Raw genomic sequence first — 48,001 nt, 5'->3', positions numbered from 1 at the left:
CGCTCACCGCGACCGGCGCTCTCCCGCAAAGGGGGACAAGTCGGTCGCGGTGTCGAACACCTCGACGCCCTCGCGCCGCTTCAGCCAGCCGACCACGGCATAGGTGACCGGCGTCAGCACCACTTCCCACGCGACCTTCATCGCCCAGTTGGTGACCATCACCGTCGCGACCTGCCCGGCCGGCCATACATAGAGGAAGGCAAGCGGATAGAAGATCGCGCTGTCGACCGCCTGCCCCACCACCGTCGACCCGATCGTCCGCGTCCACAGTGCGCGCCCCTGTGTCCACAGCTTCATCCGGGCGAGGACATAGGCGTTGACGAACTCCCCGGCCCAAAAGGCGGCGATCGAGGCGAAGACGATCCGCGGCACCTGTCCGAACACCGCTTCATAGGCACCCTGGCCCGTCCAACCGGACGCGGGCGGCATCGCGACAACGGCCCATGCCATGAATGCCATGAACAGCAGCGCCGCGAACCCGACCCAGCTACAGCGCCGCGCCCGGTCATAGCCGTAGACCTCGGTCAGCACGTCGCCCAGCACATAGGACACCGGAAAGAACAGGATGCCTGCGCCGAACACGAACGGCGTGCCGCCAATGTCTAACGCCGCGACCTTCCCCGCGCCGATGATGTTCGACAGCAGCAGGATGGTGACGAACGCGGCCATCACCAGGTCGAAATGGCGAAATCCGCGCGCCGGGATGGCGCCGGCCTCGACACGGTTCAGGACGCGATCGGACGGTTCATGCATGACCGCGTTATGATAGCGGTTCCGCTCCGCCGCAATGCGCGCTAACGAAGCGCCGGGCACCCGTAGCTCAGCTGGATAGAGCAAGGAGCTTCTACCTCCTTGGTCGGGGGTTCGAATCCCTCCGGGTGCGCCATTCCCTCTCGGCTTTTTACAGTTGGTGTCGTGCAGTGTTGGCCGATGGTCGGCCGCTGCTGCTACCAACGCGCACCGCTTTCTGGTGCTGCCCTGCGACATTGGCCCCGGTCCCTGACGGTTGACAGCACCGTCGAACGCCATAAAGGCAATGTTACAACGTAACAGGGAAGTATCGTGTCCAATTCAGTTCGGGTAGCAGCGCTGCTGCTGCCATTCCTCGCCTGTGCCCTCCCCGCCCATGCCCGCACGACCGAAGAACCACCCGCTGGCGAAACCGCAGAGGATAGCGAGGGTGCGAAGGATGAGATCGTCGTGCTGGGCACGCGCCGCGCGGGGCAGGACCGGACGCTGTCGTCCGATGCCGCTACGCAGATCATGTCGCAGTCCAGCCGGTCGATCGAACGCGACATCCTGACCGCAGCGGGCGCCTATCGCCTGTCGGACGCGCTGGAACTGGTCAGCGGGGTCAGCAACCAGAATAATCGTGGCGGGGTGATGGACAATTTCGCCATTCGCGGATTCCTGGGAACGCCCGATGGCGGCGCGGAATATTATGTCGACGGATTTCTGGCCAATCGCGGCATGGCGCCACCGCGCGATCCGGCGACGACCGAGCGGGTGGAACTGTTGAAGGGACCGGCGGGCGCACTGTTCGGGGACATCGATCCGGCGGGGCGGGTCAACCTGGTCAGCAAGACGCCGAGCTTTACCCCCGCCGCCCATGCGACCTTTACCTATGGATCGTTCGATACCCGCCGGGTCGAGGTCGATGCGACCGGGCCGATCAGTGGGACGCTGGCCGCGCGGATCGTGGTCGCTGCCGAGGATTCGAATGGCTGGCGCGACTTCGTGCGGCTGGAGCGGCAGGTGGTGGCGCCGTCGCTGACCTGGCGGCCGTCGGACGCGGTACGGCTGACCTATGTGGGAGAGATCACGCGCTTCGATACGCTGTTCGATCGCGGGATCCCGGCGATCCGGGGGGACGCCAATGCGGTGCGGCGATCCGCCTATTTCGGGGAGCCGAACGACGGGCTGACTCATTTCCGCAACCAGCGCCACCAGTTGACCGGGCTGTTCGACCTCAGCGACGACTGGTCGATCAACGGCGGGGTCGTATGGCGAACCGGCACGCTCAAGGGGCTGTCGTCCGACCAGTCGCGACTGGTCGATAATCGCACGCTGTGGCGCCAGCGCCGCTCGCGCGACTTCGCGGTCGACGACTGGTCGGCCCGCGTCGAACTGTCGGGCCGGATCGGAAACCATCGCCCCAGCTTCGGGATGAAGGGCTATATCCTCGATTATGCCGAACGCTGGATGCGGCGCAATCCGGGCAATCCCGCGACCGGCGGCAATCCCTATGCCATCGACGTCTTCAACCCCGTCTATGGCCAGCGGCCGCCGACGCTGCTGCCGTTCACCAACAATCGTGAGAATCGCTGGTCCGGCACGCTCTATGCGCAGGATTTGTGGGAGGCGACCGATCGGCTGACGCTAGGCGGCGGGGTGCGGTTCGACGCGTATCGGCAACGCATCCAGAACAACCGTACCGGGCAGATCGGCCGCACCGTAGACCAGCCGTTCCATTTCCGGCTGGAGGCGAAATACCAGGCGACCGACAGCATCGCGGTCCACGCCAATTGGGGGGAGAATTTCGTCCTCAATTCCGGCACCGATCGCTTTGGCCAGGGTTTCGCGCCCGAAAGCGGCAAGGGCTATGAGGTCGGCATCGCCGGGCGCTGGCCGGGGGTCGATCTGGCCGCGACATGGTTCGACATCCGCAAGCAGGGTATCCTGACCAACGATCCGGTCGATGCCAATTTTCTCGCTCCCGTAGGCAGCCTGCGCAGCCGCGGGATCGAATTCGACGGATCGCTGCGGATCGCACAGCATTGGCAGGTCGTCGCCAACTATGCCTGGAGCCATGCACGGGTCGACGATTCCGCCTTCCCGACCGATCGCGCGCTGAACGTCCCCGACCATAGCGGCACACTCTTCGCGCTGGGCCGCTTCCTCGATGATGACGGGCGCGGCGTGTCGGTCAGCGCAGGGCTTGGCTATGTCGGGGATCGCGCGGGATCGATCGAGCGCGACTATGTCGTGCTGCCCGCCTATGTGAAGGCGAAGGCGTCGATCGAATATGCACTGTCGCCGCGCCTGACGGTACGGGCGGAAGCGGACAACCTTTTCGACGAACGCTATGCGCAGAGTTCGTACAGCCGGGTGTGGATCTTCCCCGGCCAGCCAAGGATGGTCCGGGTGTCGGTACGGATCGCGTCGTAGGCGCTACGCCGGCGCCGCCTATCCCACCGCCTGCTGTTCGCCGCCATTCAGCGCGGCACAGCGGCGGATGGCATCGGACAAGGCTTCGGGCGCGCTGGGCTTGGGACAGACCATCGCCCGTGGATAACGCTGGCGAAGGTCGGCATCGTCGGCATGGCCCGAATGGAAGATCAGAGGCACGCCGGCGGCATGGAGACGATCCGCCGCCGGGAACACCGTTCCATCCGCCAGCCGCACGTCCAGCACGGCAGCGGCAAACGCCGCCCCGTGGCGTTCGACCGCCTCCTGCGCCTCGACCAGGGTCATGCACGGCCCCTCGACGGCAAAGCCCGCCGCCTCGATCGTCGCCTGCACATCCAATGCGATGAACAGCTCGTCCTCGACGAGCAGAACCGGATCAGTCACGCCGAACGACGCCCGCCGGCAACCGCATTTCCAGCCGGAACCTGCCGTCCGCCGCGATCGCATCCAGTGTACCGCGCAGCTGCCGGACGCTGGTTTCGACCAGCACAGAGCCGAATCCGCGCTTGCCCGGCGCCTGTTCGCCCGTTTCCTTCGCGTCCTCGGTCCATGTCAGTACGATCCCGTCTTCCCCGACCTGCCACTGCACCCGCAGGCCACGTTCCCCATCGCTGCCCAATGCCCCGTATTTTATCGAATTCGTCGCCCATTCATGCAGAATGAGCGCCAGGGGCGACAGACAGCTTCTGTCGAGTGCAACGACCGGACCCTCGATTTCGATCCTTGCATGATCGCGATACGGCGCAAGGGTAGTGGCGACGATGTCGTCCAGCCCCACGGCATGGGGCTGACCCGCCGGGGACGCCAGCGAATGCGCCGATCCCAGCGCCGCGATCCGCCGGCGGATATCGTCGGCAAAGGTGCGCAGGTCGTCGTGCGAACGCGCCGCGATGGTGATCATGCCGGCGATCACCGCGAACAAGTTCTTCACCCGGTGGTTCATTTCGCGCAGCATCAGCTCGCGCGTTTCGGCCAGCGTATATTCGGGAGTGACGTCGATCGATACCCCGACCAGCCGCTGCGGCGTGCTGCCCCCGACGACCCGGCCGAACCCCTTCACCCAGCGGGTCTGGCCGTCGTGGCGGCATACGCGGAACGTCGCCTCGTAATCGCCGCTGCGCTCGATCGCGCGGCGCAGCGCCGCCTCGACCTTTGGCAGGTCCTCCGGATCGATCCGCGCGAGCAGGATATCGATGCCGACGTCGGCATCCGCCGCGACCTCGAACAGCTGCCGCTCCGTCGGGTCGAGGACCAGCTCGCCATTCTCCGGGCAATATTCCCAGACACCGATCCCGGCGGCCTTGATCGCAAGGTCGAGCCGCTCGCGCTCGGCCGCCAGCTGCCGCTCCAGCGCCAGCGCATCGGTAATCTCGGTCAGGACCAGCGTCGCACCGTCGACCTGCCCGGTCTGGGTGCGATAGGGCAGCACCCGGAGCGAATAGATATGCTCGCCATCCGCGGTGCGCACCCGGCGCTGCACCGCGGCGGCGCCCGCCGCGACTGCGCGGGCATCGTCAAGATGTTCCGCGTCCTGCAACCGGTTGGCGACATCGGTCAGCGGGCGACCGCGATCGGTGGCCTTCAACGGAAAAATGCGCGTGGCGGCATCGGTATAGCTGCGCACCTTCAGATCGGCATCCAGCACGACGACCGCGAGTTCGGTCGATTCATAGAAATTGCGCAGGTCGGAATTGGCGACGGTCAGCTGGTCGACCTTGCTCTTCAACTCGTCATTGACGGTCGACAGTTCCTCGTTCGTCGACTGAAGCTCCTCGTTCATCGACATCATTTCTTCGTTGGAGCTTTTCAGCTCCTCGTTCGCCGTCTCCAACTCCTCGATCGCCGAGCGCAGCCGGTGGCGGGTCAGGCGCAGTTCGTCCTCCAGCGCCTCCAGATGGTCGTCGCTGGGTTCGAGGTCCTGCAGCTCGCCCTGGTCCGACGGCACGAACGGCCCGGTATCGCGGAACACGAACAGCAAGGTGCCGTCGCCCAGCGGGTCGCAGATGACCTCGACCGGCTGGGTTCCATAATCGGTTTCCACCGCGACATCGCGGGCGATCACCCGCCGACGTTCGTCGCGCGCCTGTCGCAGCAACGGGCCGACGACGTTGCGCAGCCCCGGCCGCGCAAGGTTCACCGCGCTGCTGCCGCCGGTGCGGGTCACCGGGAATTCGAAATAGCGGCTGAGCTTGCCATAGGCAGAGATGATGCCGCCGTCCTGATCCACGATCAGACTGGGCGGGGCATAGCGTTCGATCACGCGCCGCGTCGCCAGCGCCTCGCTGCCAAGCGAGGTGGCATCGCCCCGCGTGTCGCGTTCGCGCCGGGCAATCGGCTGACGCTGGCTGCCGGGCAGGTCGATCGGATAGCTGGGCGCGCCGGGGCCGCGTTCGAACAGCCGGGCCTGCTGGTCGACCGACTGGAAGAGATGTTCGAACCGCCCGACGCTTTCCGATGGCCCGAGGAACAGGAAACCGCCAGGGCGCAGCGCATAGTGGAACAGCGGCAGGACCGCCTGCTGCAACCGGTCGTCGAAATAGATCAGCAGGTTGCGGCACGACACCAGGTCGATCCGCGAAAAGGGCGGGTCCTTGACGACGCTGTGGCTGGAGAAGCGGATCATGTCGCGGATCGGGGCCGCGATGGTGAAGCGCTCGGCATGGGGCACGGTGTAGCGTTCGAGCAGCGCCGTCGGCACATCGGCCATCGCGGCGGCGGGATAGCTGCCCTCACGCGCGATCGCCAGCATCTGTTCGTCGATGTCGGTCGCAAAAATCTGTACCGCCAGCGGCGATCCCGCCTTGCGAGCAGCCTCGGCGAACAGCATGGCGATGGTATAGGCTTCCTCACCGCTCGAACAGCCGGGGACCCAGACGCGAATGTCCTCGTCCGCCGGACGATCCGCCATCAGCGGTTCGACCACGCGGATGCGCAGCGTTTCGAACGCGTCGGCATCGCGGAAGAAGCGCGTGACGTTGATCAGCAGGTCGCGGAACAGCGCCTCGCATTCGGTCGCGTCGCTGCGGATGCGTGCCAGATAGGCGCGGCCGGTATCGATGCCCAGCACGTGCATCCGCCGTTCGACCCGGCGTACCAGCGTCGATCGCTTATAGCCCGAAAAGTCGTGGCCGATGGCGGTTCGCAGCACGCGGCACATTTCATCGACATGATCCGCGACGACGTTCGCCTCCGGCTCGACCGGATCGGAGCCACGTCGCTGGAAGAATGCCTGCAGGCAGTGGAGGATTTCGCCCGGCGGCTTGACGAAATCGATCATGCCGGTGCCGACCGCCGACAGCGGCATCCCGTCGTAGCGGGCGCTTTCGGGCTGCTGAACAACGCAGACGCCGCCATTTTCCTTGATCGCGAGCAGGCCGGTCGTGCCATCGGCGCCGGTACCCGACAGGATGACGCAGGCGGCGTTCGATTGCTGGTCGCCGGCCAGCGACAGGAAGAAATCGTCGATCGGCCGGCGAAGACCGCGCGGCTGCTGGAAATCGGTCAGCTCCAGCACGCCGTCGCGAATGGCAAGGCCCCGGCCGGGCGGGATGATATAGACGGTATCGGCCTCGATCCGCTCCCCGCCAGAGCTTTGCAGCACCGCCAGCGAGGTATTGCGGTCGAGCAGCTGCGCCAACATGCTTTCATGGTTCGGATCGAGATGCTGGACCACGACGAACGCGAGGCCGGTCGGCCGCTTGGCCGGGGCCAGCATTTCGCGCAGCGCCTCCAGCCCGCCGGCCGAGGCGCCGATACCGACCACCGGCACGCCGGCCGGGACTTCGGGCCGCCTGGTCGCAGCGTCAGACATCGGGCGTCGATTCAAGGTTGGCAAGCATCATCTTGGCCTGCGCCACGATCGCGGCGCTGTTGGCGATAGTCAGCAACGTACCTTCGATCACGATCCCGGCATCGCCCGCGATCGGCACTAGTCGGCCCAGCGTCGCGGCCAGCTGCGCATCATAATCGGCCAGCAGTTCCGGCTGCGACCGGCTGACGTCGAACTGCGATGCAAAGATGTAGCGCGTCCTGCCGTCGATCGTGTTCAGCCGCGACATGTAGAGCAGGTTGACGAACGGCGTCCCGTCTTTCCGGAAATTGACGATCGGCGTCCGCACATTGGGCTGGGTCGGCCGCGCAAGAAATTCGCGCAGCCGGGCGCGGGGTTCGACATTCGCCGCGTCGCGTTGCAGCATCCGGCAATTATGCCCGACGACATCCTCCGGTTCGAATCCGGTCAGGCGGCTGAACGGCGCATTGACCAGGACCAGGTGGTTGTCACCTTCCGCCGACGCCAGCGCGAGCGCGACCCGCGACTGTTCAAAATATTCGACGAGCGCTTTAGGCAGTTCCGACGGCACGCATATTCCGATCAAACAGGAACAGTTCGATTACCCGCAAAGTTCGCGGGATAACAGCCCGCCGCCCGCGATAAGTTGGGACAGGTTCCGGTACATCGCAAGCGCCCTGCCCCGCATCATGGCAGGAGGCGACCAGCGTGGTGGGCACGCTGCCACAACGGCATTTCCGCACAACTCTGGCACCGACCGCGGTCGTCCCGCGTTATCCATGCCCAGCAGTTCCTTCGAAAGGCCGATTGCATTACCATGCCACAACGCTTTTATGGAGAACCGGCACCGGCCGGTCCGTCCCGACGGGCGTTCTTGCAGGATTCATCGCTTCCCATGTCGGACCTACGCATCGTCGAAATCACGCATCAGCCGGACCGGTATGCGTTCCTGGCGGGCGGCGGCGACTGCGCGGCGCTGATCGCGGCACTGGACTGGCGCCGGACGCCGCTGGGGTCGATCGATGGCTGGCCCCAGAGCCTGAAGACTGCCACCGCGCTGATGCTGCGATCGCCAGTGCCAATCGTGATGCTGTGGGGCGTCGATGGGGTCATGCTCTACAACGACGCCTATTCGGCCTTTGCGGGCGGGCGGCACCCGCAACTGCTGGGATCGAAGGTGCGCGAGGGCTGGCCCGAGGTCGCCGCATTCAACGACAACGTGATGCGCGTCGGATTGGCGGGCGGTACGCTGCGCTATCAGGATCAGGAACTGACGCTGTGGCGCCATGGTCAGCCGGATCAGGTGTGGATGGACCTGGACTATTCGCCGGTCCTCGACGAACGCGGCGATCCGGCCGGCATGATCTGCATCCTGGCCGAGACGACCGAGCGGGTGAACAGCGCGCGTAGGACGCAGTTCCTGTTGTCGCTGGCCGATGCGCTGCGCCCGCTTGCCACCCGCAACGACATCATGACGCTGGCCGCCGAGCGGCTGGGGCGGTGGCTGAACGCGAACCGCGTCTTCTATGCCGAGATCAGCAGCGACCTGTTGATGACGGTCGACTGCGATTATTGCCAGGGGGTGCAGTCGCTGGCAGGCGCGCATTCGCTGGCGTCGTTCGGGCCGGGATTGCTGGATGCGTACCGGTGTGGCGCGCCGCTGGTCGTTACCGACGTGCCGGGCAATCCGCAGTTGAGCGAGGTCGCGCGCGCCGGCCTGGCCGAACGGCGGGTGGGCGCGTTCATCGACGTGCTGTTGTTCGACGAAACCGAATGGGTCGGTGTGCTGGCCGTCCAGTCGGCGACGCCCCGCGCCTGGACCGCCGCCGAGCAACGCCTGGTCCAGGAAGTCGGCGAGCGGGTCAAGAGCGCGGTCGAGCGGGCACGCGCCGAGGAGGAACTGCGCCAGCTGAACGAAACGCTCGAAGAGCAGGTCGCGGTTCGCTCGGCCGAGCGCGACCGGCTGTGGACCCTGTCGCAGGACATGCTCGCCCGCGCCGGCTATGACGGGATGATGTCAGCGGTCAGCCCGGCATGGTCGCGGGTACTCGGCTGGAGCGAGACCGAACTGCTGTCGCGCGGCTATGCCCGCTTCATGCATCCCGACGACGTACCGCACACCTCGGCCGCGATCGCGCAGATGGCCGCGACCCGCCGCCCGACCCGGTTCGAAAACCGGATCGCGACGCAGGCGGGCGGATGGAAGCATATCGAATGGACCCTCGCGCCCGAAGCGGACGGGGCGAATTTCGTCGCGGTCGGCCGCGACCTGACCGATGCGAAGGAACGTGAGGCCGATCTGGAGATCGCCCGCGACGCGCTGCGCCAGAGCCAGAAGATGGAAGCGATGGGCAGCCTGACCGGCGGCGTCGCGCATGATTTCAACAATTTGCTGACCCCGATCATCGGGTCGCTGGACATGCTGGTGCGCAAGGGCGTCGGCACCGACCGCGAGCGCCGGTTGATCGAAGGGGCGCTGCAATCGGCCGAACGCGCCAAAATGCTGGTGCAGCGGCTGCTCGCCTTCGCCCGTCGCCAGCCGTTGCAACCGACCGGGGTCGATGTGGCAAAGGTCATCGACAACATGACCGGGCTGATCGAAACCACGGTCGGCCCGACCATCGCCATCGCGCTCGAGCTGGACGACCTGCCGCCGGCCCATGCCGATCTCAACCAGCTGGAGATGGCGCTGTTGAACCTGGCGGTGAATGCGCGCGACGCGATGCCCGAGGGCGGCACGCTGACCATCGCCGCCTGCCGCCGCAGCGTCCGCAGCGGCGACGTGCCGGGGCTGTCGCGCGGTCATTATATCCGGCTGAGCGTCAGCGACACCGGCTGCGGCATGGACGAGGCCACGCTGCAGCGCGCGATCGAACCGTTTTTTTCGACCAAGGGCGTCGGCAAGGGCACGGGCCTCGGCCTATCGATGGTCCATGGGCTGACCGCGCAATTGGGCGGCGGGCTGACCATCGAGAGCAGGCCGGGGAGCGGCACCAGCATCTGCCTGTGGCTGCCGGTCAGCGCGATCGCGCCGTGCGAGGAGGACCGCCCGACGGACGGCCAGCCGCCGCTCCCGACCCGGCTGGTCACCGCGCTGCTGATCGATGACGAAGACGTGGTGCGGATGAGTACCGCGCACATGCTGGCCGACCTCGGCTATAGCGTGGTCGAGGCGGCATCGGCGGAGGACGCATTGCACCTGATCGATGCCGGCCTTGCCCCCGATGTGCTGATTACCGATCACCTGATGCCGGGGATGAGCGGCGCCGACCTGGCCCGCCGGCTGCGGCAGAGCCATCCCGCGCTGCCGGTACTGATCGTGTCGGGCTATGCCGATGCGGGCGGGATCGATGCCGATATTCCCCGGCTGACCAAGCCGTTCCGCAATGCCGAACTGGAACTCAGCCTGCATACGCTGGTCGCGCCGGTATTGTCGCTCGATCCGGTCAAGGAGCCGGAGCCGATCGGAACGGGGACGGTCGCGGGTTTGCCCCGTCAAGCGGTCGGCGCAGGCCGGGTCACGATATAGGCGGCACATGCGGCCATGATGCCCGCAACGATCAGCGCGAGGGCGAAGCCGGGCCGCGCGCCGAACAGGAACATGGCATAGCCGACCGCGATCCCGGCACACGCCATCCCCTTGGCCCGCCGGCCGATCGCGCCATCGCGACGCCATGCGGTCAGGGTCGGTCCGAAGCGGGGATGGTCGAGCAGCCAGCGCTCCCATCGGGGCGATCCCCTCGCAAAGCAGCCAGCCGCCAGGATCAGGAAGATCGTGGTCGGCATGACCGGTAGCAGCGCGCCGATGATGCCCAGCCCCACGAACAGCCAGCCGAGCGCGATCCAGCCCCACCGGAACAAGCGGCTGCGCGGCGGAAGGGGCGGGTGCGACGGCATCGCCGACACCCTATCGCGCGCCGGGACTAACCGATACCATCTTCGGGGTCGCGAAGCGTTATCGTCGCAAAGGAAAGATACCACCATGACCGACCTGCTCGTCCGCCTTTACGACCTGCCGACGGTTGCGCCACGCCCGGCGGTGGCGGAGCGCGGCATCGTCATCCGGCGGGCGATGGCGGCGGAGCGGCATGTCGTTCTGGCGTGGATCGTCGCGCAGTTCGGCCCGGCATGGCGCAGCGAGGCCGCCCGCGCCTTCACCCGCCCGGTCACGACCCTGTGGATCGCGGTCAAGGATCAGGCGGTGATCGGCTTTGCCTGCTATGACTGCACGATGCGCGGCTTTTTCGGGCCGACCGGCGTCGACCCCGCCGCGCGCGGGCTGGGCGTGGGGGAAGCGCTACTGTTCGCGACGCTCCATGACATGCGTGCCATGGAATATGGCTATGCGATCATCGGCGGCGTCGGGCCGGAAGCCTTTTACCGCCGATCGCTGGACGTGATCGCCATCCCCGGATCGGACACCGGCATCTATGGCGGGATGCTGCATTCACCGGGGGACGGGCCGCCCGACCCCTGACCCTATCGCGCCGATCGCCGTGCCTTTGCCAGTTCCGTTTCGAACGCGGCGCGTTGTTCGGCGACCATGCGCGGCAGCAGCTGCGGATCGAAAAAGGCGTCGGCCTGCCCCGCGCTGCGACGCTTGCCCCGCTCGATCACGTCGGCGGCCTCCGGATGGCCGGGCAGGACGATGTCCGCCCGCATCGTTGCCAGCCGGGCGAAGGTCCTGCGGAAATCGGCGACGATCCCCGGATAGCCGCGATTGCCGACCAGGCGGTTGCCCGCGACCGTGATGCTGCACGGGAACAGCACCCGGCGCGGTTTGCCCGCGTCGCGCACGACCATCGACCAGCTGGTGCAGCCCGGCGTATGGCCCGGTGTCAGATGGGCGGTGAGTGCAACGTCGCCCAGTCGCACGACCTGGCCATCGCGGATCACCCCATCGACCTTGACCGCCGGATAGCGGCGCACGCCATAGTTGGTGTCGCCCCGGCTGGTGCCGTGTTCCAGCGCCCAGCGATCCCCCGCGCTGGCAAGGAAGCGTGCGCCGGTGTCCCGCTTGATCCGGGCGATGCCACCGACGTGATCGTCATGCGCATGGTTGCTGACGATCAGCTTTACCCGATCGAGCGGCACCCCGACCCGCCGGATATTGCGTTCGATCGACGCGACGTTGCGATCCATCGGCCCGTCAAGCAGGATCGCGCCGTCGCGCGACACGATCAGATAGGCGGCAAGCCCCCTCGTCCCGACATAATAAAGGTTGTCGGCGATCCGGAACGGTTCGGTCGGCGTGGTCCATTCGGGCGGGTCTGCCGCCAGCGCCGGTCCCGTCGCCAACAACGCGGCCAGCGCCAGCCCTTCCCGGATCAGGGTATGAATTTTCATGTTGGCGTCCCTTCGTCATGCAATGTCGGCATGGGAATTGACGGCAAATCGCTCGGCGGACAAAGGATCATATCTCGGTTCGATCCTTAGGAAATCTCAGACTCCATGGCGCGCGCTCCGGTCCCCCTCAATGCCCTGCGCGCGTTCGAGGCATCGGCGCGCCACCTGTCCTTTACCCGTGCCGCCGACGAGCTGTGCGTGACCCAGGCCGCCGTCAGCCACCAGATCAAGGCGCTGGAGGCGCGCCTTGGCGTCACGCTGTTCCGGCGATCCAATCGCGGACTGCTGCTGACCGACGAAGGGATGGCACTGGCGCCGACGCTGGTCGCATCGTTCGGGGCGATCGACCGGCTGTTCGACCGGTTCGACAGCGGCGGCGTGCGCGAGGTGTTGACGGTCAGCGCAGTCGGCACGTTCGCGGTCGGGGCGCTGCTCGAACGGCTGCCGGCGTTTCGGGCCGCCTGTCCGGGCATAGACCTGCGGCTGCTGACCAACAACAACCAGGTCGATCTGGTCGCCGAAGGGCTGGATTGCGCGATCCGCTTCGGCGACGGCGCATGGCATGGCGTGGTGGCGGATGCGATCTGCCCCGCGCCGCTGACGCCGCTCTGCTCGCCCGCCGTGGCGCAGACGTTGCGCGGCCCAACCGACCTGCTGCGGACCACCCTGCTGCGGTCCTATCGCGCGCAGGACTGGCCGGCATGGTTCGCGGCGGCCGGACTGGAGGTCGGCGCGCTGCATGGGCCGTTGTTCGATTCGTCGCTGGTGATGGTGCAGGCGGCGATGCTGGGCGAAGGGGTCGCGCTCGCCCCGCCGGCGATGTTTCGGCGCGAACTGGACAGTGGACGGATCGTGCGCCCCTTCGGGATTGAGGCGGCGACCGATCGTTATTGGCTGACGCGCCTCAAATCACGGCCGCCGGGGCGGGCGATGGCGGAATTTCGACGCTGGTTGCTCGACAGTTTTGACGAGGAGCGCGGCGAACAGGCGCAATAGTCCGAACGAGTCGTGACCGGACGATCCTAGAGACGGTTCGCGACAAAGCCGCGACAAGAACATGGTTTCTGTCCGTTTACAGTCGATCCATTTGTCGTTTCGGACGTGGTTTGATCGGATGGAACCAACGGTTCGTCGCCGATGAACGGTGGTTGCGTTGACAGTTTGCCGCGCCGGGACGAAGGGAAATCGCAGTTTCAGCCGGTCCGGCCATCCGCCCTCTACCAAGAAGCGGAAGTTGGACGGCGAGACGTGGGGGTTCCCGACGGCCGCTTCCTTTTGTCCGCGTTTCCGCGGCCGATGGCGGGCACCCTTGCGCACAAGCGATGAGTGGGAATGAACAAGCGTTGGTCCGTATTGGTGTTGTGGAGCCTGACCGCGGCAAGTGGCGTAGCGAGCGCCCATGTCGCGATGAACACGGATCCCGAACTCCCGGTCGTACAGCAACCGGCACCGATCGCCCCCGCTTCCACCCCCGTTACCTTTGCAGCGCCGACCCCGGTGGTGCAGCCCCTCCCCACCGAAACCGCCGCCCCTGAGGCAGCGCCGAGCGACGCCGCCGACGCGGACGTCGCCAATCTCGACAAATCCGAAGTCGAATGCGTCGCGAAGGTCGTCGTGCATGAAGCCGGCAACCAGCCGCACAAAGGCCAGCAGGCCGTGGCCCAGGTCATCCGCGCCCGCATGAAGAGCGGTCGCTTCGCCAGCAGCGCCTGTGGCGTGGTCAAGCAGCGCGGCCAGTTCTTCAACGTCGATGCCTATGATCCCCCGCGCAACAATGGCCGCTGGAACACCGCCGTCGAGATCGCCAAGCGCACGCTGAGCGGCAAGGACGAGGATGTCGCACCGGGCGCGCTGTTCTTTCATTCCGCCGGCGCATCGTTCCCGAAGCGCACCCGCGTCGCGCAGATCGCCGACCACACCTTCTACCGCTGAACCGCTCCTGCTTGTGGCAGGAACCCCGCAACGCCCGCGCCGAGCCATGCTCGCGCGGGCGTTGCCGTTTGTGGATCACCCTTCACACGCTCTCCGTTCGGTTCGAGCAGCTTCGAGCTTGTCGAGAAGCGGCAGTCGAGAACCTGGTCGTTTGGGGCACCCCCTTCTCGACTTCGGTTCTCGACAAGCTCGAACCTGCGCTCGAAGCGAACGGAGTGGGAGTGGGAGTGGGAGAAATAGACGGCTACTGCGCGCCGTCCTCACCCGGCTGCTCGCTCCCGAACCGCGCGGCCTGCGCCTTTTCCCACCGGCTCCGCACCGCCGCGCGCGGCGTATCAAGGCCCAGCCGGGCGGTCGTAGCGGCCCAGGCGGCGATCGGTGCGCGCAACGGTTCGGTATAGGGCGACGGCGGCAGTTCGTCGAACCACGCTGCGATCGCATGGGCGTTGAACAGACCCAGCAACAGCGTCGCGGTGGCGATGATCGTCGTCATCCACGCAAAGGGCCGCACGCTGTCGATCGGGTCGGGGGCGACCTGCACCGGCGATCCGACCTCGACGATCTCCCCCTGTTCGGCACCTGTGGTCATGTGCGGCTCCGGCTCAGAACTGGTAGTAGATGAACGGCGCGACCCCTTCGGGCCGCATCGCGTCGACGATCAGGATCAGCACGCCCAGCGACAGGCCGATGACCGGCGCGGCATGATGGCGCACCCGCGCCGCCGACCGCTGGAGAATGCCGGCCGGCACCGCGTGGATGGCAAGCCCGATGACGACCAGCGCCAGCGACAGCGGCGTCACCAGCGTATTGCGCCAGTCACCGGCGAACAGCTGCCCCAGATAGGCGAATGCTTCCCCCTCGCCCTGCGCACGGAAGAAAATCCAGCCCAGCACGACGATGTGGAAGGTCAGCAGGATACCGGCCCAGCGCGGCGCCTTGGGCAGACCGGCGGGGCGATGCCGCGCCCAGAACCGCTCGATCGCCAGCCAGCCGCCATGCAGCGCGCCCCAGATGACGAACGCCCAGCTGGCACCATGCCACAACCCGCCCAGCAGCATCGTCAGGAACAGGTTGATATAGGTGCGCACTGGCCCCTTCCGGCTGCCGCCCAGCGGAATGTAGAGATAGTCGCGCAGCCAGCTCGACAGGCTGATATGCCAACGCCGCCAGAAATCCTGGAGCGACGCGGCGCGATAGGGCTGGTCGAAATTGCGCGGAAACGTGTAGCCGAGCAGCGCCGCCAGCCCGATCGCCATGTCGGAATAGGCGGAAAAGTCGCAGTAGATCTGCACCGCATAGCCATAGGCGCCGATCAGCAGGTCGAAGCTCGATCGACTGGTCGGGTCGAAGAACGCCGGATCGACCAGCGCTCCGGCCAGCTGCGACGCGATCACCGCCTTCTTGAACAGACCCCAGAGGATCAGCAGGAGCGCAGCGGCAACCGTCCCGCGATCGATCGTCGGCACGCGACGGAACTGCGGCAGCAGGTCCGCGCCGCGCACGATCGGCCCCGCAACCAGATGCGGGAAGAACGACATCAGCAGCGTCAGGTCGAGCAGGTTCGCCGCCGGGATGCGCCGGCGATGGACGTCGACCAGATAGGAAATCGCCTGAAAGGTGAAGAACGACACGCCGACCGGCAACACTACCTGCAACAGCGGCAGGTCGCGGCCGAAGCCAAGCGGGGTCAGCAAGGCGGTTAGTTGTTCGAGGAAGAAGCCGGCATATTTGAAATAACCCAGCACTCCCAGATTGGCGACCACGCCGACCGTAACCAGCGCGCGCCCGGTGCGATCGTCATCGCTGCGAACGATCGCCTGCGCCAGCGCCCAGTTGACGAAGGCGGAGACGAACAGGAGCGCGACGAACCGCGCGTCCCATGCACCGTAGAAGAACCAGCTGGCCAGCAGCAGCGCGATCTTGCGCCATTCGTTCGAGCGCCCCAGCGACCAGGCAACACCATAGACGACAAGGAAGAACAGCCCGAAGCTGAGCGTAGGGAACAGCATTTAGCGAACCGTCGTCGGATAGGCAGGGGTCGACCAGCCGGGTTCCCCGGCCGAGCTGACGATCCGGGTCATCGCCGCGTCCAGGTCGGCCTGCAGCAGCCGCGCGATTTCCGCCCCGCCGCGACTGGTGAAATGCACATGGTCGCCGCGCATCAGCGGGCTTGCCCCTTGCGTCCATCCATCGGCGACGCAGCGGCCGCCCATACGCTGCGCCCAGTCCCAATAGGCGATACCGAACGCCCTGGCCTGTCGCCGCTGGATCGCCTGTACCGACGACAGTGCGGCGGTCGGACGCCATTCGCCATTGCCGCTGCACGGGCTGCTCGTGCCGCTCTCGCCGGTTTGCAGGCCGGGCAGCTTCGTCGCGGAATCGGGCGCGCCGATCAACAGCATGGGCACGCCGGGCGACAATCGCCGCAGCCGCGTCAGGTCCGAACGCAACGATGCCTCATAGGCGCTGGCCGAAAAGCCGGGTCGGAACGCTTCGTTCGTACCAAAGGCGATAACGATCAGGTCGGGGCGATAGGCGCCGAGTTCGGTCGCGACGACGCGATCGTCGGTCCGCCCGAAATGCGTGAACTGCGCGCCGACCGTCCCCAGGTTCGACAGGATCACCCCGCCGCCCATCCGCCGTTCGGTACTCCACGACGTGACCGTCACCGGTCCGCCGATGACGGTCGCCGACGCGATCGTCGCCTCACCATTGCCATCCAGCGTGCGGCAGCGGCTGCCGGGCTCCGCTCCCACCAGCGGCCACGATACGACGGCCGCCCCGAGGCTCAGCTGCAACGTGCCCTGCCCCGGCCCGCTGAGCGCACAGACGGTCAGTCGGTCGAAGTTGCGACCGTTATCCGCGCTGAGCGTCACGGTCGCGCCGGGTTGTGCTGTGGTCAGACTATAGCCGCTCAACCCCAGCCGGACATTGCTGGTCGGCGACCAAGCCGCGCCGAAGATGCCGTTGACGCTCCAGCCAATCGATTGGCCCGCGGTGATGTCACGGGTCAGATAGCCGGCATAGGGCCGACCGGGGGGCAAGGCGCCGCGCCCCGCCCGGCCATAGCGGGTCTGCAGGATCGTGCGCCAGCTGCCGGTGATCTGGTCGCCGGCGGTGTGGCTGTCGCCAATCTGGAGGATGCGGACCGGTTCGGGTGCGCTGCGCGCCGTCGACAGTTTTTCAAGGAACGGGCGGAGCCGTTCCGCATCGCACAGGCCACCGATGCATCCCTCGGCGGTCGCCGCCTGCGCCAGTGCGATAGCGAACAGCGCCGACATCAGCGCGCTGCCTCGGTCGGGGTCGGGGTCGGTAGCGGCCGCCCCGCTTCACGGCGGGTGCGATCGGCATAGCGGCGCAGGTCGGTGGCGACGCTGCTGGTCAGGCGCTGGTATCCGACACCGATCATATGCAACCCGTCACCGGTACGCATCAGCATCGGCTTGCCCGTCTTCAGGTCGGGCAGATAGGCGTTGTACTTCCCCTCCGCGTCCAACGTCAGCGGCCGGGAATCGAGGAACGGCACGCCAAGGCGCCGCATGTGATCGGCGTAGAACGCATCCATCGCCTGCATCTCGACGTCGAGCTTGGGATCGCGCATCACCGGCAGGCCGACCCAATAGACGACCGCACCGGTCGAGCGCACCGCCGCGACGAATGCGTCGATGCGGTCGCCGATCACCTGCTTCCAGCCGTCGCTCATCAACGGATGGAGATGACCATCGGCAAACACCGCCTGCGCATCGTTCGCACCGAAGCTGATGACGGCCGCATCGACCGGCTGCGTCGCTAGCTGTTCGCGGGCGCGCTTTTCGAGGTCGAGGACACGGTAGCGGGTGAAGCCGGTCGCTTCCTTGGCAAACTTCAGCACCTCGAACCCGTCATCCTTCGGCAGCTGTCGATACAGCGCGTCCCAGATGCCGTTGCCAAAGCTGTCGCCGAACACGCCGACGCGCAGCACGCCGTCGCGCTTCATGCGGGCGACGACCTGCGGGTCGATCGGCCCGTCGACGGTGCGCGCGGCGACCGCCGGTACGGTGGTGGGCGTTGCCGGTGCGGCATCGGTTCCGGTCGAAGAAGCGCCGGGCGCGACCGGCGGCACGGGCGAGGCGGCCGGCGCCGGCGATCCCGGCAGGGCGATCCGGCCATCGCCGGCAAAGGACAGGCCGACGACGAACCCGGCGATCAGGCCGAGGACCAGCACCGCCATCCGGTCCCCCAGCCACCACAGCCTGGATTCCGTCGCTCGATTGGCAGCAGTCACGTATCGATACCCGTTCACATCTGGCAGAGCCCGCATCGACGCGGGCGGATCGTCGTTGCGGGTAACTGTTCGCGCGAACCTCGGCAAGACGCCGGGCGGGGTGCGCGCGCCATAATGCCGCGTCGCCATGACGGGCTGCGCGCGTCCGGCCGGTCCCATCGGGGAAAGCATCGCGCGAGCTGCCGGATACTTTACGCAAAATGCGATTTATCGCAGGCGGTTATCCGCAACCACCCGGTCACCGCCCCGCGCTATCGTGGCGTTCGGGAGGAGTGCAGTATGATCGCCAGGGTCTGCTACCGCGTATCGGGTAACAGCGTCGCCCCGCCCGGCCGCGGGATCGGCACCGCACGGGACCGTGGCCATGCCATGCCATTGGCCAGGTTACGCAAATTCCGCATCGGCCGGCACCTGCGCCGGGTGGCGGCGGACCGGCGCGGGGCGGCGGTGATCGAACTGGCGCTGGCATTGCCGATCCTCACCGTCTTCCTGTTCGGGATCGTCAGCGGCGGCAGCTGGCTGGCGATGTCCCACATCGTGCAGGAGAGCGCGAACGAAGGCGCGCGCGCCGCGCTGGTCGGGATCACCCCCTCGGAACGCGCGACGCTGGCCAGTCAGGGGGCGTTGCAGACGCTCGCGCGCAGCTATGGCATCCGCAGCGAGGACATATCGCTCAAGGTCGACGATGACGGTCGCCAGCTGACGGTGAAGGTCACCTATGACGGGTCTGCCAACCCGCTGCTGAAACTGCCGATCATGCCCGCCGCGACGACCGTGATCCAGCGGCAGGCCAGCGTCGTGCTGGCGGGGTTCTAGCGCGATGTTCGGGCGGAGGATACTAAGGCTGGCGGCGCGGCGCGACGGCAATGTCGCGATGATCCTGGCGGGTGGCCTGGCGATGCTGACCGGTACGGCGGTATTGGGCGTCGATACCGCGACACTATACCTGGAAAAGCGACGCTTGCAGGGTGCGGCCGATGCGGCAGCGCTGGCGGCGGCGGCCGATCTCGACAATGCGACCGCGCGGGCGCAGGCGGCGGTGACGCTGTCGCCGGACAATGCGACCCGGCTGGTGACGATGACGCCCGGCCGCTTCACCCGCGATCCCCGGTTGTCGGTGGATGCCCGGTTCCTGGCGAACGGCACGCCGGGCAATGCGGCGCAGGTCGCGCTGGAAAGCAGGGTGCAGCCGGTCTTTGCCCAGGTCTTCGGCTATCGCGACGTCATGATCGGCGCGCGGGCAACGGCGGCGCGGATCGACCTGGCCGGCTTCTCGATCGGGACGCGACTGGCATCGGTGCAGGGCGGCCTGCCCGGCGCCTTGCTGTCGCAGCTTGCGGGCAGCGAATTGTCGCTGTCGGTGATGGATTACAACGCGCTGGTGTCGGGACAGGTCGACCTGTTGAAGACCGCCGAGCTGCTGCGCAGCGGTGCCGGCGTGCAGGTCGCGAGTTTCGACGAACTGCTGGCGACCGACATCACCCTGCCCAGATTGGTGACGGCGATGGCGGGGGCGACGACCAGCAGCACCGCCGCGCAGGTACTGCGATCGGTCGCAGCGAAGCTGCCCAACCGAAATGTCCGGCTGGACACGATCATCGACCTTGGCCCGCTGGGCGGGCGCAGCGTTGCCGACCCGTTGCGCCCGGTGCAGACCGACGCCTATGCGTTCCTGCGCGAGGCGCTGCAAATCTCCAGCGGCACGCGACAGGTGCAGAGCGAGATCAACCTGGGCATCCCCGGCATCGGTCAGACCCGGCTGTGGCTGCAGATCGGCGAGCGTCCGGCGAACAGCCGCTGGCTGTCGATTGGCGAGGCCGGGCAGACCGTGGTGCGCAGTGCGCAGACCCGGCTGTGGATCGACATCGCGCTGCTGAACGCGCCGCTCAGCCTGGGATCGGTACGCGTGCCGATCTATGTCGAGCTGGCGGAGGCGGAGGCGCGGCTGGCGCAGATCGGGTGTCGCGGCGGGCCGGGCAATGCCACCGTCGCGCTGGACGTCACGCCATCGGTCGGGCGCGCGGCGATCGCCGATCTCGATCCCGCCCAGCTGCCGGATTTCCAGCAGCCGGTGACGCTGCGCGCGGCGCGACTGGTATCGCTGCCGCTGGTATCGCTGACCGGTCTGGCGAACGTGCAGCTGGGCGGGGTCCATGCGCAGCGGGTGAACTTCACAGCCGCGGAAATCGACGGCAATGTCATGAAATCGGTATGGACCAACGACATCGCCGCTGGCGTGGCCAGCAGCCTGCTGCGCAATGTCGACATTCGCGCCAATGTGCTGGGCCTGGGGCTGTCGACCGGGCTGCTGACCAATACGCTGGGCAACACGTTGAGCGCGGTGGCGCCGGCGCTGGACCTCGTCGTGGGACAGGTCGGCGCGCTCGCCGGGGTACATGTCGGACAGGCCGATGTGCGGGTCGACGGCGTGCGGTGCGGCACGCCGGTCCTGGTCGGCTGACCCTTAACGCCGGGTCAGCAGGACGATCGCCCCTTCGTTGCCATAGATGCCGCGCAGTTCGGCGATGGTGACGCGCACTGCAATCGCGGCACCGTCGTTCGACAGCAGCGCGCTGTCGATCGTACGGGCGCCCTCGCCGCTCAACACCTGGTCCAGCGCCTCGCGGAACGCGACCCGGTGCGCGACGGGCACGAGGTCGGCCATCGCGACATGGTGCAGCCGCTCCTCCGACAGGCGGACCATGTCGCAAAAGGTCGGCTCCACCCGGTCGATATGGCCGCGCGTGTTGAGGCAGACATAGCCGATGCCGTCATGCACGGCGATCGCCTCTCGCAGCGACTGGCGCATGTCGGCCAGGCGATGGCGCTTCATATCCTCGGTAATGTCATGGACCAGGATCGTGACGTGGCTGACGAACGGGTGGATGTCGACCCGGATCCAGTTGTCGCGGCGGAACAGCGAGGGCATCTCGGCCGAACTGGGTTCCCGGCTGGCGACGGCGCGGCGGGCATAGGTTTCGACCAGCGACCCCCGCAGGGCCGGGATCGTCTCGAAGATGCGTTGCCCGACCAGTTCCCCCTCTTGCCGGTCGAGCTGCGCATGGGCCACATGGTTGGCGGCAAGCACCCGCAGGTCATAGTCGATCAGCACCACGCCGATGGTCAGGCAATTGGCAAAGTCCTGCAGGCTGGGCGTCGCCGACACCGGATCGATCCGCCCCTCGGCATCGCCGTCCTTCAGGGCGTTGTAATGGCGCACGGTCGTCAGGACATGGGTGGCACGGCCGTGATGCGTGACGAAGATCGCCTCGTCATCCTGCATCTGGCGCAGCTGGCCGAACCGTCGGGCAAAATCCGCCGACGACACGGTCGGTTGATCGGATTCGTTCCGCATGATCACGTCGCCGCCATGACCGGGCATAAGCTGATCTCCCCATTTACGTACTATACACACCATTCCCTGATCGTCGGCATTCAACGCAACGAACGCGCCAGCCAAACAGTATAACTGGATTCATAGCGGATCGGTTTCGCACGTTACAATTGGAACAACGCCGAAACTCGAAGTTATACACTTGTGACGACACGATCGGGCCGGTAGCCTGCACTTGGGTGCGGGGAAAACGATTGCGTATATTTTCGACCATTGCGGGCTTGGCATTGCTTGGGCTGTCCGCTGCTGCCGTGCCTGCGGACAAGGCGCCATGGATTGCGAGCTGGACGACGTCGCCGATCCGGTCGAGCGCCGAGCAGCGCCTGCCCCAGGGGGAACCGGGCGATGTGACGGTTCGGCAGGTCGTTCGGCTGACGCTGGGCGGCGGGGCGGTGCGGGTGCGCTTCACCAATCGGTTCGGGACGACGCCGCTGACGATCGCCGGTGCGCATGTCGCGGTCGCCACCGGCCCCGCCGCTGCCACGATCGACGGCGCCAGCGACCGTGCGCTGACCTTTGGCGGCGACGCCGGGGTGGAGATTCCCGCCGGTGCGGATTTCTGGTCCGATCCGGTGCAGTTTGTCGCCAAGCCCTTGTCCGACCTCGCGATCACCACGCTCTTTTCCGCCCTGCCCGACCAGCAGACCGGGCATCCGGGCGCTCGGACGCGCAGCTGGACCATCGCGGGCGACCGGCTGTCCGAGGCGGAATTTGCGGATGCGAAGCCGGTGGAACGCTGGTTCCAGATCGCGGCGGTGGAGGTCACCGCCACCCCCGCGGCGCGCGCCATCGTCGCATTGGGCGATTCGATCACCGATGGCTATGGCGTGACCGGCGGACAGCATCTGCGCTGGACCGATGGCCTCGCCCGCCGCCTGTCCGCCACGCCCCGTACGCGCGGGGTCGCGGTGCTGAACCATGGGATCGGCGGCAACTGCCTGCTGGCCGAATGCAGCGGCCCCAACGCGCTCGCCCGGTTCGACAGCGACGTCGCGAGCCAGCCGGGTGCGGGCTATGTCATCCTGCTCGAAGGGGTCAACGATCTTGGCCGGCTGGGGCGTGACCGGGTGGCAAGCCCCGCCGAACGCCGCGCGCAGGTGCAACAGATGATCGCCGGGTATCGCCAGATCGTGGCGCGGGCGCGGGCGCTGAAGTTGACGGTGATCGGCGGCACGATCACCCCGTTCGTCGGCAACGACTATTACCATCCCGACGCCGCTGCCGAAGCCGCGCGCCAGGCGATCAACAGCTGGATCCGCACGCCGGGCCATTTCGATGCAGTAATCGATTTCGATGCGGTGTTGCGCGACCCGGCTCGGCCCGACCGGATGCTTGCGGCCTATGATTCCGGCGATCACCTCCACCCATCGATGGCGGGCTATCGCGCGATGGCCGATGCGGTGCCGCTGGCGTTGTTCGCACGCTGACGCCTTGGCCGGGGGGCAGGCGCTCCCCATGTGGCGCGGGTCCTGACATATCGGAGCCGTTCCATGATCGACCTGCATTATTGGCCCACGCCCAATGGCCACAAGATCACGCTGTTCCTCGAAGAGGCCGACCTGCCCTACACCATCCATCCGGTGGACATCGGCAAAGGCGAACAGTTCCGCCCCGAATTCCTCGCCATCGCGCCGAACAATCGGATGCCCGCGATCGTCGACCACGAACCGCTGGGCGGAGGCGCGCCGCTGTCGATCTTCGAATCGGGTGCGATCCTGTTGTATCTGGCCGAAAAGACCGGCCGGTTCCTGCCCGCCGACGTCGCGGGTCGCTATGACGCGATCCAGTGGCTGATGTGGCAGATGGGCGGCCTGGGGCCGATGGCCGGGCAGAACCATCATTTCAACATCTATGCGCCCGAAAAAATCCCCTACGCGCAGGACCGCTATATCCGCGAAACCGCGCGGCTCTACGGCGTCCTCGACAACCGGCTGGCCGACCGCGACTTTATCGCCGGCGCGTATTCGATCGCCGACATGGCGACCTATCCGTGGATCGTACCGCACGATGCGCAGGGGCAGAAGCTGGAGGACTTCCCCCACCTCAAGCGCTGGTTCGATGCCATCGCCGCGCGCCCGGCGACCGTCGCCGCCTATGCCAAGGGCAAGGCGGTGAACGACGGCAGCAAACCGATGACCGAGGAACAGCGCCGCAACCTGTTCGGGACGCCGGCCAAAGGCTGACGCCTGCGACAAGCTGCGACAAAACAGGCGGCCGTCGACAAAGGCTGGCGACAATTGTCGGTCAGACAGGGGCGCATTCTCCACCGGGGGTGCGCCCCTTGTTTCGAAAGGTTCGTCCATGCGTTCGTTGATTGCCGCCGCCTCGCTCGCCGGTATCGCCCTGCCCACGATCGTCACCGCACAGACCCCGCCGCAACCGCCCCGGCCGATGGCCGATGGCGTGCTGACCCGCGAAGAGGCACTGGCGCGGGCCGACCGCCGGTTCGACGCGCTCGATACCGATCACGACGGAAAGATCACCGCAGCCGAACGTGCCGCGATGCCGCAGCGTCCGCAGCCGACCGGCGACGGCCCGATGCAGGGTCCTGGCGGCCACAGGGGCGACCGGATGCTGGAGCGCGCCGATACGAACAAGGATGGGATCGTGACCCGCGACGAATTCCGCGCGGTGGCCACCCGCATGTTCGACCGGCAGGACGCGAACAAGGACGGTCGGGTCGATGCCGCCGAACGCAAGCAGTGGCGTGAGCAGCGCATGGCCCGGCGCGGCGGCCAACCGGCCGAATAACGTCTTTGCCGGGCGACGCCGCTCCCCTGCGCGTCGCCCGGTATTTCCCTTCTGACGATGGGCCGCGTAGCATGACCGACATGGCCGAAATTCCCCATTTGCTGCTGGTCGACGACGAACGATCGATCCGCGAACCGCTTGCCCAATATCTGACGAAGCAGGGCTTTCGCGTCACCCAGGCAGGCGACGCGGAGGGCGCGCGCACGCGGCTGAACGCCTATGCCATCGACCTTGCCATCCTCGACATCATGATGCCGGGGGAAGATGGCCTGTCGCTGTGCCGCCATATCCGCGAGACGAGCGAGACGCCGGTCATCCTGCTGACCGCACGTACCGAGGAAACCGACCGCATCGTCGGGCTGGAAATGGGTGCCGACGATTATGTCGTAAAACCCTTTTCCCCGCGCGAACTGGCGGCGCGGGTCAAGGTCGTGCTGCGGCGGACAGTGGGCGGATCGGTCCGGCAACATGCGCCGGAAGCCGGGTCCTTCGCCTTTGCCGGATGGGTGCTGAAGACCGGTGAACGCGCGCTGGTCGACCGTGAGGGCGTGTCGGTTCCGCTGTCGACCGGCGAATATAATCTGCTGCACGCGCTGGTCACCCGCCCGCGCCAGGTGCTGACCCGCGACCAGTTGCTCGACTTGACGCAAGGGCGCGAGGCGGCGGCGTTCGACCGGGCGATCGACAACCAGGTCAGCCGCCTGCGCAAGAAGATCGAAACCGACGTCCGCAATCCGGAGATCATCAAGACCGTATGGGGCGGCGGTTATACGCTGGCGACCGAGGTGACGCGCCTGTGAAGCGGTGCGAATCGAGAACCCGCCTGTGAGGCGGCTGGGGCCGACCAGCCTGCCGGGACAGATCGCGCTGCTGGTGGCGGTCGCACTGTTCGTCGCCCAGGCACTGAACTTCGGCCTGTTGCTGCGCGAGCGGCGGGCGTTCCGCTTCGCCGAGATCACCCTGCCCGCCGTGACCCGGCTGATCGATGCCGCCGAACGCCGCATCGCCCCGCGGCCGGGACAGCCGGTCGCTACCCCGCGCGACCGGATGCGTGGCGTCCGCCTGGTCACCGATCGCGCGCCCGTGATGCGCGGCGCCCCCGAACGCGATGTTGAGGAAGCGATCCGGTCGGGCTTTGCCGATGCCGGCATCCGCGTCGGCACGATCGCGGCCCGTATCCGCCCGATCGACGAGGATGAAATCGCCGCGCGCGGAATCAATGGCCGCCGGGCGGATCGGTTGCGGCGGATGGGCGCGGTGCTGGATGCGTCGATCGAACTGCCGGGGCGCGGCTGGCTGGTGTCGCATACCCCATGGCCGATGGCCGAGCGCGGCCTGTTGTGGCAGCTGCTCGCCCAGACCTTCATCCTCTATGTCATCGTACTGTTGCCGGTGCTGTGGATCGGACGCCGCATCGCCAAGCCGCTGCGCCTGCTCGCTGGCGCGGCGCGTGCCTTTCACCCCGCGCGGCCGCTGCCCGCGATCGAACCGTCCGGACCGCAGGATGTGCGGTTGCTGATTTCCGCCTTCATCGACCTGGGCCAGCGGGTGAACGCGATGGTCGATGAGAAGGACCGGATGCTCGGCGCGATCGGCCACGACCTGCGCACCCCGCTCGCCGCGCTGCGCGTCCGCGTCGAATCGGTCGAGGACGATACCGACCGCGCGCGGATGGTCGAGACGATCGACGAGATGAACGCAACGCTGGACGACATCCTGTCGCTGGCGCGGCTGGGACGACCGAGCGAGGCGGCGACCGATGTCGATGTCGCGGCGCTGGTCGATGCGGTGGTCGACGACTTTCGCGACCTGGGCCATGATGTCGACTTTGTGGAGGCGGCGCGGGTGCCGCTTCACCTGCGGCCCAATCTGATGCGGCGCGCGGTGCGCAACCTGATCGAGAATGCGATCAAATATGCCGGCGCGGTCGAGGTGCGGGTGGAAACGACCGCGCGGTCGGTGGCGATCGTCGTCGCCGATCGCGGACCCGGCATTCCCGCCGACCGGATGGAGGCGGTGTTCGATCCCTTCACCCGGCTGGAGACGTCGCGCAACCGGGGCACCGGCGGGATCGGGCTGGGTCTGGCGCTCGCCCGCGCGATCGTGCGCGATGCCGGGGGTGAGATCATGCTGGTGAATCGCGACGGCGGCGGGCTGAACGCGACGATCCGGTTGCCGCGTTAGCGGTGGCGCGTCGCGCCAATATCAGAAGGTCGGTCGCGGGTGATCCCTGAACTACGATCGTCACCCCCGCGAAGGCTGGGGTCTCAGGCGGCTCCTGTCCCGCGCTATCACCGGGAGATCCCAGCCTTCGCTGGGATGACGTTCAAGGCGAACGATATGAGTCTATTTTTCAGCGCCAGCCGAATGACCGGGCGACTCTCCGCCCCGGCCCGCACCCCGGCTCGCGCGGGGCGAATGCCACGGCAAAAATCGTCCCCCGGACGATTTGAGTCCGTGTCATTCCCACTCGATCGTGCCGGGCGGCTTGCTCGTATAGTCATAGGTGACGCGGTTGATCCCCTTCACCTCGTTGATGATCCGGGTCGCCACGCGCGGCAGGAAGTCGCCGGGGAACTGGAATGCCTGCGCCGTCATGCCGTCGGTCGAGGTGACCGCGCGCAGGGCCAGCACATTGTCGTAGGTCCGGCCATCGCCCATCACGCCGACGCTGCGCACCGGCAGCAGCACCGCGAACGCCTGCCAGATCGTGTCGTAGAGACCGGCGGTGCGGATTTCCTCAAGGTAGATCGCGTCCGCCTTGCGCAGGATGTCGCAGCGTTCGCGGGTAACCTCGCCCGGAATGCGGATGGCGAGACCAGGTCCAGGGAACGGGTGGCGGCCGACGAACACGTCCGGCAGCCCCAGCTCGCGCCCCAGCGCGCGAACCTCGTCCTTGAACAGTTCGCGCAAGGGTTCGACCAGCGCCATGTTCATGCGTTCGGGCAGGCCGCCGACATTGTGGTGGCTCTTGATCGTGACCGACGGGCCGCCGGTGAAGCTGACGCTTTCGATCACGTCCGGGTACAGCGTGCCCTGCGCGAGGAACTGCGCCCCGCCCAGCTTGTTCGCCTCCGCCTCGAACACGTCGATGAAGGTCTTGCCGATGAACTTGCGCTTGGCTTCGGGGTCGGTGACGCCAGCCAGGCCGTCCATGAACAGGTCCTGCGCGTCGACATGGACCAGCGGGATATTGTAGTGGCCGCGGAACAGGCTGACGACCTGTTCGGCTTCGCCCGCGCGCAGGATGCCGCCATCGACGAACACGCAGGTCAGCTGGTCGCCGATCGCTTCGTGGATCAACAGCGCGGCGACCGACGAATCGACCCCGCCGGACAGGCCGCAAATGACCTTGCCATCGCCCACCTGCGCGCGGATCTCGGCGATCTTGGCGTCGCGGAACTCGGCCATGGTCCAGTCGCCGGCGAGGCCGCAGACATGGCGCGCGAAGTTCGCGATCAGCTTGCCGCCATCGGGGGTATGCACGACCTCCGGATGGAACTGCGCGCCATAATAGCGGCGATCGTCATCGGCGACGATGGCATAGGGCGCGCCGGGGCTGGTCGCGACCGCGCGGAAACCGGGGGCGAGCTGCGTCACCTTGTCGCCATGGCTCATCCACACCTGATGCCGTTCGGCCTTTTCCCACAGGCCGTCGAACATCGCGCAATCGTCGCCGACCTCGATATAGGCCTCGCCGAACTCGCCCGAATTGCCCTTCTCGACCTTGCCGCCCAGCTGCGCGGTCATCACCTGCTGACCATAGCAGATGCCGAATACCGGCACGCCCGAATCGAAGATCGCCTGCGGCGCACGCGGGCTGCCGTCGTCGCACACGGATGCCGGGCCGCCCGACAGGATCACGCCCCTGGGCTGCATCCGGGCAAAGGCTTCCTCGGCCTTCTGGAACGGAGCGATTTCGGAATAGACTCCGGCCTCGCGCACGCGACGCGCGATCAGCTGCGTCACCTGGCTGCCAAAGTCGACGATCAGGATGGAATCGGGGGTCTCGTTCATGCCCCCCGATAGCAGAGCGCCGCGCGGGTGCCAGCCCCGCGCGGCGTCATTTGTCAGTTGATCGGCTTCACTGCCAGCCCGGTCCATTTGGCGATGAACGCCCACAGATCGGCGGTTTCCTCGATCACCTTGTCGGTCGGCTTGCCTGAGCCATGGCCGGCACGCGTTTCAATGCGGACCAGATGCGGCTTCGGCCCGATGTCCTTCGACTGAAGCATCGCGGTGTATTTGAAGGTATGACCGGGCACCACGCGATCGTCGGTATCGGCGGTCGTCGCCAGGATCGCGGGATAGGTCACGTCTGCCTTCACATTGTGATAGGGCGAATAGGTCAGCAGGTTGCGGAAATCCGCTTCCTTCGCCGGCACACCGTAATCGTCGACCCAGTAGCGCCCGGCGGTGAACCGGTCGAAGCGCAGCATGTCCATCACGCCCACCGCCGGCAAGGCAGCGGCGAACAGATCAGGCCGCTGGTTGGTGACCGCACCGACCAGCAGGCCGCCGTTCGACCCACCCTGGATCGCCAGCTGCCCCTTGCCCGTCACGCCCTGCGCGATCAGGTCCTCGCCAGCGGCGATGAAGTCATCGAACACATTCTGCTTGTTCAGCAGCTTGCCGCCGTCATGCCATTCCTTGCCATATTCGCTGCCGCCGCGAATGTTCGCGACCGCCAGCACGCCGCCCTGTTCGAGCCACGCGATACGCCCTGGCGAGAAGCCGGGCAGGATCGGCACGTTGAACCCGCCATAGGCATAGAGCAGCGTCGGTGCGGGCTTCGTCACGTCCTTGCGCTTGACGATGAACATCGGGACCTTGGTCCCGTCCTTCGACGTGTAGAAGCGCTGGCGCACGTCATATTGCGACGGATCGAACGCAACCTTCGGCGTCGCCCAGGGCGTGACCTGCCGCGTGGCGACGTCGTAGCGATAGATGGTGGTGGGCGTCGCAAAGCTAGAAAAGGCGAAAAAGCCTTCGTTATTGTCCAGTTCGCCGCCGACGCCGCCGACCGTGCCGATGCCCGGCAGTTCGATCGTGCCGTCCGGCTTGCCGTCGAGGGTGAAGCGCTTCACCTCCGTCTTCGCATCGACCAGATAGGCGGCCATGATCCGTCCGCCGACGAGCGAGGCGCCGTTCAGCACCGCCTTGTCCTCCGGCACCAGTTCCTCGGGGCTTGGGTTGGCGGCGGCCATGTCGAGCGTGACGATGCGCAGCCGCGGCGCACCTTGCGTCGTGGTCAGGTACAGCGTGCTGTCCTTCGTGCCCACCGGGTTCCAGTCGACATTGTCGGTGTTGACGATGGTGCGGGGCTTGTCGCCCGGCTTGGTCAGGTCGAGGACCGTGATTTCGGTATGGTCACCCGGACCGCTGGTCGAGATGATGAGCCAGCGGCCGTCATCGGTGATACCCGGATAGAAGGTGAAGCGCGGCTGGTCGGGCCGTTCGTAGATCAGCCCGTCAGCGCTCTGCGGCGTGCCGAGCTTGTGGAAATAGACCTTGGCGTTCAGGTTCTGGCTCTGGAACTCCTGCCCCTTTTCCGGGGTCGGGAAGCGGGCGTAGTAGAAGCCCGATCCGTCCTTCACCCACGATGCCGACAGGCCGTATTTCACCCAGTCGATCTGGTCGTCGAGCACCTTGCCGGTATCGACGTCGAGTACGCGCAGCTTGCGCCAGTCGCTGCCGCCGTCCTGGATCGAATAGAGCAGCCGCTTGCCGTCCTTCGACGGTGACCATTCGGCGAGCGCGGTCGCGCCATCCTTCGACCAGCCATTGGGGTCGATCAGCACCCGCCCCTGCCCGTTCAGGCTGTCGCGGACGTACAGCACCGACTGGTTCTGCAGCCCCGAATTACGGCTGTAGAAATACCGGCCGCCTTCGCGATTGGGCACACCCACCCGCTCATAGTCGAACAACGCGGTCAGCCGGCGCTTGAAGATGTCCCGGCCGGGCAGCGTCGCCAGATAGGCGTCAGTGACCTTGTTCTCCGCCGCAACCCAGGCCGCGACCTCGGGATCGTTGCGGACGTCGTTTTCGAGCCAGCGATAGGGATCGGCGACCTTCACGCCGAACTGTTCGTCGACCTGGTTGACGGTGCGGGTCTGCGGATAGGCGATGGTCTGGGCAAGGGCAGTCGTGCTGGTCATCAGGCACGCGATCGCGACAAGGGCATGGCGGGTCATCGTTGCTCCACGGGACGTGCCGGAGGGTATCCGGCGTTACCAGCAGGATAACCGAGCGGTGCCGGCGCGCAACCCCGCGGAGACAATGTTACGTGGGGGAACGGAAAAGGGCGGCCGTACCGAAGTACGACCGCCCCTCCCTGTTTCTCGACGGACAAGCCGATCAGGCGGCTTCGTCGAAATCCTCGTCGCTCACGACCGGACCCGAATCCTGGCCCTTGGCCGACACGTCGCGGTCGACGAATTCGATGATCGCCATCGGCGAGGCGTCCGATGCGCGGATGCCAGCCTTGATGATGCGGGTGTACCCGCCGTTACGATCGGCATAGCGGGTCGCCAGCACGTCGAACAGCTTCACCAGCTGCACGTCGTCGAGCAGACGGGCGTGCGCGAGACGACGGTTCGACAGGCCGCCCTTCTTCGCCAGCGTGATGAGCTTTTCGACGTACGGACGCAGTTCCTTCGCCTTGGCGACGGTCGTGGTGATCTGTTCATGCTTGATGAGCGCGGCCGACATGTTGCGGAACAGCGCAATGCGGTGTGCCGAGGTACGCTGCAGCTTACGGCCGCCGACGCGATGACGCATGGGTATTTCCTTCGTTCGTTATGGGGCCGTGTCACGGAATCCCCAGAGCAGGTGGCCATTTAGAGGCTGCCACCGGTTCGCCTGTTCGCGGCAAAGTTCACTAAGTTCACACTTGCCACTAATTCAGAAACTGGCCCGACACGGGCAAAGCCCGTGTCGTCGGACGGCCTGAAAGGCCGCCGGCCGGGCTGGTTTCGTCTCCGGGCCAAGCTCGCTTGGCCCGGTGCGAAATCAGCCCATAATCTCCTGCTCGAGCTTCTTCGCCATCTCTTCGATGTTCTCGGGCGGCCATCCGGGGATGTCCATGCCGAGGCGAAGGCCCATCGACGACAGCACTTCCTTGATTTCGTTCAGCGACTTGCGACCGAAATTGGGGGTGCGCAGCATCTCGGCTTCGGTCTTCTGGACCAGATCGCCGATATAGATGATGTTGTCGTTCTTGAGGCAGTTGGCGCTGCGGACCGACAGTTCCAGCTCGTCGACCTTCTTGAGCAGGTAACGATTGATCTGCGCGGTATCGCCCTGACCTTCGCTCTGAGGTGCTGCGACCTGCGTGCCGGTGGCGGCGGCGCGGGGCAGCGTCGAGTCGTCGAAGTGGACGAACAGCGCCAGCTGGTCCTGCAGGATGCGACCGGCATAGGCCAGCGCGTCCTCAGGGGTGACGGTACCGTCGGTTTCGATGGTCAGCGTCAGCTTGTCGTAGTCGAGTTCCTGCCCGACGCGGGTGTTCTCGACCTTGTAGCTGACCTGGCGGACCGGCGAATACAGCGCGTCGACCGGGATCAGGCCGATCGGCGCATCGGCCGGACGGTTGCCGGCGGCGGGGACATAGCCCTTACCGACATCCGCAGTCAGTTCCATGTTGAGCGTGGCGCCATCGTCGAGATGGCACAGCACCAGTTCCGGGTTCATGACTTCGATGTCGCCGGTGACGGCGATGTCGCCAGCCTTCACCTCGGCCGGGCCGGTGACGGACAGCTGCAGACGCTTCGGGCCTTCACCCTGCATCTTGAGCGCGATCTGCTTCACGTTCAGCACCATGTCGGTCACGTCCTCGCGGACGCCGGCAAGGCTGGAAAATTCGTGAAGGACGTTCTCGATCTTGATCGAGGTGACGGCGGCACCCTGCAGCGACGACAGCAGCACGCGACGCAGCGCGTTGCCGAGCGTCAGGCCGAAGCCACGCTCCAGCGGTTCGGCGACGAAGGTCGAACGGCGCTTGGGATCGCCGCCCGGCTTCTTCTCGAGGCCGCTCGGCTTCTTGAGTTCCTGCCAGTTCTTAGCGTTGACGGACACGGGCTTCCCCTAGCTTGGCGGCGCGGAAAGGACGGGTCCGCGCCATGAAAGAACAGCCCCGCCGGACGAACCCGGCGGGGCGGCAGGCACGGATCAGACGCGGCGGCGCTTCGACGGGCGCACGCCGTTGTGCGGGATCGAGGTCACGTCGCGGATCGACGTGATCTGGAAACCGACGGCCTGGAGCGCGCGGAGCGCCGATTCACGGCCCGAACCCGGACCCTTCACTTCGACTTCGAGCGTGCGCACGCCGTGGTCGGCGGCCTTGCGGCCGGCGTCTTCGGCAGCGACCTGCGCGGCGTACGGGGTCGACTTGCGCGAGCCCTTGAAGCCCATCATGCCGGCCGACGACCAGCTGATCGCATTGCCCTGCGCATCGGTGATGGTGATCATGGTGTTGTTGAAGCTGGCGTTCACATGCGCGACGCCGGCGGTGATGTTCTTGCGCTCGCGACGGCGAAGGCGCTGCGGTTCACGTGCCATTTGTGGAAATCCTGACCTGAGTATCTTGCGTGGTACGGAGATCGGGAGGCGGTCGGCCTCAATCCTGTCTCCGACGGAGAGGAAGTTAAAAACAGTCCCCCGGACTGTTTTTTACTTCTTCTTACCCGCGATCGGCTTCGCCTTGCCCTTGCGGGTGCGCGCATTGGTGTGCGTGCGCTGGCCGCGGACTGGCAGGCCCTTGCGGTGACGCAGGCCACGATAGCAGGCGAGGTCCATCAGACGCTTGATGTTCATCGCGGTCTGGCGACGCAGGTCACCTTCCACGGTGTGGCCGGCGTCGATCGCTTCGCGAATCTGGAGGACTTCTTGATCGCTCAGGTCCTGCACGCGACGCTCGGCGGTGATGCCCAGCTGATCGGTCAGCTGCTTGGCCTTGGCCGGACCGATGCCGTGGATGTACTGCAGCGCGATGATGACGCGCTTGTTGGTCGGGATATTAACACCCGCGATACGTGCCATGAACTAAATTCTCCCAGCTCCACGAGGCACCGCATGGCAGCGACACCCCATCTCGTAGCGTTGAACCCGTCACGCGCGATCGCGGCGAACGCGCAAAAGCGCCGCCGTAACCGGTATGTCGGGGTGAATCGCTGATACGGACCGATTCCCACCCTGTCAACCGGTGGGCGGAACCAAAATCGGGATGGGACGTGGGCAATCAGAGCCGCTTCGCAGCCTGCATCAGCCTTTCAACGCACGTCACCCCAGCGAAGGCTGGGGTCTCCGTGGAGCGCGTCGCGCTCTCCAACGGGGAGACCCCAGCCTTCGCTGGGGTGACGAACTTCGCGGGCGGACGGATCGAAACCCGCCCCGCACTTCACTTGTCGAGGATCGCCGCAATCTGCGTCGTCACGTCGTCCATGTCGGCCATGCCGTCCACCCGGTGGACCAGGCCGCGAGCCTCGTACAGCGGCAGGATCGGCGCGGTCTTGGCACGATATTCCACCATGCGCGTGCGCACGGTTTCCTCATTGTCGTCGGGCCGGCGCTTGAACTCGGTCGCACCGCACGCGTCGCAGACACCCGCGACGGCCGGTTGCTTGAACGTGTCGTGATAACCCGCACCGCAATTGGCGCAGGTGAAGCGACCGACAATGCGCTCGACCAGCGCATCCTCGTCCACCACCAGCTCGATCACATGGGTCAGCTGACGCCCGCGATGTTCAAGCAGCAGGTCGAGCGCGTCGGCCTGTGCCGCCGTGCGCGGATAGCCGTCGAAGATCGCACCCCGGTCGCCCAGTTGGTCGAGCCGTTCGCCGATCAGCGCCGACACGATCGCGTCGGACACCAGTTCGCCGGCATCCATCACCGCCTTGGCCTGCATCCCGACCGGACTGCCGGCCTTGACCGCCGCGCGCAGCATGTCGCCGGTCGACAGCTGTACCATGCCGCGCGCCGATTCGAGCCGCGCGGCCTGGGTTCCCTTGCCCGCCCCCGGCGGTCCGAGAAGGATGATGTCCATAGCTGCCCCCTTAGTCGTGTTACGCTCAGCCGCGCAGGCGTCCGCCCTTCAGCTTGGCCTTCTTGATAAGGTCGCCATACTGGTGCGCCAGCAGGTGCGACTGGATCTGGGTTACCGTATCCATCGTGACGTTGACCACGATGAGCAGGCTGGTGCCGCCCAGATAGAAGGGAATCGACAGCGCCGATACCAGATATTCAGGCAACAGGCAGATGATGACCAGATAGGCCGCGCCGATGACCGTGATCCGGGTCAGCACATAGTCGAAGTAATTCTCGGTGTTCTTGCCCGGACGAATGCCGGGGATGAACCCGCCATAGCGCTTCAGGTTGTCGGCGGTCTCTTCGGGATTGAAGACGATCGCGGTGTAGAAGAACGAGAAGAACACGATGCCCGCGCCGTACAGCGCCATGTAGAGCGGCTGGCCATGCGCCAGATACTGGTTCAGCGACAGGACGAAATCGCCCCAGCGGCTGTCGCCCGCCGTCGCCTTGCCGGCGAACTGCGTGATGGTGACCGGCATCAGCAGCAGCGACGACGCGAAGATCGGCGGGATGACGCCCGCGGTATTGATCTTCAGCGGTAGGTGGCTGCGATCCGCCTGCACCCCGCGCGCCGTCTGACGCTTGGGATACTGGATCAGAATGCGGCGCTGCGCACGTTCCATGAAGCAGATGAACAGCACCAGGCCGGCGACGGCGGCGATGATGCCGATCAGCGTCAGCGGGTTCATCGTACCCGAACGGCTGCCCTCGAACAGCTGGACCAGCGTCGTCGGCAGATGGGCGACGATGCCAGCCATGATGATGAGCGAGATGCCGTTGCCGATGCCACGGCTGGTGATCTGCTCGCCCAGCCACATCAGGAACATCGTGCCGCCGATCAGCGAGATGACCGCCGCGATGCGGAAGGTCATGCCCGGCTCGATCACCGCCTGCGCGCCGGCCGAGGCGCCGAACGCCTCCAGCCCCACCGCGATGGTATAACCCTGGATCGCGGTCAGCAGCACCGTGCCGTAGCGGGTATATTGGTTGAGCTTCTTGCGGCCCGATTCGCCTTCCTTCTTGATGGCGGCGAGCTGCGGGCTGAGCGACGTCGCGAGCTGCACGACGATCGACGCGGTGATATAGGGCATAACGCCCAGTGCGACGACCGACATGCGCGTCAGCGCACCGCCCGAAAAGGTGTTGAAGAAGTCGAGAACGCCGCCCTGCGTCTGGTTGGCGAGCAGGCCAAGCTGCGTCGGGTCGATGCCCGGCAGCGGCACATAGCTCAGCATACGGAACACGATCAGTGCCCCGAGCGTAAACCACAGGCGCTTCTTGAGTTCGGTCGCCTGACCGAATTTCGACAGGTTTAGATTGGTCGCAAGACCGTCTGAGGCGGCTGCCATGGATATGTCCCGAATGATGCTGGCGGGCCATCAGCCCACCCCCCGGCGACCATATAGGGGTTGCTGCGGGGATGTCTAAGGGGTGGTTGAAACCCCCTTACGTTCATCCCGTTCGGTTCGAGTAGCGACCGAGCTTGTCGAGAGCGCCTATCGAGAACGTGGTTCCGCTGGGCGGGAGTTCTCGACAGACGCTTCTCGACTATGCTCGAAGCTGCTCGAACCGAGCGGGTGGGAACTCAGGCGTGCGCAGCCTTCTTGGCGGCGAGCGTCTTGCCCTTCTTGGCAGCGGCCTTTTCGTGCGCGGGCACGACTTCGATCACCGACACCGAACCGCCGGCCTTTTCGACCGCTTCGATCGCCGACTTCGACGCACCGGCAACGGTGAAGGTCAGCTTGGCGGTCAGTTCGCCCTTGCCGAGCAGACGAACGCCGTCCTTGCCGCCACGGGCCAGGTTCGCGGCCTTCAGCGCCGCGTGATCGAGCGCCGCACCGGCTTCGATCTTGCCCGCGTCGACCGCCTTCTGGATCGCGCCGAGGTTAACTTCGGCATAGTCCTTGGCGAAGATGTTGTTGAAGCCGCGCTTCGGGATCCGCATGTGGAGCGGCATCTGGCCGCCTTCGAAGCCGGCGATCGACACGCCTTCACGGCTCTTCTGGCCCTTCTGGCCGCGGCCGGCGGTCTTGCCCTTGCCCGAGCCGATGCCACGTCCGACGCGCATCTTGCTCTTGCGGGCGCCTGCATTGTCGCGGATTTCGTTGAGTTTCATGGTCTGCACTCGCTTTCGCTATGTTCGCGCTAAAAGAAATGAGGAAGGGGGCCGCTTAGCCCCCTTCCCCGCATTTGTCACCGGTAAAGGTGAAGGCTTCAGCCTTCGACCGACACCATGTGCTGCACCTTACGGATCATGCCACGCACCTCGGGGGTGTCGGCCAGTTCCACGGTCTTGTGCATCTTGTTGAGGCCGAGACCGATCAGCGTCGCGCGCTGGTCCTTGGTCCGGCGGATCGGCGACCCGGTCTGGGTGATCTTCACGGTTGCCATCGCTCGTTACTCCACGATCGCCGCGGCATCAGCCTCGGCGGTCTGCGATCCACCACGACCCAGCAGGTCGGCGATCTTCTTGCCGCGACGCTGTGCCACCGCCTTCGGCGACGACTGGTCGTTCAGCGCCTCGAAGGTCGCACGGATCATGTTGTACGGGTTCGACGTGCCGACCGACTTGGTCACGACGTCGGCCACGCCCAGCGATTCGAAGATGGCGCGCATCGGGCCACCCGCGATGATGCCGGTACCGGCCGGAGCCGACCGCACCGTCACGCGACCGGCACCGAAGTGACCGTTGCCGTCGTGATGCAGCGTGCGACCGTCCTTGAGCGGAACGCGGACCATCGCCTTCTTGGCAGCGGCGGTCGCCTTCGAGATGGCTTCCGGCACTTCGCGCGCCTTGCCATGCCCGAAACCGACGCGGCCCTTGCCGTCGCCGACGACGACGAGTGCTGCGAACCCGAAGCGCTTGCCGCCCTTCACGGTCTTCGACACGCGGTTGATGTGGACGAGCTTTTCGATCAGCTCCTCGCCACCATCCTCGGCGCCGCGACGGTCGTCGCGACGGCCACGGTTGCCGTCACGGCCACCGCGACCACGGTCGCCGCCGCCCTGGCCGCCACGACCACGGCCGCCACGCGGACCACGGCCCTGCGGCTGTTCGCCACCGGTCGCCTCGACGGCGGGGGCTTCGGCCTGATTGTTTTCGTCAGCCATGTCTTAGAACTCCAATCCGGCTTCGCGGGCGGCCTCGGCCAGCGCCTTGACGCGGCCGTGGAACAGGAAGCCGCCACGGTCGAACACGACCTGCGTCACGCCGGCGGCCTTCGCCGCTTCCGCAACGCGGGTACCGACTGCGGTAGCCGCAGCGATGTTCGCGCCCGAGGTGCCGCGCACGTCCTTTTCCAGGGTCGACGCCGAGGCAACGGTGCGACCCGCTGCGTCGTCGATGACCTGGGCGTAGATGTGCTTGCCCGAACGATGGATCGACAGCCGCGCACGGCCGCCCGAACGCGCCTTCAGCGCGGTGCGATTGCGCCGACGGCGCTTCTCGAAGAGGGAGAGACCCTTGGTCATTACTTCTTCTTCCCTTCCTTGCGGAAGATGAACTCGCCGTCGTACTTGATGCCCTTGCCCTTGTACGGCTCGGGCTTACGCCAACGACGGATCTCGGCAGCGATCTGACCGACCTTCTGCTTGTCGATCCCGCTGATTTCGATCGTGGTCTGATCGGGCGTCTTGATCTCGATGCCTTCCGGCACGTCGATGTTGACGTCGTGGCTATAGCCGAGCTGCAGCTTCAGGTTCTTGCCCTGGGCCGCGGCGCGATAGCCGACGCCGGTGATCAGCAGCTTCTTGGTGAAGCCGGTCGTCACGCCGGTGATCAGGTTCTGCACGAGCGTGCGCTGCATACCCCAGAACGCGCGAGCGCGCTTGGTGTCGTTCGCCGGCTGCACCGAGATGGCGTCGCCTTCGACGGCATAGGCGATGTCGTCGGCCAGCGGCAGCGTCAGCGTGCCCTTCGGGCCCTTAACGCTCAGCTCGCGCCCTGCGATGTTGGCGGTCACGCCGGCCGGAACCGGGACTGCCTTCTTACCGATGCGGCTCATCAGAAGACCTCCGCGAGGACTTCGCCACCAACATTCTGTTCGCGCGCTTCGGCGTCGGACAGAACGCCACGCGGCGTCGAGACGATGGTGATGCCAAGGCCGTTGCGCACCTTCGGCAGTTCTTGCGAACCCGAATAGACGCGGCGGCCGGGCTTCGAGACGCGCGCGACGTGCTTGATCGCCGGCTGGCCTTCGAAATACTTCAGCTCGATGCGGATGCCGGCCGCGGGGCCCATCTGCTCTTCGCTGTAGCCACGGATATAGCCCTCGCGCTGCAGCACGTCGAGGACACGGGCCCGCAACTTGCTGGCAGGCGTCAGGACACTGTCCTTGCGCGCGCGCTGGCCGTTGCGGATGCGGGTGAGCATGTCACCCAGGGGATCGGTCAATGCCATTGCTGTGTTCCTTACCAGCTCGACTTCGTGACGCCGGGGATCAGGCCCTTGTTGGCCAGTTCACGCAGCATGACGCGGGCGAGACGGAACTTGCGATAATAGCCGCGGGGACGACCCGTCAGCTCGCAACGGTTGCGGATGCGGGTCGGATTCCCGTTGCGGGGAATCTCGGCCATCTTCAGCCGCGCGATCAGACGCTCGGTTTCATCGAGCGACTGGTCGGCTGCGATCGCCTTCAGCTTCGCATATTTGGGCGCGAACTTCTTGACGAGGGCGCGACGGCGCTCGTTCTTGTTCACGGAACTCAGTTTCGCCATGGACTTAAGCTCTCTTTGTTAAAGCGAACGGCCGCCCCCGTTGCCGGGGGCGGACCGGATTACGCCGCCTTCTTTTCCTCGGCTTCCGCTTCCTGCGGGAACGGGAAACCGAACAGACGCAGAAGCTCGCGAGCCTCGTCGTCGGTCTTGGCGGTGGTGGTCACGATCACATCCAGACCGCGCACCTTGTCGATGCGGTCATAGTTGATCTCGGGGAACACGATCTGTTCCTTGATGCCGCAGGCATAGTTGCCACGGCCGTCGAACGACTTCGGGTTCAGGCCACGAAAGTCGCGGACGCGGGGAAGCGCGATGGTGATGAAGCGATCGAGGAATTCGTACATCCGCTCGCGGCGCAGCGTGACCTTGCAGCCGATCGCCATGCCTTCACGCAGCTTGAACTGCGCGATCGACTTCTTCGCCTTGGTGACGACAGGCTTCTGGCCCGCGATCAGCTCCATTTCGGAGCTGGCCTGCTCGACCTTCTTCTTGTCCTGCGTCGCTTCGCCCACGCCCATGTTCAGGACGATCTTTTCGATCCGGGGCACTTCGAGCGCGTTCTTGTAACCGAACTTGTCGGTCATCGCCTTCACGATACGATCGTCATAGATCGACTTCATGCGCGGCGTGTACTTATCAGCCATTGATGACCTCCCCGCCCTTCACGGCGACCCGGACCTTCTTGCCGTCACGGATTTCGAAACGGACGCGGGTCGGCTTGCCGTCGACGACGTGCGCGACCTTGCTGACGTGCAGCGGCGCTTCCGAACGCACCAGACCACCCTGCGGGTCGGCCTGGTTCGGCTTCTTGTGACGCACGGCGATGTTCACGCCGGCAACGACGACCTTGCCGTCCTTCGGCATCGACTGGGTGACCTGGCCGGTCTTGCCCTTGTCCTTGCCCGACAGGACGATCACGGTGTCGCCCTTCTTGATCTTGGCAGCAGCCATTACAGCACCTCAGGGGCGAGCGAGATGATCTTCATGAAGCCCTTCGAGCGCAGCTCGCGGACCACCGGGCCAAAGATACGGGTGCCGATCGGCTCCTCGTTCTTGTTGACCAGCACCGCGGCATTGCCGTCGAAGCGGATCACCGAACCGTCGTTGCGACGGATGTCCTTGGCAGTGCGAACGATGACGGCGCGATGCACGTCACCCTTCTTCACGCGGCCGCGCGGGGCGGCTTCCTTGATGCTGACGACGATGACATCGCCGACGCCGGCCGTGCGACGCTTCGAGCCGCCCAGCACCTTGATGCACTGCACCCGCTTCGCGCCGCTGTTGTCTGCGACGTCGAGATTGGATTGCATCTGAATCATGGATGCGATTCCTTACCCTATGGGGCCGATTCCGACCGGACCCCGCCTGCTAAAAATGAACCCCCGGCTGCGGGCGTACCGCGCCGGGGGGAGCGGCCCATTAACCGCCCCATGGCGAAAAGGCAAGCGCCCTTCCGCGAATGTTCGCCACATCCGGGTCTGACCCCGGAATTGCATATGGGGTGGAGGTTGGAACCCCCACCCCGTAAGGCTTACGCCTCGGCTGCGACTTCCGCCGGCGTCGCGTGGGTGTTCACCCGCTCGATCACCTTCCAGGTCTTCAGCTTCGAGATCGGCGCGGTCTCTTCGATGCGCACGGTCTCGCCTTCGCGATACTCATTGCCCTCGTCATGGGCATGGTACTTCTTCGAACGGCGGATGATCTTGCCGTAGAGGGGGTGCTTGACCTTCCGCTCCACCTTGACCACCACCGTCTTGTCGGTCTTGTCCGAGACGATCATCCCGGTCAGCACGCGCTTCGGCATGTCTCTCGTCCTTACTTGTCGGACGAGCGCGAACGCTCGCCCTGCAGCGTCTTGATCCGCGCGATGTCGCGACGGACTTCCTTCACGCGGGTCGGCTTTTCCAGCTGGCTGGTCGCCGCCTGGAAACGGAGGTTGAACGCCTCACGCTTCAGGCTGGTCAGTTCCTCGACCAGCTGGTCGTCGCTCTTGGCGCGAAGATCGGTTGCCTTCGTCATTTTCAACCCTCCAGGTGCGAGGTGTCGCCCAGACGGGCAACGACCTTGACCGCGATCGGCAGCTTCATCGCGGCGCGCGAGAACGCTTCCGCGGCGAGCGGACCGGGCACGCCGTCCAGTTCGAACAGGATGCGACCCGGCTTGACGCGGGCGACCCAGAATTCGGGCGAACCCTTGCCCGAGCCCATGCGGACTTCGGCAGGCTTCGACGACACCGGCAGATCCGGGAAGATCCGGATCCACAAGCGGCCCTGACGTTTGATGTGACGCGTGATCGCGCGGCGAGCCGCCTCGATCTGGCGGGCGGTGATCCGCTCCGGCTCCATCGCCTTCAGGCCGTACGACCCGAAGTTCAGCGACGTACCGCCCTTGGCATCGCCATGGATGCGGCCCTTGAAGGCCTTGCGGAACTTGGTGCGCTTTGGTTGCAGCATCTCAAATTATCCTTAGCGGCGGTGATCGTCGCGCGCGGGACGCACGCCGGAGGTCTGGGCCTCCATCATCAGCCGGTCCTGCGCCATCGGGTCGTGGCCAAGGATCTCACCCTTGAAGATCCAGACCTTGACGCCGCAGACGCCGTACGCGGTGTGTGCTTCGGCCTCGGCATAGTCGAGGTTGGCACGCAGCGTGTGCAGCGGAACGCGACCTTCGCGATAGCCTTCCGAACGGGCGATTTCCGCACCGCCCAGACGACCGCCGCAAGCGACGCGGATGCCGTCGGCGCCCAGGCGCATCGCCGACTGCACCGCACGCTTCATGGCGCGGCGGAAGGCGATACGACGCTCGAGCTGATCGGCAATGCCCTGCGCGACGAGCTTCGCGTCGATTTCCGGCTTGCGGATTTCGACGATGTTCAGCGACACGTCCGAACCCGTCATCGTGCCCAGCTTCTTGCGAAGCTTTTCGATGTCGGTGCCCTTCTTGCCGATGATCACGCCCGGACGGGCCGCGAAGATCGAGATGCGGCACAGCTTGGCCGGACGCTCGATGACCACCTTGGAGATCGCGGCCTGCGGCAGCGTCTTCAGGATGTACTGGCGGATCTTCAGATCCTCCAGCAGGAGACGGCCATAGTCGGCGCCTTCGGCATACCAACGGCTGTCCCAGGTGCGGTTGATCTGCAGACGCAGACCGATGGGATTGGACTTGTGACCCATTACGCTTCCTCCACCTCGGACACGACGATGCGCACGCGGCTGAACGGCTTCAGGATGCGCGTCGACTTGCCGCGACCGCGGGTCGCGAAACGCTTCATCGTGATCGACTTGCCGACCGAGGCTTCCTTGACGACGAGCGCGTCGACGTCGAGGTTGTGATTGTTTTCCGCATTCGCGATCGCCGAAGCGAGGCACTTGCGGACATCGACCGCCATCGCCTTCTTCGAGAAGGCGAGGATGTTCATCGCATCGCTCGCCGAGCGGTTGCGGATGAGCGCGGCGACGAGGTTCAGCTTCTGGGCCGAGCCGCGTACCTGAGTCGCGACTGCCAGCGCTTCCTTGTCACCGACGCGACGGGGTGCTGCCTGCTTGCTCATCAGCGCTTGCCCTTCTTGTCGGCGGCGTGGCCGGGGAAGAAGCGCGTCGGAGCGAACTCGCCGAGCTTCATGCCCACCATGTCTTCGTTGACCGAAACCGGCACGAACTTGCGGCCGTTATAGACGTTGAACGTCAGGCCGACGAACTGCGGGAGAATGGTCGAACGGCGCGACCAGGTCTTGATCGGGCCGGCACGGGTGCCGGCGTCCTGCGCCACTTCTGCCTTCTTCAGCAGGTTGAGGTCCACGAACGGACCCTTCCATACGGAACGAGCCATCGCTTAGCCCTTCTTCTTCGCGTGACGGCTACGGATAATCATCTTGTCCGTCGCCTTGTTGTGCCGCGTGCGCGCGCCCTTGGTCGGCTTGCCCCACGGGGTGACCGGGTGACGGCCGCCCGAGGTCCGGCCTTCACCACCGCCGTGCGGGTGGTCGACCGGGTTCTTGGCGACACCACGGGTCAGCGGGCGAATGCCCTTCCAGCGGTTGCGGCCGGCCTTGCCCAGATTCTGGTTCTGGTTGTCGGGGTTCGACACCGCACCGATCGTCGCCATGCAGGCGGCGTGGATGTAGCGCTGCTCACCCGAGTTCAGGCGGACGATGACCATGCCCTTGTCGCGGCCGACGACCTGCACATAGGTGCCGGCCGAACGGGCGATCTGACCGCCCTTGCCCGGCTTCATCTCGATGTTGTGGACGATCGTACCGACCGGCACCTGGCCCAGTTCCATCGCGTTGCCCGGCTTCACGTCGGTCTTCTTGCCCGCGATTACCTTGTCACCGACGTTCAGACGCTGCGGCGCGATGATGTAGGCGACGCGGTCCTTGCCCGCTTCGTCCGCACCATAGTTGATGAGCGCGATGAAGGCGGTGTGGTTGGGATCATATTCGATCCGCTCCACGGTGCCCTCGACGTCCCACAGGCGACGCTTGAAGTCGATGATGCGATAGCGCTGCTTGTGACCGCCGGCGATGCCGCGCGAGGTCACATGGCCCTTGTTGTTGCGACCGCCGGTCTTGGTCTTGCCCTCGGTCAGCGCCTTGACCGGACGGCCCTTGTACAGCGCCGAACGGTCGATCAGGACCAGGCCACGCTGCGACGGCGTGGTCGGATTATATTGCTTGAGTGCCATGTTACTTGGCCCCCTCGGTAATGTCGATCGACTGGCCTTCGGCCAGGGTCACGATCGCCTTCTTGAAGTCCGACCGGGTGTAGGGCGCGCCCTTCCACTTCTTGGTCTTGCCCTTGGTCACGATCGTGTTGACGCCGGTGACGGTGACGTTGAACAGCGCTTCGACCGCTGCCTTGATTTCCGGCTTCGACGCCTTGTTCGCGACCTTGAAGACGACGGCGTTATGCTCGGAGAGCATGGTCGCCTTCTCGGTGATGTGCGGGCTCAGGACAACGTCGTAGTGACGGATGTCGATCGCCGACTGCTGCTGCTTAGCCATTGAAGCGGGCCTCCAGCTTTTCGATCGCCGCGCGGGTCAGCACCAGCGTGTCGTGCTTCAGGATGTCATAGACGTTGGCGCCACCGGCCGGCAGGACATTGACCTGACGGAGGTTGCGGGCGGCCAGAGCGAAGGTGTTTTCCACCGCGTCGCCGTCGATGACCAGCGAGGTCTTGCCGAAGCCCAGCTTGGCGAGGTTGCCGAGCAGGACCTGCGTCTTGCCGTTCTCGACAGCCAGACCGTCGAGGACCACCAGCGAACCCGCCTTAGCATGGCTCGACAGCGCCATCTTCAGGCCCAGCGCGCGAACCTTCTTGTTCAGGCCGGGGTTGAAGTCGCGGACGCGGGCGCCGTGCGCCTTACCACCGCCGATGAACACCGGGGCGCGGCGATCGCCGTGACGAGCCACACCGCCGCCCTTCTGGCGACCCAGCTTCTTGCCCGAGCGTGCAACGTCGGCGCGCTCGCGGGTGCCGCGAGCGGTGCCGCGACGCTTTTCGAGCTGCCAAGTCACGACCCGGTGCAGGATGTCCGCACGCGGATCGAGGCCGAACACCTCGTCGTTCAGCTCGATATCGCCGCTTTCGACGGCGTCGAGGGTCTGTACCTTGACCTTCATGATCAGCCCTCCTGGCCGTCGGTCGCTGCCGGAGCGGCGGCGTCGTTGCTGTTGGCGCTCTTCAGGCCCGCGGGATACGGCGCGTCGGCATGGCGCGCGACCTTCACCGCGTCCTTGACCGTCAGCCAGCTGCCCTTGTGGCCGGGAACCGAACCCTTGATGAAGATCAGCCCACGCTCGACATCCGTCGACACGACCTGCAGATTCTGCTGCGTGCGGTTACGGTCGCCCATGTGGCCGGCCATCTTCTTGTTCTTGAAGACCTTGCCCGGATCCTGACGCTGACCGGTCGAACCGTGCGAACGGTGCGAAACCGACACACCGTGCGTGGCGCGCAGACCGCCGAAGTTCCAACGCTTCATGGCGCCCGCAAAGCCCTTGCCCTGCGTACGGCCCGAAACGTCGACCAGCTGGCCGGCGACATAATGGTCGGCACCGATGGTGGCACCGACATCCAGCAGCGCGTCGTCTGCAACGCGGAACTCGACCACGCGCGCCTTCGGGGTCACTTCGGCCTTGCCGAAATGGCCGCGCTGCGGCTTGGCGACGTTCTTCGCCTTGGCGGTGCCGGCGCCGAGCTGCACCGCGACGTAACCGTCACGGTCCATTTCACGACGGGCGACGACCTGCACGTCTTCCAGCTGCAGGACGGTGACGGGCACGTGGCGCCCATCGTCCTGGAACAGCCGGGTCATACCCATTTTCTTCGCGATCACACCAGTACGCATGACCAACTCCTCCAACAGAGGCTCGTCTTGACGACGAGCTTGCCTAACGAAAAAGGCCCCGGTGCGCGGTCACCCGCCTCCGAAGCCCCAGCCCCTGCGATCTGCACGCCCCCGCCAGGGCCAGACATCACCGATATTCCCCCACCGAAGGGCTGCATCGACGATAGCGGGGACGCGGACAACGGCGTTCTGCTCGAAAGCATCATGCCGTTCGGTATCCCTATGGTTGCTTTCCCGGCCTCTACCGCCGCCGTTCAGAACGAACCGACGGGAAGCGAAAGCGCGACGCAGGGCGGAATCACCCTACGTCGCGGCAAGCGGCTATTACGCCAGCTTGATCTCTACGTCCACCCCTGCCGCGAGGTCGAGCTTCATCAGCGCGTCGACGGTCTGGGGGGTCGGCTGCACGATGTCGAGCAGGCGCTTGTAGGTGCGGGTCTCGAACTGCTCGCGCGACTTCTTGTCGATGTGCGGGCCGCGGTTGACCGTGAACTTGTCGATGTGCGTGGGGAGCGGAATCGGTCCACGGATCAGGGCGCCGGTGCGACGCGCGGTGTCGGCGATGTCGCCGGCCGCCTGGTCGAGCACGCGATGGTCGAACGCCTTCAGGCGAATACGGATATTGTTGTCCATGGTCCTACCGATGCGAAAGAGCGGGCCGTTGGGACGGCTCTTGATTAACAACGAATGGCTTAGTGGGAACCCCAGCTGCAAGCGAGGTGCCCTCATAAAATAGCAAATGGCGGCCCCCGTCTCCGGGGACCGCCACCTGTTCGAGTCGCTATATTACTTGTCGATGCCGCTGACAACCCCTGCGCCGACGGTACGACCGCCTTCACGGATGGTGAAGCGCTGGCCGACGTCCATGGCGATCGGTGCGATCAGCTTCACGCCCAGCGCGACTTCGTCGCCCGGCATGACCATTTCGGTACCTTCCGGCAGTTCGATCGTGCCGGTGACGTCCGTGGTGCGGAAGTAGAACTGCGGACGATAGTTGGCGAAGAACGGCGTGTGACGGCCACCTTCGTCCTTCGACAGCACGTACACCGACGACTGGAAGTCGGTGTGCGGGGTGATCGAGCCCGGCTTCGCCAGAACCTGACCACGCTCCACTTCGTCACGAGCGACGCCGCGGATCAGCGCGCCGATGTTGTCGCCGGCCTGGCCCTGGTCGAGCAGCTTGCGGAACATTTCGACGCCGGTGACGACGGTCTTGCGGACCGATTCGTGGATGCCGACGATTTCGACTTCTTCGCCGACCTTCACAACGCCGGTTTCGACGCGGCCGGTGACCACGGTGCCACGACCCGAGATCGAGAACACGTCTTCGATCGGCATCATGAACGGCTTGTCCAGCGGACGTTCCGGCTGCGGGATCGACTCGTCGACCGCCTTCATCAGCTCCAGGATGGCTTCCTGGCCGAGCTTGGCGTCCGAACCCGACAGGGCGCAGGTGGCCGAACCACGGATGATCGGAATGTTGTCGCCGTCGAATTCACGCTTCGACAGTTCTTCGCGGATTTCCATTTCGACGAGTTCGAGGATTTCCTCGTCGTCGACCAGGTCGACCTTGTTCAGGAAGACGACCATGGTGGGAACGCCAACCTGCTTGGCGAGCAGGATGTGCTCCTTGGTCTGCGGCATCGGGCCGTCGGTGGCCGACACGACCAGGATCGCGCCGTCCATCTGCGCCGCGCCGGTGATCATGTTCTTCACATAGTCGGCGTGGCCCGGGCAGTCGACGTGCGCATAGTGGCGGTTCGCCGTCTCATACTCGACGTGCGCGGTCGAGATGGTGATGCCGCGCTCGCGCTCTTCCGGCGCCTTGTCGATGTTCGCGAAGTCGACCGCGGCGTTGCCCGCGACGTTCTCGGCCAGCACCTTGGTGATCGCTGCGGTCAGCGAGGTCTTGCCATGGTCGACGTGACCGATGGTGCCGATGTTGAGGTGCGGCTTGGTCCGCTCAAACTTAGCCTTGGCCATTGTTTCCCTACCTTCTTGGATTCGTCTTCGCGAACGGAGCCGCGCCAGAACGCGGCCCCATAGCGGCTGTTTAACCGTTGTGCAAACCCTGCCCCGCTCTTGCGAGCCGACGCAGGACTGAATCCTGCGTCGTCGGACGGGATCGGCGAGGCCGACCCGCCGGCCGGCCTGCGGCGTCTCGGGAGCAGGTCGCCCTGC

Annotated in this window: 53 protein-coding genes and 1 tRNA gene; 13 read left to right on the top strand and 41 right to left on the bottom strand. The window is 65.9% G+C overall.

Translation table 11 applies throughout. The annotated features are described in order from the left end of the window. Positions 1-3: 3 nt before the first annotated feature. Positions 4-753, bottom strand: a complete 750-nt coding sequence (locus QZ755_RS12920) for a queuosine precursor transporter (protein ID WP_294323460.1) — start codon at positions 751-753, stop codon at positions 4-6. 56 nt (positions 754-809) lie between these two features. Between QZ755_RS12920 and QZ755_RS12915 the strand changes: the two genes are divergently transcribed. Together QZ755_RS12915 and QZ755_RS12910 are read left to right on the top strand one after the other, a co-directional pair. Further along, positions 810-886: transfer RNA gene (locus QZ755_RS12915), tRNA-Arg, on the top strand. Between the two features lie 176 nt (positions 887-1,062). After that, a complete protein-coding gene (locus QZ755_RS12910; protein ID WP_294323458.1) occupies positions 1,063-3,168 on the top strand; it encodes a TonB-dependent siderophore receptor in 2,106 nt (701 codons plus the stop codon). An 18-nt stretch (positions 3,169-3,186) separates the two neighbouring features. Here the strand turns inward: QZ755_RS12910 and QZ755_RS12905 are convergent, their stop codons facing one another. The 3 genes from QZ755_RS12905 to QZ755_RS12895 are packed head-to-tail and all read right to left on the bottom strand — an operon-like array spanning position 3,187 to position 7,565. Further along, positions 3,187-3,573: a response regulator gene (locus QZ755_RS12905; RefSeq protein WP_294323454.1), complete on the bottom strand. Its 387-nt coding sequence runs from the start codon at positions 3,571-3,573 to the stop codon at positions 3,187-3,189. Continuing rightward, positions 3,566-7,000, bottom strand: a complete 3,435-nt coding sequence (locus QZ755_RS12900) for a CheR family methyltransferase (RefSeq protein ID WP_294323451.1) — start codon at positions 6,998-7,000, stop codon at positions 3,566-3,568. Before QZ755_RS12900 ends, QZ755_RS12905 begins: the two co-directional genes overlap by 8 nt. Next, positions 6,993-7,565: a PAS domain-containing protein gene (locus QZ755_RS12895; RefSeq protein ID WP_294323450.1), complete on the bottom strand. Its 573-nt coding sequence runs from the start codon at positions 7,563-7,565 to the stop codon at positions 6,993-6,995. The genes QZ755_RS12900 and QZ755_RS12895 overlap by 8 nt, the downstream gene beginning before the upstream one ends. 309 nt (positions 7,566-7,874) lie before the next feature. Here QZ755_RS12895 and QZ755_RS12890 point away from each other — a divergent pair, with 309 nt between their 5' ends. Further along, on the top strand, positions 7,875-10,508 hold the full coding sequence (locus QZ755_RS12890; protein WP_294323448.1) for an ATP-binding protein: 2,634 nt from the start codon (positions 7,875-7,877) through the stop codon (positions 10,506-10,508). On the opposite strand, the gene QZ755_RS12885 is transcribed toward QZ755_RS12890, so the two are convergent. After that, positions 10,475-10,876 (bottom strand): YbaN family protein, encoded by a 402-nt coding sequence (locus tag QZ755_RS12885; protein WP_294323446.1) that lies wholly within the window; start codon positions 10,874-10,876, stop codon positions 10,475-10,477. The two genes, QZ755_RS12890 and QZ755_RS12885, sit on opposite strands and share 34 nt — an antisense overlap. An 85-nt stretch (positions 10,877-10,961) precedes the next feature. Here QZ755_RS12885 and QZ755_RS12880 point away from each other — a divergent pair, with 85 nt between their 5' ends. Next, a complete protein-coding gene (locus QZ755_RS12880) occupies positions 10,962-11,456 on the top strand; it encodes a GNAT family N-acetyltransferase (RefSeq protein WP_294323441.1) in 495 nt (164 codons plus the stop codon). Between the two features lie 2 nt (positions 11,457-11,458). Here QZ755_RS12880 and bla read toward each other — a convergent pair whose 3' ends face one another. Next, complete coding sequence (gene bla, locus QZ755_RS12875) at positions 11,459-12,325, bottom strand: subclass B3 metallo-beta-lactamase (RefSeq protein ID WP_294323436.1); 867 nt, start codon at positions 12,323-12,325, stop codon at positions 11,459-11,461. A gap of 105 nt (positions 12,326-12,430) precedes the next feature. On the opposite strand from bla, the gene QZ755_RS12870 reads away from it, so the two are divergent. Beyond that, entirely contained in the window at positions 12,431-13,321 is an 891-nt protein-coding gene (locus QZ755_RS12870; RefSeq protein WP_294323433.1) for a LysR substrate-binding domain-containing protein, read from the top strand. A gap of 336 nt (positions 13,322-13,657) precedes the next feature. After that, entirely contained in the window at positions 13,658-14,257 is a 600-nt protein-coding gene (locus tag QZ755_RS12865) for a cell wall hydrolase (RefSeq protein ID WP_294323429.1), read from the top strand. A 244-nt stretch (positions 14,258-14,501) separates the two neighbouring features. Here QZ755_RS12865 and QZ755_RS12860 read toward each other — a convergent pair whose 3' ends face one another. The 4 genes from QZ755_RS12860 to QZ755_RS12845 are packed head-to-tail and all read right to left on the bottom strand — an operon-like array spanning position 14,502 to position 18,521. Then, positions 14,502-14,846: a hypothetical protein gene (locus QZ755_RS12860; RefSeq protein ID WP_294323428.1), complete on the bottom strand. Its 345-nt coding sequence runs from the start codon at positions 14,844-14,846 to the stop codon at positions 14,502-14,504. Between the two features lie 13 nt (positions 14,847-14,859). Further along, complete coding sequence (locus QZ755_RS12855) at positions 14,860-16,266, bottom strand: MBOAT family protein (RefSeq protein WP_294323425.1); 1,407 nt, start codon at positions 16,264-16,266, stop codon at positions 14,860-14,862. After that, positions 16,267-17,538: a GDSL-type esterase/lipase family protein gene (locus QZ755_RS12850; protein WP_294323422.1), complete on the bottom strand. Its 1,272-nt coding sequence runs from the start codon at positions 17,536-17,538 to the stop codon at positions 16,267-16,269. It abuts the gene before it with no gap. Further along, entirely contained in the window at positions 17,538-18,521 is a 984-nt protein-coding gene (locus tag QZ755_RS12845) for a GDSL-type esterase/lipase family protein (RefSeq protein ID WP_294323420.1), read from the bottom strand. The genes QZ755_RS12850 and QZ755_RS12845 overlap by 1 nt, the downstream gene beginning before the upstream one ends. A gap of 279 nt (positions 18,522-18,800) precedes the next feature. Here QZ755_RS12845 and QZ755_RS12840 point away from each other — a divergent pair, with 279 nt between their 5' ends. Continuing rightward, positions 18,801-19,337: a TadE/TadG family type IV pilus assembly protein gene (locus tag QZ755_RS12840; protein WP_294323418.1), complete on the top strand. Its 537-nt coding sequence runs from the start codon at positions 18,801-18,803 to the stop codon at positions 19,335-19,337. 4 nt (positions 19,338-19,341) lie between these two features. Further along, on the top strand, positions 19,342-20,982 hold the full coding sequence (locus QZ755_RS12835) for a pilus assembly protein TadG-related protein (protein ID WP_294323415.1): 1,641 nt from the start codon (positions 19,342-19,344) through the stop codon (positions 20,980-20,982). Between the two features lie 3 nt (positions 20,983-20,985). On the opposite strand, the gene QZ755_RS12830 is transcribed toward QZ755_RS12835, so the two are convergent. Then, positions 20,986-21,849 carry a PAS domain-containing protein gene (locus tag QZ755_RS12830; protein ID WP_294323413.1) on the bottom strand — a complete coding sequence of 288 codons (864 nt, stop codon included), beginning with the start codon at positions 21,847-21,849 and terminating at the stop codon, positions 20,986-20,988. 260 nt (positions 21,850-22,109) lie between these two features. On the opposite strand from QZ755_RS12830, the gene QZ755_RS12825 reads away from it, so the two are divergent. The 5 genes from QZ755_RS12825 (at position 22,110) to QZ755_RS12805 (ending at position 26,850) form a co-directional block, all read left to right on the top strand. Next, on the top strand, positions 22,110-23,342 hold the full coding sequence (locus QZ755_RS12825; RefSeq protein WP_294323412.1) for an SGNH/GDSL hydrolase family protein: 1,233 nt from the start codon (positions 22,110-22,112) through the stop codon (positions 23,340-23,342). A 63-nt stretch (positions 23,343-23,405) separates the two neighbouring features. Further along, positions 23,406-24,098 (top strand): glutathione binding-like protein, encoded by a 693-nt coding sequence (locus QZ755_RS12820; RefSeq protein ID WP_294323410.1) that lies wholly within the window; start codon positions 23,406-23,408, stop codon positions 24,096-24,098. A 118-nt stretch (positions 24,099-24,216) separates the two neighbouring features. Next, positions 24,217-24,666, top strand: coding sequence for an EF-hand domain-containing protein (locus QZ755_RS12815; protein ID WP_294323409.1), 450 nt, complete (start codon positions 24,217-24,219; stop codon positions 24,664-24,666). Positions 24,667-24,746: 80 nt separating this feature from the next. Then, a complete protein-coding gene (locus QZ755_RS12810) occupies positions 24,747-25,466 on the top strand; it encodes a response regulator (protein ID WP_294323465.1) in 720 nt (239 codons plus the stop codon). A gap of 25 nt (positions 25,467-25,491) precedes the next feature. Then, positions 25,492-26,850: a HAMP domain-containing sensor histidine kinase gene (locus QZ755_RS12805; protein WP_294323407.1), complete on the top strand. Its 1,359-nt coding sequence runs from the start codon at positions 25,492-25,494 to the stop codon at positions 26,848-26,850. 276 nt (positions 26,851-27,126) lie between these two features. Here the strand turns inward: QZ755_RS12805 and guaA are convergent, their stop codons facing one another. The 30 genes from guaA to tuf all read right to left on the bottom strand — a co-directional run bounded on the left by guaA (position 27,127) and on the right by tuf (position 47,803). Further along, the gene (guaA, locus tag QZ755_RS12800) at positions 27,127-28,683 is read right to left on the bottom strand and encodes a glutamine-hydrolyzing GMP synthase (protein ID WP_294323406.1); all 1,557 of its coding nucleotides are present in this window, start codon (positions 28,681-28,683) and stop codon (positions 27,127-27,129) included. A 53-nt stretch (positions 28,684-28,736) separates the two neighbouring features. Continuing rightward, the gene (locus QZ755_RS12795; protein WP_294323404.1) at positions 28,737-30,860 is read right to left on the bottom strand and encodes a prolyl oligopeptidase family serine peptidase; all 2,124 of its coding nucleotides are present in this window, start codon (positions 30,858-30,860) and stop codon (positions 28,737-28,739) included. Positions 30,861-31,023: 163 nt separating this feature from the next. Then, positions 31,024-31,446, bottom strand: a complete 423-nt coding sequence (rplQ, locus tag QZ755_RS12790) for a 50S ribosomal protein L17 (RefSeq protein ID WP_294323400.1) — start codon at positions 31,444-31,446, stop codon at positions 31,024-31,026. 231 nt (positions 31,447-31,677) lie between these two features. Next, on the bottom strand, positions 31,678-32,742 hold the full coding sequence (locus QZ755_RS12785; RefSeq protein ID WP_055763352.1) for a DNA-directed RNA polymerase subunit alpha: 1,065 nt from the start codon (positions 32,740-32,742) through the stop codon (positions 31,678-31,680). Positions 32,743-32,835: 93 nt separating this feature from the next. Further along, positions 32,836-33,225, bottom strand: a complete 390-nt coding sequence (gene rpsK / locus QZ755_RS12780) for a 30S ribosomal protein S11 (RefSeq protein ID WP_055763349.1) — start codon at positions 33,223-33,225, stop codon at positions 32,836-32,838. Between the two features lie 111 nt (positions 33,226-33,336). Continuing rightward, the gene (gene rpsM, locus QZ755_RS12775) at positions 33,337-33,705 is read right to left on the bottom strand and encodes a 30S ribosomal protein S13 (protein ID WP_294323396.1); all 369 of its coding nucleotides are present in this window, start codon (positions 33,703-33,705) and stop codon (positions 33,337-33,339) included. A gap of 358 nt (positions 33,706-34,063) precedes the next feature. After that, on the bottom strand, positions 34,064-34,708 hold the full coding sequence (locus QZ755_RS12770) for an adenylate kinase (RefSeq protein WP_294323393.1): 645 nt from the start codon (positions 34,706-34,708) through the stop codon (positions 34,064-34,066). Positions 34,709-34,733: 25 nt separating this feature from the next. Next, positions 34,734-36,101: a preprotein translocase subunit SecY gene (secY, locus tag QZ755_RS12765; RefSeq protein WP_294323391.1), complete on the bottom strand. Its 1,368-nt coding sequence runs from the start codon at positions 36,099-36,101 to the stop codon at positions 34,734-34,736. 236 nt (positions 36,102-36,337) lie between these two features. After that, positions 36,338-36,868 carry a 50S ribosomal protein L15 gene (gene rplO / locus QZ755_RS12760; protein ID WP_294323389.1) on the bottom strand — a complete coding sequence of 177 codons (531 nt, stop codon included), beginning with the start codon at positions 36,866-36,868 and terminating at the stop codon, positions 36,338-36,340. A gap of 98 nt (positions 36,869-36,966) precedes the next feature. Further along, complete coding sequence (rpmD, locus tag QZ755_RS12755; protein WP_055763335.1) at positions 36,967-37,143, bottom strand: 50S ribosomal protein L30; 177 nt, start codon at positions 37,141-37,143, stop codon at positions 36,967-36,969. Positions 37,144-37,149: 6 nt separating this feature from the next. Continuing rightward, positions 37,150-37,863: a 30S ribosomal protein S5 gene (gene rpsE, locus QZ755_RS12750; protein ID WP_294323387.1), complete on the bottom strand. Its 714-nt coding sequence runs from the start codon at positions 37,861-37,863 to the stop codon at positions 37,150-37,152. Positions 37,864-37,866: 3 nt separating this feature from the next. After that, on the bottom strand, positions 37,867-38,223 hold the full coding sequence (rplR, locus tag QZ755_RS12745; RefSeq protein ID WP_242116025.1) for a 50S ribosomal protein L18: 357 nt from the start codon (positions 38,221-38,223) through the stop codon (positions 37,867-37,869). Further along, positions 38,223-38,756 carry a 50S ribosomal protein L6 gene (gene rplF, locus QZ755_RS12740; protein WP_294323374.1) on the bottom strand — a complete coding sequence of 178 codons (534 nt, stop codon included), beginning with the start codon at positions 38,754-38,756 and terminating at the stop codon, positions 38,223-38,225. The genes rplR and rplF overlap by 1 nt, the downstream gene beginning before the upstream one ends. Continuing rightward, on the bottom strand, positions 38,756-39,151 hold the full coding sequence (gene rpsH / locus QZ755_RS12735; protein ID WP_033921102.1) for a 30S ribosomal protein S8: 396 nt from the start codon (positions 39,149-39,151) through the stop codon (positions 38,756-38,758). The genes rplF and rpsH overlap by 1 nt, the downstream gene beginning before the upstream one ends. Positions 39,152-39,162: 11 nt before the next feature. Further along, a complete protein-coding gene (rpsN, locus tag QZ755_RS12730; RefSeq protein WP_055756896.1) occupies positions 39,163-39,468 on the bottom strand; it encodes a 30S ribosomal protein S14 in 306 nt (101 codons plus the stop codon). 59 nt (positions 39,469-39,527) lie between these two features. Next, on the bottom strand, positions 39,528-40,112 hold the full coding sequence (gene rplE / locus QZ755_RS12725) for a 50S ribosomal protein L5 (RefSeq protein WP_294323371.1): 585 nt from the start codon (positions 40,110-40,112) through the stop codon (positions 39,528-39,530). After that, on the bottom strand, positions 40,105-40,419 hold the full coding sequence (rplX, locus tag QZ755_RS12720) for a 50S ribosomal protein L24 (protein ID WP_242416672.1): 315 nt from the start codon (positions 40,417-40,419) through the stop codon (positions 40,105-40,107). The genes rplE and rplX overlap by 8 nt, the downstream gene beginning before the upstream one ends. Continuing rightward, positions 40,419-40,787: a 50S ribosomal protein L14 gene (gene rplN, locus QZ755_RS12715; protein WP_110152893.1), complete on the bottom strand. Its 369-nt coding sequence runs from the start codon at positions 40,785-40,787 to the stop codon at positions 40,419-40,421. Before rplN ends, rplX begins: the two co-directional genes overlap by 1 nt. 212 nt (positions 40,788-40,999) lie before the next feature. Beyond that, positions 41,000-41,272 carry a 30S ribosomal protein S17 gene (gene rpsQ / locus QZ755_RS12710; RefSeq protein ID WP_055763313.1) on the bottom strand — a complete coding sequence of 91 codons (273 nt, stop codon included), beginning with the start codon at positions 41,270-41,272 and terminating at the stop codon, positions 41,000-41,002. An 11-nt stretch (positions 41,273-41,283) separates the two neighbouring features. Beyond that, complete coding sequence (gene rpmC / locus QZ755_RS12705) at positions 41,284-41,487, bottom strand: 50S ribosomal protein L29 (protein WP_055790392.1); 204 nt, start codon at positions 41,485-41,487, stop codon at positions 41,284-41,286. Between the two features lie 2 nt (positions 41,488-41,489). After that, positions 41,490-41,921, bottom strand: a complete 432-nt coding sequence (rplP, locus tag QZ755_RS12700; protein WP_055790394.1) for a 50S ribosomal protein L16 — start codon at positions 41,919-41,921, stop codon at positions 41,490-41,492. Positions 41,922-41,933: 12 nt separating this feature from the next. Further along, entirely contained in the window at positions 41,934-42,644 is a 711-nt protein-coding gene (gene rpsC, locus QZ755_RS12695) for a 30S ribosomal protein S3 (protein WP_242416671.1), read from the bottom strand. Beyond that, positions 42,644-43,021, bottom strand: a complete 378-nt coding sequence (gene rplV, locus QZ755_RS12690; RefSeq protein ID WP_055763305.1) for a 50S ribosomal protein L22 — start codon at positions 43,019-43,021, stop codon at positions 42,644-42,646. The genes rpsC and rplV overlap by 1 nt, the downstream gene beginning before the upstream one ends. Beyond that, a complete protein-coding gene (gene rpsS, locus QZ755_RS12685) occupies positions 43,021-43,299 on the bottom strand; it encodes a 30S ribosomal protein S19 (protein WP_055763302.1) in 279 nt (92 codons plus the stop codon). Before rpsS ends, rplV begins: the two co-directional genes overlap by 1 nt. A gap of 3 nt (positions 43,300-43,302) precedes the next feature. Further along, positions 43,303-44,154, bottom strand: coding sequence for a 50S ribosomal protein L2 (gene rplB / locus QZ755_RS12680; protein WP_294323365.1), 852 nt, complete (start codon positions 44,152-44,154; stop codon positions 43,303-43,305). Position 44,155: 1 nt separating this feature from the next. Further along, positions 44,156-44,473 (bottom strand): 50S ribosomal protein L23, encoded by a 318-nt coding sequence (locus tag QZ755_RS12675; protein ID WP_055763296.1) that lies wholly within the window; start codon positions 44,471-44,473, stop codon positions 44,156-44,158. Beyond that, positions 44,466-45,092 carry a 50S ribosomal protein L4 gene (rplD, locus tag QZ755_RS12670; protein WP_294323362.1) on the bottom strand — a complete coding sequence of 209 codons (627 nt, stop codon included), beginning with the start codon at positions 45,090-45,092 and terminating at the stop codon, positions 44,466-44,468. The genes QZ755_RS12675 and rplD overlap by 8 nt, the downstream gene beginning before the upstream one ends. Positions 45,093-45,094: 2 nt before the next feature. Further along, positions 45,095-45,820 (bottom strand): 50S ribosomal protein L3, encoded by a 726-nt coding sequence (gene rplC, locus QZ755_RS12665; RefSeq protein ID WP_294323359.1) that lies wholly within the window; start codon positions 45,818-45,820, stop codon positions 45,095-45,097. Positions 45,821-46,144: 324 nt separating this feature from the next. Beyond that, positions 46,145-46,453, bottom strand: a complete 309-nt coding sequence (gene rpsJ, locus QZ755_RS12660; RefSeq protein WP_033921125.1) for a 30S ribosomal protein S10 — start codon at positions 46,451-46,453, stop codon at positions 46,145-46,147. Between the two features lie 153 nt (positions 46,454-46,606). Then, positions 46,607-47,803: an elongation factor Tu gene (gene tuf, locus QZ755_RS12655; RefSeq protein WP_294323463.1), complete on the bottom strand. Its 1,197-nt coding sequence runs from the start codon at positions 47,801-47,803 to the stop codon at positions 46,607-46,609. Positions 47,804-48,001: the final 198 nt, after the last annotated feature.

The sequence above is a fragment of the uncultured Sphingomonas sp. genome, assembly GCF_913776855.1.
Taxonomy (GTDB): Bacteria; Pseudomonadota; Alphaproteobacteria; order Sphingomonadales; family Sphingomonadaceae; genus Sphingomonas.
This window is presented reverse-complemented; position numbering and strand designations above follow the sequence as displayed.

What these genes read in the sequence shown, in the direction of transcription:
- rpsJ (WP_033921125.1), bottom strand. Translation starts at nt 46,453, where the DNA reads ATGGACAACAATATCCGTATTCGCCTGAAGGCGTTCGACCATCGCGTG.
- QZ755_RS12675 (WP_055763296.1), bottom strand. Translation starts at nt 44,473, where the DNA reads ATGGCTAAGCAGCAGCAGTCGGCGATCGACATCCGTCACTACGACGTT.
- rpsN (WP_055756896.1), bottom strand. Translation starts at nt 39,468, where the DNA reads ATGGCGAAACTGAGTTCCGTGAACAAGAACGAGCGCCGTCGCGCCCTC.
- rpmC (WP_055790392.1), bottom strand. Translation starts at nt 41,487, where the DNA reads ATGACGAAGGCAACCGATCTTCGCGCCAAGAGCGACGACCAGCTGGTC.
- QZ755_RS12795 (WP_294323404.1), bottom strand. Translation starts at nt 30,860, where the DNA reads ATGACCCGCCATGCCCTTGTCGCGATCGCGTGCCTGATGACCAGCACG.
- rpsQ (WP_055763313.1), bottom strand. Translation starts at nt 41,272, where the DNA reads ATGCCGAAGCGCGTGCTGACCGGGATGATCGTCTCGGACAAGACCGAC.
- rpmD (WP_055763335.1), bottom strand. Translation starts at nt 37,143, where the DNA reads ATGGCAACCGTGAAGATCACCCAGACCGGGTCGCCGATCCGCCGGACC.
- secY (WP_294323391.1), bottom strand. Translation starts at nt 36,101, where the DNA reads ATGGCAGCCGCCTCAGACGGTCTTGCGACCAATCTAAACCTGTCGAAA.
- rplQ (WP_294323400.1), bottom strand. Translation starts at nt 31,446, where the DNA reads ATGCGTCATCGCGTCGGCGGCCGTAAGCTGCAGCGTACCTCGGCACAC.
- QZ755_RS12880 (WP_294323441.1), top strand. Translation starts at nt 10,962, where the DNA reads ATGACCGACCTGCTCGTCCGCCTTTACGACCTGCCGACGGTTGCGCCA.
- QZ755_RS12900 (WP_294323451.1), bottom strand. Translation starts at nt 7,000, where the DNA reads ATGTCTGACGCTGCGACCAGGCGGCCCGAAGTCCCGGCCGGCGTGCCG.
- QZ755_RS12920 (WP_294323460.1), bottom strand. Translation starts at nt 753, where the DNA reads ATGCATGAACCGTCCGATCGCGTCCTGAACCGTGTCGAGGCCGGCGCC.
- QZ755_RS12890 (WP_294323448.1), top strand. Translation starts at nt 7,875, where the DNA reads ATGTCGGACCTACGCATCGTCGAAATCACGCATCAGCCGGACCGGTAT.
- QZ755_RS12870 (WP_294323433.1), top strand. Translation starts at nt 12,431, where the DNA reads ATGGCGCGCGCTCCGGTCCCCCTCAATGCCCTGCGCGCGTTCGAGGCA.
- QZ755_RS12840 (WP_294323418.1), top strand. Translation starts at nt 18,801, where the DNA reads ATGATCGCCAGGGTCTGCTACCGCGTATCGGGTAACAGCGTCGCCCCG.
- QZ755_RS12860 (WP_294323428.1), bottom strand. Translation starts at nt 14,846, where the DNA reads ATGACCACAGGTGCCGAACAGGGGGAGATCGTCGAGGTCGGATCGCCG.
- rplC (WP_294323359.1), bottom strand. Translation starts at nt 45,820, where the DNA reads ATGCGTACTGGTGTGATCGCGAAGAAAATGGGTATGACCCGGCTGTTC.
- QZ755_RS12820 (WP_294323410.1), top strand. Translation starts at nt 23,406, where the DNA reads ATGATCGACCTGCATTATTGGCCCACGCCCAATGGCCACAAGATCACG.
- rplV (WP_055763305.1), bottom strand. Translation starts at nt 43,021, where the DNA reads ATGAGCAAGCAGGCAGCACCCCGTCGCGTCGGTGACAAGGAAGCGCTG.
- QZ755_RS12835 (WP_294323415.1), top strand. Translation starts at nt 19,342, where the DNA reads ATGTTCGGGCGGAGGATACTAAGGCTGGCGGCGCGGCGCGACGGCAAT.
- rpsH (WP_033921102.1), bottom strand. Translation starts at nt 39,151, where the DNA reads ATGGCATTGACCGATCCCCTGGGTGACATGCTCACCCGCATCCGCAAC.
- rplP (WP_055790394.1), bottom strand. Translation starts at nt 41,921, where the DNA reads ATGCTGCAACCAAAGCGCACCAAGTTCCGCAAGGCCTTCAAGGGCCGC.
- QZ755_RS12815 (WP_294323409.1), top strand. Translation starts at nt 24,217, where the DNA reads ATGCGTTCGTTGATTGCCGCCGCCTCGCTCGCCGGTATCGCCCTGCCC.
- rplF (WP_294323374.1), bottom strand. Translation starts at nt 38,756, where the DNA reads ATGAGCCGCATCGGTAAGAAGGCAGTCCCGGTTCCGGCCGGCGTGACC.
- rpsC (WP_242416671.1), bottom strand. Translation starts at nt 42,644, where the DNA reads ATGGGTCACAAGTCCAATCCCATCGGTCTGCGTCTGCAGATCAACCGC.
- rplE (WP_294323371.1), bottom strand. Translation starts at nt 40,112, where the DNA reads ATGGCTGATAAGTACACGCCGCGCATGAAGTCGATCTATGACGATCGT.
- rpsM (WP_294323396.1), bottom strand. Translation starts at nt 33,705, where the DNA reads ATGGCACGTATCGCGGGTGTTAATATCCCGACCAACAAGCGCGTCATC.
- rplR (WP_242116025.1), bottom strand. Translation starts at nt 38,223, where the DNA reads ATGACCAAGGGTCTCTCCCTCTTCGAGAAGCGCCGTCGGCGCAATCGC.
- rpsK (WP_055763349.1), bottom strand. Translation starts at nt 33,225, where the DNA reads ATGGCACGTGAACCGCAGCGCCTTCGCCGTCGCGAGCGCAAGAACATC.
- QZ755_RS12865 (WP_294323429.1), top strand. Translation starts at nt 13,658, where the DNA reads ATGAACAAGCGTTGGTCCGTATTGGTGTTGTGGAGCCTGACCGCGGCA.
- QZ755_RS12850 (WP_294323422.1), bottom strand. Translation starts at nt 17,538, where the DNA reads ATGTCGGCGCTGTTCGCTATCGCACTGGCGCAGGCGGCGACCGCCGAG.
- rpsS (WP_055763302.1), bottom strand. Translation starts at nt 43,299, where the DNA reads ATGGCTCGTTCCGTATGGAAGGGTCCGTTCGTGGACCTCAACCTGCTG.
- QZ755_RS12855 (WP_294323425.1), bottom strand. Translation starts at nt 16,266, where the DNA reads ATGCTGTTCCCTACGCTCAGCTTCGGGCTGTTCTTCCTTGTCGTCTAT.
- rplO (WP_294323389.1), bottom strand. Translation starts at nt 36,868, where the DNA reads ATGAAACTCAACGAAATCCGCGACAATGCAGGCGCCCGCAAGAGCAAG.
- rpsE (WP_294323387.1), bottom strand. Translation starts at nt 37,863, where the DNA reads ATGGCTGACGAAAACAATCAGGCCGAAGCCCCCGCCGTCGAGGCGACC.
- rplN (WP_110152893.1), bottom strand. Translation starts at nt 40,787, where the DNA reads ATGATTCAGATGCAATCCAATCTCGACGTCGCAGACAACAGCGGCGCG.
- tuf (WP_294323463.1), bottom strand. Translation starts at nt 47,803, where the DNA reads ATGGCCAAGGCTAAGTTTGAGCGGACCAAGCCGCACCTCAACATCGGC.
- guaA (WP_294323406.1), bottom strand. Translation starts at nt 28,683, where the DNA reads ATGAACGAGACCCCCGATTCCATCCTGATCGTCGACTTTGGCAGCCAG.
- rplX (WP_242416672.1), bottom strand. Translation starts at nt 40,419, where the DNA reads ATGGCTGCTGCCAAGATCAAGAAGGGCGACACCGTGATCGTCCTGTCG.
- QZ755_RS12810 (WP_294323465.1), top strand. Translation starts at nt 24,747, where the DNA reads ATGGCCGAAATTCCCCATTTGCTGCTGGTCGACGACGAACGATCGATC.
- rplB (WP_294323365.1), bottom strand. Translation starts at nt 44,154, where the DNA reads ATGGCACTCAAGCAATATAATCCGACCACGCCGTCGCAGCGTGGCCTG.
- QZ755_RS12770 (WP_294323393.1), bottom strand. Translation starts at nt 34,708, where the DNA reads ATGGACATCATCCTTCTCGGACCGCCGGGGGCGGGCAAGGGAACCCAG.
- bla (WP_294323436.1), bottom strand. Translation starts at nt 12,325, where the DNA reads ATGAAAATTCATACCCTGATCCGGGAAGGGCTGGCGCTGGCCGCGTTG.
- rplD (WP_294323362.1), bottom strand. Translation starts at nt 45,092, where the DNA reads ATGAAGGTCAAGGTACAGACCCTCGACGCCGTCGAAAGCGGCGATATC.
- QZ755_RS12885 (WP_294323446.1), bottom strand. Translation starts at nt 10,876, where the DNA reads ATGCCGTCGCACCCGCCCCTTCCGCCGCGCAGCCGCTTGTTCCGGTGG.